Below are 57,671 nucleotides of genomic sequence, written 5' to 3' on the forward strand. Positions count from 1 at the left end.
CTTTTAGAACTTAAGATATTCGAAAAAGTACCTGCTCAAGTTCTGTTGGGTCAATAGGGTGATTCAGCTGGTAAATGATCCGGTCCAGTTGATGCTCTACTTGAATCTCCCATTCGTTTACAGCCTCTTTATACACAGAACCCCACTGCTTCTGATAATGGTTCACAACCGTTTGAGATAAATCATCAAGCTCATGGTTCAATACGACAGAAATAGAAGAGGAGATGGCTTTTTTCATTTCTTCTTTTTCATTCTTCTCGAAGAATGCTTTTGTATTTCTAAAGTATTTCCTATGCTGGCTTTTTTCCCTGTCACTCAATCTGATTTCACCTGACAGGTCAGGAAGTGGAAGGTGTTTCACATCATAATAATCAAGACGAATGGATGAACGGATTCCCGCCAGTTCGTCCTCTATTCTTTGATGCGTTTGTTGAGTTAAATCACCAATGAATCTTTCCAATCGTACACAAACGGCTTTGACTTCCTGAAGCATTTCATAACAGACTTCATCATTCAGCTGTTCCTGCGCACTTTTAAGTTGTTCTTTCACATCATTGCTGCGGCCATTGATCACTGCCGGGTTAAAATGACGCTTGAAGAGATCATTAAAATTTAACATCATCCGTTCGTGGACATAGTGGATCTGCTTTTCCACCTTCCCTTGAAGAGTGGATTCAATCCCTGTATCATGCGGGACATTAAATACTTGAAGCGCCCGTTCCTTATCCTTCTCTGTTTCCAGTTTCTTCTTCACACGGTCGTCTTCAGATAACCGGCTGCTCTCAATAAAATGTTTCAAGGAATCTTTTATTTGCTGAATGTCTGATTCTACAGAGCGGACAAGCATCTGTGCCAACTCTTCATTTAAGAAAGTTTCAAAACTATCCTCAAAAGCATGAATTCCTGATTCTAAGTCATTTCCGGACTGTTTTTCTTCCAACGCCTGGAGACTTGATACCGGAAACAATCGAGGGTTTCTGATTTGAAAAGCATGCAGTTGGTTTTCTATATAAGACTCAACCTGAATCAGTTCTTCCTCTGACGCAGCCAGATCTTTTGCATTAATTAAAAAGAACATTTTATCCATAGCAAAACTATCTTTCACTCTGCCTAACTGGGTTAAGAAGGTTTGATCAGCTCTGGAGAAGGGATGGTTATAATACGTAACGAAAAGAATGGCGTCTGCATCCTTAATGTATTCAAAGCTGACGTCCGTATGTCTCGCGTTAACAGAATCCGCTCCTGGTGTATCGACAAGAGTAATGCCGGCCTGGGTCCACGGGCAGTCATAAAATAATTCCATAGACTCAATAAAACACGACTTTTTTTCTTCGGATACGTATAAAGAAAATTCATCCCAAGAAATAGTGATGGTTGTACCAAGCTGTTCTTTCATGAAGTCCCAGCCCTCCTGGAAGGCTTTCAAAAAAGCATAATTCTTTTGATTAAGTTCGGTCCACTGTTCTTTATCCAGTTTCTCTATTCCATCAATCGCTTCTTGAACAGAATGTGCGGTTATATCAACCTTGGATAGGATGGGCATGAGATCCTCAAGCATCTGCTTTTCGGTTTTTACTTTCGCTTCAACGGTCTGGTTCTTTTTTCCACTGGACGGCCTTGAGATTTTATTAATACTCGCAGTTGTAGGATTTGGGGACACCGGCAATACCCGGTCTCCTAATAAAGCGTTGGCAAATGATGATTTTCCGGCACTGAATGCGCCGAACAGTGCAATAGTATACTCACGGTTATCCAGGCGGTTTCTTTTCTTATGCAGTTGTTCATATAAATGCTCAAGACCTTCAACGGATTTAATAGCATCAAGGGTTTCATCTGCTCTAGTCAACGTCTGCCCGATAGATGAAAAAGACGTTGCTTTAGATGGTACAAGCTGCTCGTTGTCAGGGACCCCGCTTTCAACCTGCCTCGATTCTTCCCTTAATAATTCATCACCAATATCTTTATGAATGACGGCGTTTTCCCTTTCGTCTAACTCGTTAATGGAGAGTCTTTCACTCTCAACCGAAAAGGTATCATGAAACGATTGGAAAAGGCGTTTGCGGTACTGGTTTATCGCTTCATTCATTTCAGAAATCCGCTCATTGATGCTCTCAATTTCACGGATGGCTTGAAATGAAGGCTGGTGCTCTTTCTCCAGGTTTACCTGCTTCTGTTGAACCATTTCCAGGAACTTCTTACGCCAGTCAGCCAGGAAACTTCGAACTTCCTTTTGAATATCTTTCGCAACTTCATTTGTGTATCTCAACACGTAAGCCCCTGTGACAGATGCTCCGGATTCGACTAAAGAATGCAGTCGTTCATCCGGATATGTAAACTTCATTTGATGAACTTCCTGAAGGAAAGACTCATCAGTAATTCCGTATTTCTCAATAAGTTTAACCATACGGTCCCGGAGAGGCCATTTTAAGTTTTCTTTCATTGATTCGTTTAATTGATTATAAAAAGCCTGCTTTCGTACCCTTCTTTCTTCTTCTGTCTTTTTGGCAGTAAATATAATACCGACCTTAAAGTCAGGCTGTAAAGAATGTAAGTAGGCTTCTGCATATTCCCTCAATGAACTTGGCATTAAATAGGCATTGCTGACGAATGATTCTATTCTTTCTTTGAAATCCTCTTTTGCTTCCTGATCCAGGTTTTTTTTATTCTCAAGCCATTCTATTTCAACAGCGCTGCTATTTATTTTCTGTTTGAGTTCTTCTTTCCGTTCCCTTAAAGGTTCCAGCTCCTCCTCCTGACTATCTGAGTAATCTCCTGCGGTTTCATTAATAATTGTCAAAGCTTCTTTTTCTGCCTGTTTATTCATTTCTTCTTGAGAACGTGTAAAAAGAGATTGAAAGTCTTGTTTCAACTGAGAAAACTCATTGTATTCAATAGAAAAATCGCGCATGGATGTATAATAAATATGATCAGGATTGATCCCCCACTGCTGAAAAGCGGCTTTTACACTAGTATGATACTGTTCAAACGTAAGCTCCTGGCTTACATGCTTATCCACTTGGTTGACTACGACAGAAAAAGGGGTCTGTCTTCTCTGCATTTCTAATAGAAATAATAAATTCACTTCGGATTGAACGTGATTATAATCCATCACATAAAAGATGTAATCCATCATATGTAAAGATGACTCGGTAATCAGACGGTCCGCATCATTCGTAGAATCCACCCCGGGCGTGTCAACAACCGAAACATTCGGGGGAAGTGCTCCTTCCGGCCGGCTGATTTCCAGGCCGGTTATTTTTTCACCATCTGTACAGAGAGATTGGATTGTGTCAATATTCACTTCTTCTTCATACTGAACAGGGGGACCATTTTTGAACCATGCTTTTGTATAAGAATCACCGCTTTTAATACGAACGATGTTTGCACTAGTGGGAATCGGACTTGAGGGTAACAAATCACTGCCTAAAAGCGTATTAATTAAAGTAGATTTCCCTGCTGAAAAGTGACCGGCCACCCCGATTACCATTTCTTCGTTTGCCAATTTTCCAATGAGATCCAAAACTTTCTCAGATGGTTTCTCTAAGTTTTCCTCTTTTAAAAAGTAGTATAAGTTTTGAAAGTTTGTAAGACTTGTCTTTGTTCCAAAAGTCATGGTCTGTCTCCTTTGCCTTATGTCATCTACACCCATTTTACTCCGAAAGATCTGCTTTACTCAAGGTAAATGAAAGAAAGAGGATTACGCGTCCATATAAGGGATATTTTCTTTTGTATCAATCCGGCCAATTACTTTTTTTATAAATGCAGGTGTCCCTTTTAACCACTCATTAAAAGAAATTTGGACTGGTGTTGTATCTCCTCCAAGACCAAATAGTACTTGGCCGCTTTCAGGTGAAAAGCATACGGTATGTATCGTTCCTGTCCACCGGCTGTATTGTTTGGAAAATATCATTCCATTCGTATCATTGAGATACTCAAAGGCTTCCTGTACAGTTGCTACCTTCTTTTGATAATTCTTCAGTTGTGTTAAACGCTCCTCTGAATCTGAAAGATGCCTCCGATTTTCTTCGGGCATAAGGGAGAAATGATTGGTGCAGGCATTTCCCTCCTGATATTCAATCCCCCGTGGGGAAGCTTCTATAATGGCTGTATCCTGCTTACGGTCATAGATAACATAATTAAACGAATGACGATGCGGAAGTTCCCTTAGAAGATGAACCGCCTCTTCTGTGTTTTTGCAATTTTCTAATAGAAATCTTGTCAATGAACAGCATATAAATCCGTCTTCAGGGTGGATACGGTTCACAAAATTATACCCCACGCAGAGTCCATATTCATTCATGCCGTCGGTTCTGCCAATGATCCGCTGACCCGGTCCGATTGTTGCTGTCCCACTGGAAGGTTGAAATAAGAGAAAACGACCCTCGTACGTTTTAGGATGATAGTCATAATTACGAGCAAAAAAACGATCCCCCGTTAAAATGGAGCAGCCAGAGTTCTCCCAATCCTGCTGCCATCCGCTATATTCATGGATCACTTCCTGAACCGGCCATTGTAAACCTTCTGCAAGTCCTTTGATTTCATCCCAAACCCCGGGAGCATAATGAAGATAAAGATCCTTAACCTTTTTCATATCAACATGATACCGCTGGAGAGATTTTTTCCTTCGAAGTTTATGATTATTATATAGTTTGGAACCTCTTAGACGATTACCTTGTGTATATCCAAAATCATCATGGCGTCCCCTGAATTGGATAACTTCTGAGTGGATGTTTTTCACGCTTGTTCTACCTTGCCTGAACAGGCAGCCAAGTATTGATGAAATAGATCATGGTGAAGAATTTTGTTATGATCCGCATCTGGAATAATTTCAACGTGCAGACCCCATTTATTTTCCACCCAAAACTGTAAATCATTGGAGTCGATCACCTCATCATTTTCACCTGCGAAAATGAGAATCCTGTCTTGCATCGAACGAAATAGATCCTCGGGTATTTTTTCAAGGAATCTAGAAACCAGCAGACGAAAGCTCAAATGCAGGCGGCCGTTTTCAAATAGTTCGTCTGGTATTTCTGCTACTGTTCGATGGTTAAACCGATGAATATTCATTTTATAAAGAAACATAAGAAGAAAGACTTTTTTTCCGTAAACGGTGTAGTCAACATCCGCGCCATGTTTCGTTTGTTCATTTGCATGTTCATGATAAACAGGAAGTGTTGGATGAAAAAAGGGGGCAACAAATATGTATTCATCCACGATGGAAGGATTCTGCTGTATAAGCCGCAGCATATTTGCACACCCCATAGAATGGCCAAGTAAGGAGATAGTTTCATATCCTTTCTGCTTTATATAATGAATAAAGTCTAATAAATCATGATCGTATTGACCAATATATTCTATATCACCCCTTCTTGAGCTCTGAGCATATCCACGCAGAATGGGAACAAAAATATCTGCCTTTCTTTCGCAGGCTTTTACAAATTTTTTATGGTGTTTTATTTCCGCTGTTATGCCATGAATAACAATAATGGCTTCTTTATTCGATTCGTTCTTTATATATGGAAGATAAGACAAGGAAGTCGTATCCCTTGTTGTATAGTGGGACCAGTTCGTCTCCATCATGATTGTTGACTCCTTTTCTTTAAATACTCATTAAAATGTTCGACTTTAAGAATATGAAGAAAATGATGCTCCAGCTTTTCCATGTATGCTTGTGATAAATACCGCTTTCCCCCACGGTGAATTTCCTCCGCGTAATGAAAAGGAGGAACAGCGTCTTCTTTTTTATTGACTACTGTAAACGTCAATGCCCGTACGATCCGTCCATCTTCCAACTCTAGTTCTATAACGGTCGGCCGATAAGCTCTTGTATCAACGCCTTCACGCGTATACAAATAGTCTAGGGCTTCTTTATGAATCTCATACACGACACCTTCTACTCGATGGCTGTGTTTTTCTTGTATATCTGCCCTTGAACCATCGTTAAGATGATAAGAAAATCCAAGTCTATAGTTGTGTAGAATACCACGTCCTATGATTTCTTCAAACAGATGGTTGACTTGATGGGATTTTAACCTTACATCATCCATGCATGATCCGTAGGCAAAATAATAAAATGGTGGAAGAGTGACGAACTGAGAGACCTTCCAATCATGGCTGGGTACACGACTTCCCTCTGGTTCCCGCGGCCAATAATAGACATAAGCCATCGTTTGCATAGATTCTAAATATACAACCGTTTGCTTACGCACAAATAAGGAATCACCCTTTCCCTCCACGTAATCCTCCAGCTCATCTAATCTCTTAAGTTTAGAAGAACTAATTTCATAAAGTTCCCCATATGTCCACTCCTCCTTATCTTCAATAAGCTGTGGATAGTAAGAAGATCCACTATGCAGCCGGCCTTTTACATAAGCCTGCTCAGACAATAAGGAAGAACCGTTTAAGTAGCTGTGGTTTTTCTCACCTCTGCATAAAGAACCATAGACAAACACTTTCAATTCGTTCACCTCTTTTTTGGAAAGTCTTTAAAAGCCATGGGTTTCCCTGTGGATGCTGCCGATTTGACAGCATTTACGACGGCTTTTTCAACGGCTGTTGCTGCTAGAGAGGCAAGAGCGTTCAAATCACAGCTGACCTTATTCTCAGATAGAGTAAATAAAGTATCACCATCTACAAACAAATGAGAAGGCCGAATGGTACGGGCCAGACCATCATGACAGATACCGGCAAGCTTATTAGCCTGGGACTTACTAAGCTTTGCATTCGTCATAATTGCGCCGATAGTAGTATTCCCGCTGAATCGGTTCGTCTGTACGTCTGAGATATGCTTCAGAAGATAGCTTTCCGTATGTAAGAAAACACCCTTGTCGTGCAGTCCTGCTATTATTGTTCCTTCCTCAGGGTCAAAAATATCACCAAAACAGTTCACAGCAATGACCGCTCCTACTTCAACCTCTCCTGCCCGGCAGGCCCAATGTCCGATTCCACCTTTCATGCTGCAGCTTGGTCCAAGGACTTTTCCGATCGTAGCTCCGGCACCCGCTCCAAAACTTCCAGATTTGAAAGCGGTTTTCCTCCATGCGTTTTCCGCAGCCTGGTATCCCATCTCTGCATTTGGACGAATCATACCCTTTTCATCTTTTAAATCAAATAAAATAGCGCCTGGGACTATGGGTACTTTGGCTACATTCACATCAAAACCAATATTTTTCTCCTCTAAAAAACGCATCACTCCACTACCTACATCTAAACCATAAGCACTTCCTCCAGATAAAAATACACCATGTATTTGTTCCACTAAATTTTCTGATCGTAATACATCCGTCTCTTTTGTACCAGGTGCTCCACCCCGCACATCAACACCGGCAACCGCTCCTTCTGGACTTAAAATCACAGTACATCCGGTTTGACCTGAAGCATCTTCCGCCTGACCAATAAGGAAGCTGTCCATTGTGGATATATCCATCTCTTTCATAACAAAAACCTCCATTTTATGTTTGTGAAAACGGACTTGAGGGGAAACAGGAGATAGACGAGGAGGTGGCAAGTGTATGGAAAATAATCAAATTATCGTCTATGGTCATGTGCAGGGAGTCGGGTTTCGTGCAGCAGCAAAGCAGATTGCTGATCGATCCGGAATCTTCGGATGGGTTAAGAATCAGCCTGATGGTACGGTTTTAATAGAGGCCGAAGGTGAAAAAGATCAACTTCATCAATTCCTTACAAAAATAGATCAGGGTCCTACCCCATTTAGTAAAGTTGAATCAATGGATGTCAGCAGTAAAAGCATAAAAGGTTATGATAAATTCAGAGTTATTCATTAAAAGATGACCGCAGAACTGCGGTCATCTTTCTTCTTATTTCTTATGCATTGGACGCACGATTACTTCATTTACATTAACATAGGAAGGTTGTGTGACAGCATAAGTAACCGCTCTTGCAATATCTTCGGATTCTAAAGGATCCATACTTCTATTTTTAAACATTTCAATGACGTCTCCATCTGTGATATGTTCTGTGAGTTCTGTATCTACTGCTCCTGGTGATATGTTTGTAACACGGACACCTGATTTGGATAATTCTTTTTCCATTCCCATTGAAAGAGCCTTAACAGCGTATTTAGTTGCACTGTAAACGGTACTGGAAGGAAAAACTTCATGTCCAGCTACAGAAGATACATTGACGATGTGCCCCGCCTCCTGTTCGATCATAGTAGGCAGACTTGCATGAATGCCGAAGAGGACACCCTTAATATTTACATCCACCATCTGCTCCCATTCATCAACATGGTCATTTTTCAAGAAGGATAATAGCATAACACCGGCATTGTTAATGAAAATATCCACAGTACCAAACGTTTCTTTTGTCACCTTCACGAGATTCTCGACATCGGATCGTTTCGTTACATCGGTTTCTACAACTTTAGCTTCTACATTATATTGTTCAGTAATTTCAGACTCAAGTTCGTTTAATTTTTCCGACCTTCTCGCAGCAAGGACGACATTTGCACCTTCACTTGCTAAATGGTGAGCAATTGCCTTTCCGATCCCGCTGCTCGCACCGGTAATAATTGCCGTTTGTGTTTTTAAACTTGTCATAAAAAAAAGCCTCCCTTAATTTCATTACTTTATGTATCTACCCTGAAATCAAGATAAATATTCATTCGTTCACCGGTGGATGTTTCGCTGCTAAACATCCACAACCCTCTCTATCCATTAATAGAATCTTTTTGTTTAACTCCTTTTGTTAAAACAGTAATGTAACTGAATCCGGGTATAAAAAAACACCCTTTTTAAAAAGGGTGTTTTGGAAAGTTATGATACTTATTGTTGTTCTTCAAAGAACTTACGGTTAATTTCGATGTATGGAGTTTCTTCCTCTGGTACTTCATCCTCGATGTAAATTGCCTCAACAGGACACACAGCTTCACACGCACCACAATCTATGCAAATCGCAGGATCGATATAAAACATATCTTTCCCTTCTTCAATACAATCAACCGGGCACACATCCATGCATTCCGCAGCTTTTTCATCTTTACAAGGGGATGTAATTACAAATGCCATTCCGCTTTCTCCTCCTTTAGTTGAATTTAGTGTGCTTATTTTTATATATTCACCTTTATTGGCTAAGATAAACACCACAATATATCATAACGATTTTGAAACAAAATCGCAATTCCACTCTCTATTCGACTAATTTCGCATAGAAACAGAAAGAAATGGAAAGACGATGGGTCTGCCATCAATCTTCCCAGATTCGTTCCACAGTATACTCTCCACCTTGTTTTTGTACAAGAAAAACATCCGGGCGGGAGAGACGTTTCCAATCATAAAAACCGATTTCCCGGTTATATTTCTGAAGCAGTAAAGCTAAAAGGTTTCCGTGTGTGACGAGGAGGACATTCCCACAATCCTGTTGTTCGAGTTCATCAATTAGAGAAAGAACTCTTTGTTTAGCTTCAAGTGAGGATTCACCTCCGCTAAATTTAAGATCAGGGTCTTGGAAAGTATCATGAAGCACCTCTTCCCAGTCGTCCAGTGGTTCATGGCTAAGGACTCTTTCTTCTAAACGATCATCTGTTTCAATTTCCATTCCTTTGCTGCGAGCAAAGGGTCTGATGGTTTCAACGGCCCTCAAATAAGGGCTGGAGATGATCCGATCCACATTATGGCCTGAATGGTCTAATAAGGCAGCCAGGGTTTGCGCCTGCCTGATCCCCTGCTTGGTTAAGGGTGAATCTTCATGCTGACCCTCTGTTTCACTGTGTCGAACAATTATCAATTTTTCCATACGTACCCATCCTCCCCTTTCCATCACCTTATCCTTATTATGGATGATGGAACGAGTGTTGACAAGGAAAGCGGAAAATATCTCTTACCTTTTGTACACACACTTTCCTCTATGCCAGGTTTCAAGCACGCTCAGCTGATTCAGGTGCTGCGGCTTTATTTCCTCTGGATGCTGATCCAGTAACAGGAAATCCGCTTGATAACCAGGATTTATTATACCCTTTTCATTCTCCTTATATTCCAGTTCTGCCGGTGTTTTTGTAAAGCCTTGAAAGGCATCTTCGATTGACATTTTTTCTTGAGGCATCCATCCGCCCTCAGGATTCCCTTGTAAATCTGTGCGGTTGACGGCAGTAAACATAGTTACAAATGGATCCAGGGCACCAATAGGAAGGTCTGAACTTAATGTGACAGGAATGTGATCTTTTATCATACTTTGAAAAGCATCACAGTATGGTAGAAGATCCTCTGGTGTCCATTTATCCTTCTTATCCCATTCATCTAGTAAAAAGGAAGGCTGGGTTTCAATATAAGGTTTTATTTTTTTCATTCTTTGGATGAGGTCAGGAGCTAGTGTTTGGGCATGGATAATGCGGTGACGAAACTTTTTCGTTTCTGCTTCAGGCTGTTCCAACGCATGAAGTGCCTGTTCAACAGCACGATCACCAATAGCGTGCATAGCTACCTGCATTCCATTCTCACTTGCATATCGAACCATTTCATTCAGCTGTTCCTGTGTGTAGATTAACAAGCCTTCTTTAGAGGGGTTATCAGGATATGGATTTCTCATTGCTGCAGTATGGAGACGCTGCGTTCCATCTAAGAATATTTTCACAGACCCCACTTTAACACGGTCTGTTCCTTCACCTGTTCGAAGTTCGTTTTGCTGAAAGTAGTCCTTTAGGTTGTCTATATTAAAAATATAATGATGAAGATAGACATCAATGGGAAGCTGCTCTTCTTTTTCAAGCTCTGTGTACGCCTGCCACAGTCTTTCATAGGAACCAATAAAATTGATATCATCCGTATGCACGGAAGTGATGCCATGCTCGCTCAGTTTTGGCAGTCCTGCTTTAAGGGCTTCTTTGGCATCTTCTGCAGATCTGCCCCAAAAATGGTGCTTAATATAATGGACAGCCGTGTCTTTAAAACGACCTGTCCACTGTCCATCCTCATCTTTTTCCTTAAAAACTTCTGGTTCTTTTTTGAAATCTTCTTCTTCTTTCAGAAGTTCCAAAGCACTCTCACTGATTACACACTCATGGCCATCCTGATGCATAAAGTACATATTTGCATCTACGTGAATTTCTTTTAAGTCTTCCGCGGTAAGCAGCCCGTCAATGTCATCAAACTCTGCATCATTAAAGCCCTTCCCATATATCCAGTCGTGCTGTTCTATTCTATCGTAATGGTTTTCTATTAATGATTTCATTTCTTTCCAACTGGTAGCTTCGGTTAAATCCAGTTCTTTCTTAAGCAGGCCGAAGCGGAGAAGATGCATATGGCTGTCGTTGAAGCCGGGAGCAAGAACTTTCCCTCTCCCATTAATCACCTCATCTTCTCCATGGTAGGGAGAATCATATATGGCTTCGATTGTTTCTCCTTCGATTTTTACGGCATATTCTTTGTCTTTGTTATAAGTATGATATGGTTGATAGATTCGAACTTGGTCGATGATCATGTCACTGCATCCTTTCCCTATTGTTTGTTTTTTTCCATACCCTAAACAAAGTTGAAGATAAACGTCTAGATTATTTCAAATTCTTAAACAAAATAAAAAAAGATACTCTGAATATCCTCCAAAGAGAGGTACATGATTTATTGGACGTCGCTATGTATGATTCATTTATGAGCGGTTACGTTGTTGATATAGCAAAAGTATAGGTTTCTTTTTTAGGACTCCCTTTTATGCATTATGCATAACAAAAAAGTGTCCCCTGAAGAACAGACACTTTTCATCAAAGATCAGACAATAAATTTTGTGAACCATGCGATATATTGGGCTCCTGGAAGAAATAACAGTTGAGCAAGCAATGTTCCCATCAACCTCGAAAAAACCATCATTAAGGAAACATGTTTCAGCTTAATATAATCTCCCCGTTTGTTAATCACGTCATCAGCCATTACTGAGATCTTGGGATCTACAAAAACAACGAGCAATATGGTTGCAATACCATTGATCAAACCTGAAGCCATAATAGCTGTTGAAGCTCTATCAGGAGCGAGAAGGGCTGCGTATAAAGCCGATAAAACTCCGATGGTATAAATAGCAGTCACAACCATATTAATAAGAAAAAGCCTCCAAGGTACAGCCTTGAGCGTGAGTCCCCTTAAGTCCTTACGAGCTGGAAAATGAAAAAGATTCAATCCGCGTTTAATATATTCGAATGAAAAGAAAGTTTTCAGTAATAAGGGAACTGACCCCCCTTGTTTGGATAAGTGAATAATAGACCTTGAGAACAAAGCAACAAACGTAGGAAGTAAAAGGATTCCAATAATTGTTCCAATGGTGGAGGCTCCAAGAATGGTCCTGTACTGGGCTTCTACAAAATCCAGAGTATTTGAATCTGGAGCTGTATCCACAAGGCTGCCTGTAAATGGCTGCTGCATCATATTAGCCATTCTTGAAATGATAACCATTAAGTTAAATAGTGAAAGCGCAGAAGCGATTAACCCCACTCTGGCACCCGAAAGGCGTACGGCATAGGCAAGCGTCTCTATCGTGTGAATAACTAATATGAACATGGAAATATAGAGGACTTTTTCTGTAAAAAACTCCACCGACAAACCTCATTTCTTAGACTGATCAATTGGCAGAAGAAAAGCTGTTTTTATGTAAGTATTATTTAAGAAGAAATTCCTAAAGCAAATGATGAACAAAAAAGATATCTACTTTCTAAACGCCGAACCAACTGCGATGATAAATAGAAAGAAGAAAACCAACCCTACGCCTTGCAGAAGTGTCATGATACTCATCAGTCATCTCCCTTTTATCCAGTCATTTTGTCCATGATAAAAATGCCGAAGGAAGAGCCTCCGGCATTTTTTAAAGTTCTTTAAAATATTCTTTGTAAAAACCGCCTATACGGCCTGTGTTATCGATGACAAAATAGAATTCTTCGCTTTCATTTTTTACATCATACACTTTTCCTGGTGTAAGGACGTTGTGGACGACGAATTTTTTTGCATCATTTTGTACACATTCAATTTGTTTAATTGTCTGGCTGTTTTCCCAACCTTTATGAATCATAACTATACCTCCTATATTCCCTTGTTTTCTTATCATACACGGAACAAAGGGAGGACTCAATAATAGATGAAATTAAAAATTGTCCTTATACCAGTTCGCTGCCGTTATTACTTCATTTTCAGTCAGTTGATGTCCCATCTTCTCCCAATGATCGGTAACATCCGCTCCAGCATCACTAAGCAGGGCTTTCAAATCAAATGTTTCTTGAGCCGGGCAGATTGGATCGTTTTCACCTGCTCCGATAAACACAGGAAGACCAGACTGTTCAGGAAGTTCTTTTCCTCTACGGGGCACCATCGGATGAAACAAAACCGCTCCTTTTAAACTGTCTTTATAGTGAAAAAGAAGGCTCCCTGCAATATTAGCACCATTGGAATAACCGACGGCAATGACCTGATCGCGGTCAAACGTATATTTTTGTGAAGCTTCCATTATAAACTGATTCAATTCTTCCGTTCGCTCTATTAAATCTTCTTCATCAAAAACGCCTTCTCTTATCCGTTTGAAGTATCGAGCCATTCCGTTCTCTGACACATTCCCTCGGACGGACAATACAGAGGCTTTTGGATCAATCATCCGGGCTATTGGAAGTAAGTCCTGCTCTGTTCCCCCTGTTCCGTGCAATAGAAGCAGTACTTTCTCATTGGTTCCTTCTTTATAAATATGGTTCATTGTCATCTTTAATCCTCCTTTTTGTTTACATAATATAATTATGGTAACTAAAGTACTTATACAACTTCATTTTATCTTTAATTCGAGATAGTGTCAAAAGTAAGCCGTGTGTCTGAAGAAATCCTATTTCCAGATAAATTCTAAAGTAAGTGTGTTAGAAAACCTGTCTCACTCCTTGCCTCAAGACATATAATTTCAAACAAAAAACCGCTACCTTAGAAGGTTAGCGGCTTTCTAATCACTTATTTGCCAGACCATTTTCAATTAACTCAAACAATTGTTCAGCCATTGATGTGACACCAAGTTTTTTCCTGTTTGAGAACAGGATCGAATGAAAAATCATATCTCCGATTAACTCTGAAGAAACATCTGTCTTCCACACCTTCTGAAGCTTAGCTTCTTCAATCCAATTCATCATCATATCATACGTTTCCATAAGATCTTTATGAAGTTCTGTACGATAGAACATCGCTAAATTCTTTTCACTTGTCTGCAGCTCACGTATCATTTGATCAATATGATAAGTTTCTGCATGTTCAAGAAGAATTTGAAGAAGTAGATATAATCTATGGTTTGGCGCTTCTTCCATTGAAATCGAATGGACCTTGCGTTTCATCTCATCCATCATGCGTTTCATATAGGCAAGAATAAGGTCGTCTTTATTTTTATAGTATTCATACAATGTACTTCTGCTTACATCAAGCATGGCACTTAACTTCTTGAAGTGAACACCATTAATGCCTTCCTGACGAAGAACTTCACCTGTGACTTTCATGATTTCATCTTCTGATAGAATTCGTTTTCTGCCCAAAGCGGATCCTCCTCATCCATTCATTATACCATTGGATGAGGAGGAGTTTATATTTCTTTCCCTCGTTCATCATTATTTAAATAAATAAGTCAGATACCCGTATCCTCTTTGTTCCATTTCTTCTTTTGGAATAAACTCCAAAGCTGCAGAGTTAATGCAGTAGCGCAGGCCTCCCTGATCTTTTGGTCCATCTTCAAATACATGTCCTAAGTGGGAATCTGCACGGTCACTTCTAACTTCTGTACGGAACATTCCGTGAGACCTGTCCATCTCTTCTTTGACCTGCTGCTTTTCTATAGGCTTGGTAAAGCTTGGCCAGCCACATCCTGCATCATACTTATCTGTGGAACTGAATAAAGGTTCCTTTGAAACAATGTCCACATAAATACCATCTTCTTCATGATCATGAAATTCATTTTGAAATGGACGCTCTGTCGCATTTTCCTGTGTAACTTTATATTGAATGTCAGTCAGCCTTTGTTTCAGGTCCTCTTTATTTTTCGGATAGCTCCAGTGGTCCTTAATAAAATCAGCACGACCTGATCCTTTTTTATATCGTTTATAATGAAAAGCATTTTTTTTATAATATTCCTGGTGATTATCTTCAGCTTCATAGAACGTTTCTGCCGGAAGAATCTCTGTAACAATCGGCTTTTTAAAGATCCCCGAATTCTCAACCTGCTTTTTACTTTCTTCTGCTATCTTCTTTTGTTTCTCATTGTGATAATAGATAGCTGTGGTGTATGACTTTCCGCGATCGGCGAATTGTCCACCCGCATCTGTTGGATCGATTTGCTGCCAGAAAAGTTCAACAAGTCTTTCATACGGAAAGATTTCCGGATTAAAAGTAATTTGGACAGCTTCTCTATGTCCTGTCGTTTCTGAAACGACTTGCATGTACGTAGGATTTTCTGTGTGACCGCCTGTGTAGCCTGAAACGATGGATTCGATACCAGGCCTTTCATCAAATGGTTCCACCATACACCAAAAACACCCGCCAGCAAACGTTGCTTTTTCTAAATGTTTATTCAATATAAAGCCTCCTATAACGTAGGTCCTTGTAAATCATCTACTATGTACCTATTCTTGCGAATTCACAAAAAAAAATCAAGCCACACGCACAGCCTAAATAAATAACTTAGGCTGTGATGTACCTTGAGATTTGTCTTTTTTCTTTTCACTGCTCTTTTTTGTACTGGATTCCCAACTTGATGAGATGGATTCACTTTCCTTGTTTCCAGCTGAAGTTTCATCTTCATCATCCGGTTCATTCATGATTTTCATCATATTAATCATAGCGGGTATGTTTTTTAACATTGGTCCATATTGCTGCATCATAGGAGCGGCCGTCTGCATGGCTTTTAAAGCGGTCTGCATGTGTCCAAGCCATCCAGCCCCGCCGGTTTTAGCCGCTGCACCTGCTGCACCTAAAGCATTGGCACCTAATCCACCGCCCCCGCCAAAGAAACCAGGAGCAGCTGATCCAAGCCCTGCGTTGCCTAAAAAGCCGGGAACACCAGAACCAAGACCTGCATTGCCTATGAAACCAGGAAGACCGAATCCTCCAAAACCACGACTGCCCGCATTCATAAGAGGTGCGAAGGAACGCATCATTTGTGGAGCAGCTGCTTGTTGAAAACCAGGAAATTGACCCATAGGAGGGAAAGGTGGTTGACCTGTCGGAAACATATAAACCCCTCCGAAACATTAGAATACTGTAACATATGCCCTGTTTGAGGTTATGGTTTGGGCTCAATACTGGTTTGTAGCAGTTGGAAGTTTCCAATCCACAGGATTTAAATTCTTTTCCCTTAGGAAATCATTTGCTCTCGAGAAAGGACGGCTTCCGAAAAAACTACGATGCGCAGCAAATGGACTTGGATGAGAGGATTGAATCACTAGATGTTTGTCATGATCAATAGAAGACCCTTTTTTTTGCGCATGCTTTCCCCAGAGCATAAAGACAACAGGTCTGTCTCTTTTATTCAGTTGGTCTACAACAGCATCCGTGAATATTTCCCATCCTATCCCTTTATGAGAATGAGGTTCATGAGCTTTTACAGTCAATACATCATTCAGTAGAAGGACCCCTTGGTGTGCCCAATGAACGAGAAATCCATGGTCAGGCGCAGTTATCCCTAAGTCATTTTCTAATTCTTTATAGATGTTTCGCAAAGAGGGAGGAATCTTTATACCTGGTTGAACAGAAAAACTGAAGCCATGAGCCTGGTCTTCACCGTGATAAGGGTCCTGCCCGAGGATAACGACTTTCGTATCCTCCAATGGAGTTTCTTCAAGAGCTGCGAAGATCTTTGACTTTTCAGGAAACACTCGTTCCTTCTCATACGCATCTTGTACTTTCTGGTCTAACATTCTAAAATAATCTTTCTTTCGTTCTCTCTCAAGTAATGGCTCCCAGTCATTTTTTAAAGTTTGCATTAGATTCCTACCCCTTTCTATGTCTTTATTCGCAGTTTGATAACACCATTTATTTCCCGGGTAAGCGCAAAATAAGACAAAAGTTCTGTATTTAATACCCGGTTTATTAAAATGAGTGACGACTTTTGACCGAATAAAGAAGATTCTGCTATATTTTCGTATTGTTTACGAAAAAAAAGGAGGGAAATGATAGTAGTGCTTGCCACGCATAATTATTGAAAAACAAATTCAACGGAAGAACCTTTTGGTCCTGCATGAATCTGTAACTTAGCTGGTATTTCCTCTTTTAACTGAGGAACATGGGAGATGATGCCCAGCATTCGATTTCCATCCTGCAATCCTCTTAGACAGTCGATGGCCTGCTCTAGAGAAACTTCGTCTAACGTACCAAAGCCTTCATCTATAAATAAGGTGTCCAGTTGTACTCCTCCTGCGTGAGATTGAACGACATCTGCCATCCCCAATGCTAAGCTGAGAGAAGTTTTAAAACCTTCCCCACCCGATAACGTTCGAACAGAACGCTGCAGTCCTGTATGATGGTCAATGACTTCTAAATCCAACCCACTCTGTGCTCCTCTTTTTGCTACAGAATCACTGCGGATCAACTGATAGCGATGATCCGTCATTTGATTTAGACGCACATTTGCCTGTACTAAAATTTCGTCTAAGAAGGAAGCCAGCACATATCGTTCTAATGACAACCTCAAAGGATTATCCCCTTTTGATAGTTGAGCAAGCTCAGCAATATCATAGTATCTTCCCGCGAGCTCTCCCACCTCAGCAACAAGGGTATTGATTTTCGTTTGAACGGTTCGGTTTTGTCGAAGGGATAAAGACATTTCATTGATTTGTTCCAGCTTTCTATTTAATTCTTCCTTCTTCTCTGCCCATCCGGCCTCCACAGCTTTAATATCAGGTTTCTCTTGATCCTTCAGTTTCTCCTCTAGCTCCTGAATTCGATTGGTTACAATATCCAGCCTCTTTTGATGATGGTGAAGGGTTTTAGTTATTTCCTCTAATTCCCCGCTCGATTTCAGTGCCTGCTTGTAAGATTGGATGGATTCGAATGAAAATTGAACGAGCGTTTGATCAAAAGCTTCTTTTAAATCTTTTAAAGCCTTTTCGCCTTCCACGATATATTTCCGGCCTTCGGTTACTGTTGTTACCATTCGCTGCCATTCGTCGCGTTTTTTCTGATACTGGGCCTGGATGTCTTCCCAAGCTTTTTGAGCTGATTTAAAGGCTTTCTCAAGCTCTAACACTTCATTTTGCAGCTGCTTTGGGTTGGTTGTGCTAAACTCCATATGATTTTGGAAGGACTCGATTTGCGCTTCGAGTTTTGCTACTACCTGCTGATGCTGATGGTAGGTGTTTTGAGCTGCATCAATTTGCTCAATCAATTTTGCTTCTTCACCTTCCAACGTTTCAAGCTGTTTGAGCGCTTTTTGAACCGATTGTCTTTGCTGTACGATTTGATCCCAGTCCTTTTTGACCATATGCATCTCTTTTAAACACGTATCATCGGCTTGATCAATGGATTCATCAGTTAAATCATTCACGTAACCATCCAGGTCTTTTAACAGACTTTCTGTCAATTGCCGCTGAGCCTCTCCATCAGACTTCACTTGAACAGACTCTTCTTGAAGTTTTTGGTAGTCAGTATCCGCCTTTTCAAAACGCTGCTTCAATTCTTCAATTTGTTTTTCTCCACGCACATGTGGTGGTTTGCCTGAGGGGTGTGGATGCTCCAAAGAGCCACAAACCGGACATGGACTTCCTGCTTCCAGTTGAAGAGATAATGTATAAGCATGATGACTTCGAATCTCTTCAAGAGCTGATTCATAGTCTGCTTTTGATGTGACGTACTCTTCTTTTACAGCCTTGAATTTCCTCATAAACACTTGATAGTTATTACGCATATGTTTCAACTTGTCCCACTCTTTGGCGAGACGTTCAAGCTGTGATTTTCTTGATTTTAAATTTTCATAGATCTGCTTTTTTTCATATTCCACTTCAGCAAGGTAACGATCATCTTTCGTCTGTTCTTTTAAATCCTTCATCCTGACCGCTACTTGCTGCTTCGCTTCCTGTCTATCCTTCACAGTACGAGCGGATTGGTCAGCATTATGTTTCGCTTGCTTTAACTGCTTTTCATAACCCAGATATTCATCAAGACGCTTTTGTTCTTCCGCCTTTTTATTCCATTCTTCTTTCTGCTTCTGACGTTTATTTTCATTTGCTTCTTCCTGCTTATATCTTTCCTCAATCTCCCGGAACTCTTGTTCTACCTGTTTTTGCTTTTTTTCCTTATCCTGCTGGCTGATAATCCATTGATGAAGCTGGTGCTTTCTTTCTTCATACTGTTTTTCATAAGGGCGGACTTCAGCTGCATACATAGCTTGAGTGTGTTCCTTTTGTAATAGATCCATCGTGTACTGCTTCTCATCCAGCTGTTTTTTTTCCTCAAGAAGCGTGTCTCTTTCGTCAAACATTTCAATGGTTTGTTTTTCTTTATAATAGCGATTCTGCAACTGCTCCGTTACATACTGAAGCTGCTGATGATGAATATTCTCCTCTTCTAACAATTTTTCCTGTAAATGGATACGTTTGGATAAACGCTCCTGTACTTTAGATAGTTCCTGGTTTTCCGAAGAATCATCATGTTCCATACCCCAGTGGATCTTTTCTTTTTCCTGATCAATCTTCCACTCAAACTGTTTGATTTCTGTTTCTAACTCTTTAGCATGCTTCTTGAAGTGGTCTGTCAATTGAGCAAAAAACTCGGTTTTGAAGATTCGCTGCAGGATTTCCTCGCGCTCTTTACTATTTTCAGAGATAAGCTTTCTGAACTCACCTTGAGGAATCATAATCATTTTGCGGAATTGTTCATAATCCAAGCCGAGAATGTCTTCCACATGTTCATTTACTTCTTTAATTTTAGAAGCAATCAGCTGTTCTTCTTCCCCGTTGATTAAGTACAGCTCTGCCCTTGCAGGCTCCTCTTTCCATCCTTCACCGCGCTCTTTCTTCTTTTCCTGTTTTGGCATTCGCACAATACGGTACGTTTTCCCCCTTAATTCAAAGGTGTAATCAACGTAAGTCGGCTCTCCAGGCGTTGCAAAGTGACTCCGCATAGAATCTTGATCACGATCACTTCCGCTTGCTCTCCCGTATAACGCGAAACACATCGCATCAAAAATGGTTGTCTTTCCGGCTCCAGTAGGACCTGTAATTAGAAAGATAGATTCTTCACCAAGAAAGGAAAAATCAACGGTCTGTTGGTCCCTGTAGGGTCCAAAAGCATTCATTGTAATTGTTATTGCCTTCAAGTCACTGCCCCCTTTCTTTTTCCCTTATCTCATCAATCGCCTGATGTATGAGCTGCTGGCGTTTTTCAGGCAGTTCATCGCCCTTTATATCCTCATAAAAGGAAGCAAACAGATCTGCAGGAGAAAGCTTTTGACGTCTTTTCACCTTCTCAAGTTCATCCATCTCTGGATTGGATGCAGACCTTTTCCGTTCAAGGTATAAAATATTTGGATACACTTGTCTCAGCTTTCCCATAGGATCAACGAGCTGACCATCATCCAGTAGGCGGATATGCAGATAATTTTCATGATGATCTGCAGCATCTCCACTAAGCAGTTCTTCAAAGTGCCCTTCAACGATTTGAAAGTCCCGTTTTGGATGTAAGGCGATTTTTTCAATCTCACAATGACCCTTTTCGTCCATGTTTACAACAGTCACTGATTTTTTCTGATGAACTTCTGAGAAGGAATATTTTAATATTGAACCGCTGTATCGGATATAGTCCCTGGTCACACGTTGGGGCTGATGCAGATGACCGAGGGCCACATATTGAAATTCCTTAAATAAGTGCGCATCTACATAAGGACTGCCACCAATCATTGACAATCTCTCTTCAGATTCAGATTCCATTCCCCCGGCAAGAAAAGAATGTCCAATCCAAACATGTCGTTCTTCCTGATTAAAACGGTCCTGAATATCTTCCACAAGCTTCGCTGCCGCCTGCTGGTGAGATTTTATTTGATCATCTTCAAATACTTGAGCGACTTCAGCCGGTTCTACATAAGGAATAAGATGAAAATGGACCGGACCATCGTCATCATAAAGAGTTACGGGCTGCCGGTCTTTTTTTAATTTTGAATCTAAAAATAATCCCTGCTTTCGAAACAACTCACTGCCAAATTGTAACCTGTCCGGGCTGTCGTGGTTTCCTGAGATTGCCAGAACAGGTACCTGGAGCTCATTTATCAACGTTGTTAAAGTATTATTTAGTAACTCGACAGCATGCTTAGGCGGAATGGACCGATCATAAAGATCGCCTGCAACAATAACAGCATCAGGCTTTTCTTCTCTGACAATATCAATGAACTGATCTAAAATAAGCCGCTGATCTTCCGTCATATGTACATAATTGACGATCTTTCCTAGGTGCCAATCCGCAGTATGCAAGATTTTCAAAGTCTCACCTCATCTCTAATTATTCTTCTTCCAGTTGGTATTCTTCATATAGACGGTCGAAGACCGATAAAGAACTTGGAAAAGGAGCGTTCCATTCCAAGTAACGGCTGATCTCATCATAGGATCTGGATTGTTTAGGAAAGCTGTGATCCCCAAACATCCATTCAGCTAACTTTTTCTCTTCATTAAGATTTTTGTTTCCACGATATCGCATCATATAGTGATAAAAAGATCTCATGCCTGTTCCTCCTTGCTAGCGTTTCTACCTTTAGTTTTATCACGAACAGATATGTTCAGCAAAATATAAGAACAATCGCTCATAAAAAAGATCCCCGTAAAGAGGATCTTTTTTAATCATCATCTTCCATAAACTCCCGGTGATTTTCCAATTTCTTTCGATATACAATTCTCGATAAGACAATGCTTACTTCATATAGAATAATCAATGGAACCGCAACAACCAACTGAAGGATAAAATCAGGCGGGGAAATAATCGTTCCAATAATAATTAAGATAAAGTAAGCGTATTTCCTCACCTTAACGAGAAAGACCGGGTTGACGATTCCAAGGCTTGTTAAAAACATAACCAATATTGGAATTTCAAATAATACAGCAAAGGGAATTGTTACCCTGAAAAGGAAACGAAAATAGCGCTCAACCGTATAGATTTCATTAAACATCCCATTATTTAATGATAGGAGAAAAGGAAGAATCAATTCTACAAATACAAGATACCCAAATGTAAGGCCGCCCAGAAAAAGTAGAAATATGGCAGGTATATAAGAAAGCGAAACACGTCTTTCTTTAGGTGTAAGGGCTGGTTTAACAAACAACCATATCTGCAAAGAAAGGATAGGCAGTGTACCGACAATGGCAACAACACTTGCAATGGTAAAGATGATCCAAATAATTTCCCCTGGACTTGTCATGTTTAATTCAAAAGGCAGATCCTTAATAAAAAACGATTGGATTTGTTCAACATAAATAAAACCTACGATAAAGAAAGCGATAAAGAAGACCAGGGTCCATATAATCCGCTTTCTCAGCTCACTCAAATGGTCTGTTATATTCATTTCAATATCTTGCGTCACTTTTTCCTCTGTCACTTTTCCACCTCCAGGCTGGTATTAGCCTGACAATAAAGAAGATGTAAGGGAGCTCCCTTACACCTTTTTTATTCATTTATTCTTTGTTTTTCTTTTCAGCCTTACTGGTTTCATCATCGGACATGATATCACCTGTCGCTTTTTTAAATTCTTTCAAGGAACTACCAAAGGCTTTTCCTATTTCAGGAAGCTTTGATGGCCCAAATACGACAAGTGCAATGATTAAAATCAGGATAAGACCAGGAACACCAATGCTGGATAACATGGTTGATCACTCCATTTATTTATGTGAGTTTCTAAAAACACTTATGTTATTTGTCTGTTTTCTGATCCTGCTGATCATTTGTTAATTCTCGAGCTGAATTTTTAAATTCTTTCAGGGTTTCTCCCGCTGCTTTCCCAATTTCCGGTAACTTCTTAGGTCCGAAAATGACGAGTGCAATGGTCAAAATTAAGATTAGTCCAGGTACTCCGATACTTGAGAGCATCTATTCACCGCCCTTTATTCATGCTATACGTTTATTCTACAGGAGTTTTGGAAGAAAAGATACCCGGTAGGAAAACGTTTCCTTTCCCTTCCTATCATATCATTTCTACTCCCCTGCTGTCTCTACCTTCTTACTTTTTCCACCCATTCTTTTGCTTCTTTATAGTCTAGCTGGGTGTTCATATTGAAGAAATGGGAGGTCCTGCCACCAGTGTTTGAAATACTTTCAACGGTTACCGTTTGAATTTGATCCAAAAAACCCTGAACTCTTCTACCACCGTTACTTAAATAACATTCCAATATTGGCAGGGTGCGTTTGTGGTATATCCCTGAAAGCGGGTGCAGACGCCCTTCATGTATAGGGATGATGGCATCTGTCTGTTCTCCTCTGTAGGAAAGCAGGTGTTCATAAACTTCCTGATTAATAAAAGGTGTATCGCAGGCAGAAACGACAAACCAGGATTCATTACGTTTTTTCATAACGGCATGCAGCCCTCCGAGAGGCCCGGCATCTAAGAAGATATCAGGTATGACAGGGTATACTGGATGCAGCTCTGACTGACTAATGACAAGATTGGGAGCGATAACAGATAAAACAGAGGTAACTCTTTCAATAGAAGTTTTCCCTTTGAGCGCCAGGGTAGATTTATCTTCTCCCATTCTCGTTGAACCTCCCCCATTTAAAACAACGCCGCATATATTATCCATTAGGAAGAGCGCTTTCTATCATAGGTTCGGAAATAATAATCATACGGGTTTTTTTCGTCTTTCATTCCTTTTGTTTCCGATGTGAGGGTCCACTCGTTTTCATTAAAGTCAGGAAAATACGTATCCCCTTCAAACTCAGCATCAATGTAAGTTAAGTACATACGATCTGCATAGGACAGCATCTTTGCAAAAAGAACACTACCTCCAATTACAAACCATTCCTTATCGGGATGATTTTTTTCTAGTTCCAAAATCTCATCGATGGAATGGATGACCGTACAACCTTCTCTATTATACTCCTGGTTGCTTGTAATTACGATGTGCTCTCGTTCAGGAAGAGGCTTGCCGAAAGACTCAAACGTCTTTCTTCCCATAATAATTGTCTTACCCCAAGTCATATCCTTAAAGAATTTAAAGTCATTAGGGATATGCCACGGCAGGTCATTATCTTTTCCGATCAGTCGATTACGATCCATTGCAAAAATAAATGAAATCATCATTTCCACACCTTTCCTTTACTATTAAACAGCGACAGGAGCCTTAATACCAGGGTGAGGATTATAACCTTCTATTGTGATATCCTCAAGGTCAAAATCGAACACACTTGTCTTCTCATTATTTAAATGAAGCACAGGAAGTGTTCTTATTTCGCGGGATAACTGCTCTTCAATTTGATCGGTGTGATTTGTATAAATATGAGCATCCCCTAATGTATGAATAAACTCACCTGCTTCCAACCCGCATTCATGAGCAATTAAGTGGGTGAGAAGTGCATAACTCGCAATGTTAAAAGGTACACCTAGGAAAATGTCTCCGCTGCGCTGGTAAAGCTGACAGGAGAGTTTCCCATCTGCTACATAAAATTGAAATAAAGCATGGCATGGAGGAAGAGCCATATTTGAAGGAACATCCTCTGGATTCCATGCAGTCACAATGTGGCGCCGTGAGTCGGGGTTATGCTTAATATTTTCGATAACGGTTTTCAACTGATCGATGGTTTCACCGCGACTTGTCTGCCAATTTCTCCATTGCTTCCCATAGACTGCCCCTAAATCACCAAACCTTTCAGCAAATGCATCATCGTTCAGTATACGCTTTTTGAAGATATTCATCTGTGTATCATACGTCTCCTTAAAACCTTGGTCCTGCTGGCTGCGACGTCCAAAGTCACTCATATCCGGTCCCTGGTAATCTTCGCTCTCCACCCAGGATTGAAAGGCCCATTCGTTCCATATATTATTGTTGTTCTCTAACAAGTAACGAATGTTTGTATCGCCTTTAATGAACCATAACAGTTCACTTGCAATGAGTTTAAAAGGCACACGTTTTGTAGTCAATAATGGAAAACCTTCCTGAAGATCAAAGCGCAGTTGGTGCCCAAAAATTGAATAGGTTCCGGTTCCGGTCCGATCTTCTTTCCTCGTTCCTTGATTCATAATGTGCCGGCATAATTCCAGATAGGCTTCCTCATTCTTTATCATTAGGAACCCTCCTTTTTTCAGATGTTGTAAGCTGTTCTCGTCTAAATTCCTCCAAAAATTGAAGCATGAATTCATGGCGCCGCACGGCTTCTGCTCTGCCGCTTCCTGTGTTCATAAGGGATGCTAATTTCAAAAGTTTTCCATGGAAATGTCCAATAGAATGATCTGTTCCTTCACCATCTTTATAGATAGCCTGGTTACGGGCACCTCCGAAAGCAAAGGTTCTCGCAATCCCAATGGCTCCAATGGCATCTAAGCGATCAGCATCCTGCAGGATTTCTCCCACCTTTGTATCTGGACGCTTCCCCTTGCTGAAGGAAACCGTTTCAATAGCATTTGTAATCGTTTTGATTTGCGATGGAGATAAAGATAAGTCTTCCAATAGATGATCTCTTTCTTTTAGCGCTGTTTGTGGATTTTGATAAAGTTTTGGGTCCCCTACATCATGCAGCCATCCACTTATCTCACACAAAAAAGGATCCACATTTTCTTTTAAAGCGAGTTCTCTGGACCAGAAAGCCACCCTTTTCATATGCTCCGCATCATGACCGGTGGAATCATGCTTAAATTGGTCTATAACATAGGTTTTGACCTTCTTTAAATCGGTTGTTTGTTCCATAATGCCTCCTAAAAATTGAACAAATCCATTTGTCTGGGATTAAGGTCATTGTAAGTGATACCCAAAATCTCCTGCATTTGTTTAGCGTTGTCTGCTGCGTCCCCGCCGGAATTGTTATTAAACAGCAGCGTCACTTCAGGTGTCATCTTTTGCAGCTCGAGCACCTGTTCCGCCCATTCACTCAGTTCCTCTTCGTTATATTTGTACAAAAACCTAACTTCTCTCCAGTCTTTGCGACCGTTCTTATTCCAACCATGAATATTACGACCATGAAAACGTACGAGGGTTTTATCAGGATGAGTAGGAACTAATACTCTTGGCACCGACCCTTCCCCAGCCTGTGGTTCATCACAGATACTGTGGATCCACTGTTGATCTTTCATAAAAGCTAATGTCTGCTCTCGATAATCTTTTTCAAACCATGTCCGATTTCGAAACTCTAAGGCAATTGGGTACGCTTCAAGCCATTCCCGAATAAAGCGCAGCTTACGAATGTTTTCTTTTCTAACATCAAACCACGGAGGAAATTGAAAAAGCAAAGCATTGATTCTGCCACTTTCCCATACAGGCTGGATGGATTCTTCATAACGAAGCATTAAATCCCTTGCTTCCTGAACTGAACGGGATTCCCGATCATGACCGGTCAGCTTGTTGAAAGCCTTAATAACAAAAGAAAAGGAAGAAGGTGTTTCCTTCAACCATTTCTCATATCTTGCTTGTGGCTGAATCGCATAAAAAGCGGTGTCCACTTCCACAACTGGAAAATGAGAGGCATATTCGGAAAGTTTATTTTCAGATTTTGTTTTTTCAGAATAGAGGGAAGGGTGATCTCCCCATCCGGTCAAGCCTATATGAATGGCCACGATTTAGACGCCTCCTTCTCTGTATGTATCACAGATATTGTAGCAAAATCGATCATTCATCTCCAAAATAAACTAAAACAACCCTTTAACAGCACCCGAATCGTCCACATCCATATTTAAGGCAGCGGGTTTCTTAGGTAATCCCGGCATTGTCATGACATCTCCTGTAAGTGCCACAAGAAAACCGGCTCCAACTGAAGGCTGAAACTCACGGACTGTGACTGTAAAACCGTGCGGTCTGCCCAGCTGTGAAGGATCATCTGAGAGAGAATATTGCGTTTTAGCCATACAAATAGGTAGATTCCCATACCCAAGATCTTTAAACTGTGTCATTTGTTTCTTAGCTTTAGAAGAGTACTCTACACTTTCAGCTCCATATACTTTAGTTGCAATCTTATAAACCTTCTCTTCAATAGAATCTTCCAGGTCATAAATATGGGTAAGAGCACCCGCTTTCCTTTCACAAGCCTCCACGACTTTTTCTGCCAGATCAATTCCACCTTTTCCACCTTCAGAAAATACATCAACAAGCGAAACCTGAGCCCCTTTTTGTTGAACCCAATGGGTTAACAAATTGATCTCATCCTTTGAATCTGTCGGGAACTTATTAATGGCTACAACAAAAGGCAGTTGGAATTGTTCAATCGTATCCATGTGTTTTTCCAGGTTTGCCAGACCATTTCTTAAAGCATCTAAATTCTCTTCTGTAAGTTCATTTTTATTCATGCCACCATGCATTTTTAACGCTCGTATCGTAGCCACAATCACCACGGCATCCGGCTCAAACTCCCCGGCTCGCGTCTTAATATCCAAAAATTTTTCTGCTCCTAAATCCGCGCCAAACCCTGCTTCAGTTACGACATAATCCCCCAGTTTCGCGGCAAGGTTTGTAGCCATAACACTGTTACATCCATGAGCAATATTGGCAAAAGGTCCCCCATGGATAATAGCCGGCGTATGCTCCAGCGTTTGAACAAGGTTTGGCTTAATTGCATCTTTCAGTAACAAGGTTAACGCTCCTTCAAAACCGAGCTGACCAACATTAACAGGCTGTTTGTCGTATGTATACCCTACAACAATCCTGGCCAGGCGGCGTTTCATATCTTTAAGGTCTTTAGACAAACACAGAATAGCCATGATTTCAGAGGCTACTGAAATATTAAAACCATCTTCCCGCGGCACCCCTTTCACAGGCCCCCCTAATCCGACAATCACTTCACGTAAAGCGCGGTCATTGAGATCCAGTACTCGTTTCCATTCAACTCTCCGTGGATCAAGATTTAACTCATTTCCTTGATGAATATGGTTATCAATAAATGCAGATAGAGCATTGTTTGCTGTGGTAATAGCATGGATGTCGCCAGTAAAGTGAAGGTTGATTTCCTCCATAGGTACGACCTGGGAATATCCGCCCCCTGCAGCACCACCTTTAATCCCCATTGTCGGACCAAGGGACGGTTCTCTTAAAGCAATGACTGCTTTTTTATTTAATTGGTTTAATGCCTGTCCAAGTCCTACAGTAACTGTTGATTTCCCTTCTCCAGCTGGAGTGGGGTTGATGGATGTTGTCAAAATCACCTTACCAGAAGGCCGGTCGGACAGCTTCTCTAAAAGCTGATCCGAGAGCTTCGCTTTATAATGTCCATAGGGCTCCCAATCATCTTCTGTTAGCTGGAGTTGTTCTGCTATATGTTTAATGGGTTTCATTTCAGCCTCAAGGGCAATTTCAATATCTGATTTCATGATGTATTCATCCTTTCTATCCATAACTGCCTCTATTGTACCCCACTATAGCCATGAGATATAGGGAAAGGAATGCTGTTCTTTATAACAGCTTTGTTAAACAGTGTTGTTCACTTTTCATAAGGATACAAATAAATGAGAGGAAAGATGAAGACTCGTTTCCGGTAAACAATATTGGTACATGAAGTTCTGAACTTTTCGCTTTGTCAATGCAGCCTCCTCAGAATTTAAATAGGCAATGGATATAATAGTGTCTTCTTTGCGCAGACCCATGAAAACTATAGTCAGAATGTTGACGCAGTTTGTTGTATAAGATATATTGGAGGTAAGCAAATATCACGATCGGAAACATAAATGTAAGGTAGTTCCCATAGAAGTGCTTCGGAATTTATGTTCCGTTCTTCTATGGGAACTTTTTTTCGGTCCAGTATTTGAAATTTCCACGTTTTACGTGCAAGTCTTAGGAGGAAATGAACATGCAAAATGGTACAGTAAAATGGTTCAACGCTGAAAAAGGTTACGGCTTCATTCAAGTAGAAGGTGGGAACGATGTATTCGTTCACTTCTCTGCAATCCAGGAAGAAGGTTTCAAGTCTCTTGAAGAAGGACAAGCTGTTACTTTTGAAATAGTAGAAGGCGACCGCGGCCCACAAGCTGCGAACGTCGTAAAAGAATAGATGGTAAAAAAGAGCAGCCTCTTAAGAGGCTGCTCTTTTTTCATAGGACGGATATACAACTATAAAGCAGTTTCGACATATAAGACCTAAAACCAGGAACGCTTATCTGTGAGTATGTCTAATGATTTGCATATACGCCTATTCCATTGTATAATTCATGGCTGTTCATTTTTTAACTGCGGTTCGAAAACTCCCGCAATATCAAAACTAAGGAGGATCCTTATGACCAACGAAGCCTTGTGGATAATCTATGCTTTCATTAATTTTGCATTATTGCTGGGCGTATATCGAATATTTGGTAAACCAGGTTTATTTGTATGGATTGGAATGTCTACCGTGCTTGCAAATATACAGGTCGTGAAGACCGTAGAGATTTTTGGACTGCAGGCCACATTAGGAAATATCATATATGGGACTGCATTTTTAGCGACAGACATTCTGAATGAAAAGTACGGAAAAAACGACGCAAGAAAAGCTGTCTGGATGGGCTTTTCGACTTTAATTATTTTGACAATCATTATGCAGTTCGCCTTATTGTTTACACCAGGTGAAAATGATCTGGCACAGCCTGCAATGGAGACGTTATTTGGACTTGTCCCCCGTATTGCTATGGGAAGCTTGGCTGCCTATATCATCAGTCAGTACTTTGATGTGTTTCTTTATACAAAATTGAAAAGTAAATTTCCGAACGACCGGTACTTATGGCTGAGAAATAACGGAAGTACCATGGTAAGTCAATTGCTGGATACAGCTATCTTCTGTTTAATTGCATTTTATGGGGTCTATCCCACGGACATTTGGCTTGAAATTTTCCTCACTACCTATATCATTAAGTTTATCGTAGCTGCTTTAGATACACCGTTTTTCTATATGGCGAAAAAAATGCGTCACTCTGAGTGAGGAGGTCCACTGGAATGATTGAAGTTTATACCGATGCTGCATGCAGTGGAGACCCTGGTTTCAGTGCAGCAGGGATTGTGATAAAGAGGAAACAACACGATGAGGAATACGAGCAGTTTCTCGGGACATGGACCAATCATGAAGCCGAATTTCTAGCTATCATATATGCTTTAGAAATTTGTCAGGAACTCCATCCTGGTGAAATTATCTCGATCCGTTCCGACTCTAAAGCTGCTGTTGACACTTTAGATAGTAAGTATACGAAAAACGCAAAGTTTCTTCCTTTATTAGAACGTATACAAGATCTGGAAAAGGCTTTTTCCTATGTATTCTACAAATGGATTCCAGATAAACAAAACAAAAATGCAGACCGCATAGCACGAAAGTGCCTGCAGGCAGCACAAAACCCAGATCATCCATGATCTGGGTTTTATATCATGCTCCCGTACCATTAGACAGCCGCTTCTCTATGGCTTCATACGCCTGTCGTTTACTTACGATATGAGGTTTCGCAATATGCTCTAAAACACTGATGAAGAAGCTTGGATCAAACGATTGCTGGAGCTTTAACGTCATTCGTACAGCTACGACCGTTTTCCATTCTGTTGCATTCGTAGAATTCTTTCCAAAGTAAATGAATTGTACATGTTCATCGCTCAACTTAAACCCCTTGCTCCATAAATCCTCAAGGAAATAAGCCAAAGCATGTTTTTTGTTCATAAAACGCTCCTTATCCGATCCATCAGCAATCAACCGGGTGATTGAGAATCAAAATTTCTAACGATTGCTGTTATAACGAAGTGAACTTTCCCATTCACAATTCGACAAACATCCTATGTTTAATTATTTTAACAAATGAGCTTACTAAAAACTATTATAGTTTTGTGACTCATAAATCCCTATATAAAAATGAGGGTTTGTTAAAAATCCAAGTCACTATTCATGTGAACGTTCTATTCCATACATAATTTTTGCTTATATAAGCATCCAAGAATACAATGGCATTTATGAATAAGCCAGAACAGAAATCATGTACCTTATGATATAAATAAAAAATAAAATGGCAAATGGAAAAAGAACCGCATATAAAATGGTTAAGGATATCTTTCGCTTATGTATTGTTATTTCTTGCAGTTGTTTTTTAAAGTTCTCTCTATCCTTTAAATAAACAGCAGGAAATACTATAACTGCCAGGACAAATAAAGGAAAAATAAATTCATATAAGGCTGTTAATATAATTTTCACCGCACTTCTTTAGTTATTTCCCCTTACAACCGCTGGTAGCTGAATAAGAAACTGGTATTAAATTAAACCAGTAATCTCATCAAACAATCCGGTTAAAAGCCTCCCGTATTCATTAGGTAATTGCTTTTCTTATTTTGCATTTCAGCAAAAATAAAAGCCAAGTGCGCTCACCTGGCTGAAATGGATTGTTCGTATCTTTGTTTATTTGTCATAGGAGTTACTTCTCTGCAGTCCTTCATTCTTTCTATTACTGATTCTGCAGGAGCGCACCCAACTTTCGCTAATAGATAAACCATTAAACTGCTGTATAGAGCCACAACAATGAGTAAAAGGACAACCATATGTCTCCTCCTAAATGAAAATGATTTTCATTTCTAATTAGAATTATAGCAAAAAGAAGGATTCATGACAATAACTCTTTGAATTTTCACACTCTTTCTTTTAAAGCCTCTTCTTCCACCGGAATTCTCACTGTCAGTACAAGCAAATGTAAAAAAGGAAATACAAGTGCCGTTACATAAGCGTGGAATAAAACAGGAATAACGAGAAGTTCAAAAAAGACAATCACATAATTAGGGTGCTTGATGTAACGATACACTCCCCTCCGGATTGGTTCCTCTTCAGGGAGGACAAGAATTCGTGTGTTCCATCTTTTTCCTAAGGTTGATATGCACCATACTCTCAAGATTTGTAGAATAAAGAAAAACGCAAGCGCTCCGTAAAAAACAGGATGCATTGAGTAAGGAGTCCAGATGAACTCCACTATAACTGAAAGAAAAAACAGGCTGTGTAAAAGAATGAATAAAAAATAGTGTCCTTCCCCCCATTCCTTAGCTCCTCGATCAATCATCCATTTTCTATTCCGATTAGCAAGTGCCAGCTCTCCCAGCCGCTGAAAAATAAGAAACGCAAAAATCATCCACAAGAAAATCTCCATCTTATTTCCACTCCAAACTAATAATTTCCGAACTGAACCCGGGACCTAACGAAGTCATGATGGAACGTGTGCCTTTGTGAGGATCAGACCCCATAGCTTTGTGTAAAACAAAGTGGACAGTCGGGGAAGACATATTCCCATGAGAAGCCAATACACTTTTCGGAATTTCTAATACATGGTCTTTTAAATCAAAAATCTCTTGATAACTCTCCAACACTTTTTTGCCGCCCGGGTGAGCGACAATAAAAGGAAGATCTTTTATGTCCCAATGATTGTTCTCAATGACCTCTTTTGCGTGGACACTCCAGAAATCTTTGACCAGGCGTGGAATACTCTTGTTGAAAATAACTTCAAAACCTGTATCTACTACCCTCCAGCCCATTACATCTGTACTGTGTTTCTTTGTTTTAGAGCTCGCATTTAAAATGCTGGGAATAGAACCTTTCGCTCTGTTCAGTAACGGAGATTCGTCTCCGACAACTAATACGGCTGATGCTCCGTCTCCAAATAATGCTGTACCGACAAAGTTACTTACACGGGAGTCTTTCGGCTGAAAGGTAAGGCTGCACAATTCGACACACACAACAAGGACGTTCTGAGCTGGATGACCAAGCAGCCACTCATATGCTTTTGCGACCCCGCTTGTCCCCCCCGCACAGCCCAGACCAAAAAGGGGTGTTCTTTTAGTCGACTCTTTGAAATTCATTTCATTCATTATGTAAGCATCAAGAGTCGGGGTGGAAATTCCTGTAGAAGAAACGAATAATAGATGATCGATTTGATCAGCTGAGACATTCTCACTCAACATTTTTTCATCTGAAAGACAAGACTCAATAGCTCCGATACTATATTTCAAGGCCTGATTATGATACAGCTCATTTCTTTCCGCTAATCCATGATCTTCTTGGAACCACTCCAGAGGAGCAGCAAACTGCCTCTCTTCAATTTCTGCATGTTCAAATATAGGCATCAATCTATTTTTTTCATGTTCCTTTAGTGGAAATAATTCATTGACCAGCTTTTGAACGGCAGATTGCTTACAAGGATAATCCGCACATTGGATTCCTGTTGAGAGAATATATGGCATTGTCTTTCCTCCTTTTCCTTTAATATGCGCAGAAAACAGAGGTAATATGACAGATTTACAATAATAAACATCATTGATATAGTCATTGCTAATCCTGTACAGCATTAGAATCTTATGTAGTTTAAAGAGATATTGTACATGAATAAGGGTGTCGAGACACACTCGACACCCTTAAGGTTTGTCTACATTATCTTATGAAAGAATGATATATATGCGGGATTAAAAGCCATAAATGGTCATGCCGCCGTCAACAAATAGAGTCTGACCAGTCATATAATTACCTGCTTCAGAAGCCAAAAAAACGGCTGCTCCGCTCAATTCTTCCAGCTTTCCAATTCGTTTAAGCGGGGTACGTTCTAAAATGGCCTGCACATAATCTTCGTCCTGAAGCAATTTTTCTGTTAGAGCTGTGGGGAAATACCAAGGACCGATGGCATTAACGTTAATGTTAAAGGGTCCCCATTCCAATGCTAGATTTTTAGTCATTTGTATTAAAGCACTCTTGGTCATTGCATAAACCACACCGGTTCTCAAGGCTGTGTGCCCGCCAACAGAAGAGATGTTGATTATTTTTCCATGATTACTTTCTTTCATAACCTTCCCAGCATACTGTGAAAGAAAAAAGGCACTTTTCATGTTGGTCGATATGATTTGGTCCCACTCTTCTTCAGATACGTTCTCCGCCTCACTTCGTATGTTTATCCCTGCATTGTTCACCCATATGTCAATAGGTCTGCCCCCACGAATCTCTTCTACTTCCTGTTTAATATCGCTGTACTCATTAATGTCTTTACAGATTGTAAAGGCTTGTCTTCCAAAGGATTCCACTTCCTTTTTTGTCAAGGAAAGATCTCTTTCATTTCTAGCAATAATGATAACGTCCGCACCTGATTGTGCATAAGCAAGGGTAATCGCTTTTCCTATTCCTTTCGTTCCACCTGTAACTACTGCCAGTTTATCGTCTAATCTAAAATTTGGTAAGTACATAAGGTTCTCCTTCTCTCTATAGTTATGAATTTTCAGTATAGTGTAACATTTTTGCTAAATCTTTACATTTCATAAACTCTCTCCTACAATAAACGTTGGATATATATAAAGGGGGCATTTGTTTATGAAAAAATGGTTAATTGCCTTAGGTCTTTCCAGTGCATTAGTGGTCGCAGGATGCAGCGGGGATACAGATGAAGGCACAGACACAGAAAACGAAAATCAGACAGAAGAAACAAATGAAGATCAAGGAACAGATGAGCAGGCTGTAAAGAAAGCCTTACTAAATGCTCAAATGGAACTAACCAACACGTTTAAAACATACCAGGGAAAAATCACAGCTTATCAGACAGCTGTTTCAGCAGAAGAGCCTGATACCGAACAAATTAAATCAGCTGGAGAAGAAGCTAAAACTGCAGCAAATGAAGCTGCTACTACAGCTGCCGATTATACGGTAGAAGCGGATCTTCCAGAAGAAACAAAAACAAAATTAGAAGAAGCTGTCCCTTCTCTTCAGGCTTACTATGAAGAAGTAGAAGCTGCTTTAAATGAAAATCTTGAGAATGCTGACTTTTCTAAAGCAGACGAAAAATTCCAGGAATTTAATGATCAATTTGGACAAATCCTCGAAGATGCTGGTTTCCCGGCTACTCCTAATCTGATGGAAGAAATGTCCTAATCTAACCATAGCCCATCTGCGCTGCAGATGGGCTTTTTTTCTCTTAATTTCAACTGTTATAGTTTTCAAATAAACGGGTTTCATGGGTCAGGTTTAACAACGTTAAGAGAAGTTGTAAATCTTTTTATATTTGCCCGACAAATAGGATACAAGGTAATCTGGATTAAGTCCTTCGCCAGTGATATCATTTAGAATCTGAAGGGGTTTTTTCATCTTTCCATACTGATGGACATTTTCCGTCAGCCAGCTTTTTATCTGCTTAAAATCACCCATCTCAATGAATTGGTCTACATCAATCTCTTTACGCATGGCGGTATTCAGCTGAGCGGCATACATATATCCTAAAGCGTAAGATGGGAAATAACCAAAATCTCCCCCGGACCAATGTATGTCCTGAAGCACTCCTTCTCCATCATTTTGTGGTCTAACACCCAGGTAATCCTCCATTTTCTGATTCCACAGTTCAGGTAAGTCTTTCACTTCAATCTCTCCACCAATAAGAGCCTTCTCTAATTCGTAGCGGACCATGATATGAAGGCAATACGTTAATTCGTCGGCTTCAATTCTAATAAGCGACGGTTTTACTTCGTTGACAGCAGGATAGAATTTTTCTAGAGGCAGATCCTGAAAACTTTCCGGGGCGAACTTCTTGAAAAGCTCATAATGATTTTTCCAAAACCCTTCACTACGTGCTACGAAGTTTTCCCAAAATAAAGACTGGGATTCATGAATCCCCATGCTTGTTCCATCGGCAAGCGGCGTAAAAGCAAGTTTAGGATCAATGTTTTGTTCATATAAAGCGTGCCCGCCTTCATGAATGGTCCCGAAAACAGCCGTTCTGAAATCTTTCTCATCATATTTTGTAGTGACACGAACATCATTTGTGTTTAGTCCGATAGCAAATGGATGAACGGTCTCGTCTAGACGCCCGGCATCAAAATCATACCCCATGCGTTTTAATATTTCTTCACTGAATTGAGCCTGCTTGTCTTTAGGGAAATGCCCTTCCAATACGGAAGGGTCCGGTTGGGTAGCTGCTTCTTGCGTCTGCTGTAACAAGTGAGTTAGTGCTTTTCTTACCTTCGGAAAGACCTCATCAAGCACCTTAACAGTTACACCCGGTTCATAATTATGAAGCAAAGCATCGTATCGATGTTCATCGTAACCCCAATAGTCAGCAAATTTTCTATTATATTCTACTAGCTTCTCTAAATAGGGACGAAAGCTTTCAAAATCATTTTTTTCTTTTGCTTCTGCCCACATGGATTCAGCCTTAGATTGAAGCGTGACATACTCTCTATATTCCCGGGTGGGAATTTTAGCAGTTTTTTCATACGTCTCTTCGGCTTCTTCAAGAGACCTCTGCACGATAGGGTCTGCTACGTTTCCTTTTAATTCATCGATATAGCCGCGCATTTCCTGTGAGGTTTGAATTTCATGTACTTTTTGCGATAAAACACCAAGAACTTCAGAACGTCCATCAATCCCCTTCTTAGGTGCTTTTGTCCGCATATCCCAAGCCATGAGTCCAATCGCTTCCCCATAGGAAGATTGTTCTTTTAATAAGTCCATAAATCTCTGTTGTGTTGTCTGCGTCACGTTTATCTCTTCCTCTCATAAAAAGTTATGTAGTTATAAGTCAATCCCTCAACTATTATACCAATCTTTTGAATATATCTAAATTGACAACCTGCTTTATCCCTATGGATTTTTACAAGTGGATACAAAAAGACACCCAGCATGAGCTGGGTGTCTTTAAAAGAGGATAGAGTTTAAACGTTAAAACCTTTATTGTTTTTAGGTTTCTGTTTAATTTGTTTTCCGAAATATTGGTAATAGTCGGTTTTTATAAACCCATTAAACAGCTTCCTTCTCTTCGTAGCCGGTTTACCGTACAGCTTTTCAAATCCTTCATGAGAAGTCAGGATGTATACACTCCAAGACGGATGATCCCGCATAATACTTCCAAGATCACGGTACATGTTTTCAACCTCTTCTCTTTCCCCCATCCGCTCACCGTACGGAGGGTTGGACACGATATAGCCATTGTCTTCTTTTGGTTTTAAATCACTCATCTGCATCTGCTTCCAGGTGATGAGATCACCCAGACCGGCTTCCATTGCGTTTTTCTTTGCAATGTCGATTAGTTGAGGATCAATATCAGAACCCACAATGTTTAAGGGCTGATCGTAATTGGCTGCTTCCTCCGCTTCCTCAAAGGCATCATCCCACGCTTTTTGCGGAATAAAGTCCCAACCTTCAGACGCAAATTCACGATTAAATCCAGGAGCGATGTTTTGACCGATTAAAGCTGCCTCAATGGCAATTGTTCCAGAACCGCAGAAAGGGTCTACAAATGGTTTATCAGCATCCCAGTTCGTAACTTGAACAAGGGCTGCTGCCATTGTTTCTTTCAAAGGCGCCTCACCCTGACCTACCCGATACCCGCGTTTATGCAGTCCGCTTCCTGAAGTATCAATGGTCAGAAGAGCTTCATCTTTATGAATGGCGACTTCTACTCGGTAGAAAGCCCCTGTCTCTTTTAACCAGGATGTGACGCCATGTTTCTTTTTCAATCGTTCCACAATCGCTTTTTTTACGATTGACTGGCAGTCAGGAACACTATACAATTTTGATTTCACTGATTTCCCTATAACAGGAAATTCCCCATCCTCAGAAATATATTTTTCCCATGGAAGAGCTTTAGTTTCTTCAAACAGCTGGTCAAATGAAGTTGCTTTAAATTTACCAACTAACAGTTTGACACGATCTGCTGTTCGCAGCCAAAGGTTAGCTCTTGGAATAGCCGATACATCTGCTGAAAACACTACTCTTCCATTTTCAACCTGGACGTCTTCATAGCCCAGGGCCTTCACTTCGTTTCCAACGATCGCTTCAAGGCCCATTGCAGCAGTAGCAATTAATGTCACTTTTTTTGACATGCTGATCCCTCCTTATATGTAAACAAATAAAAACCCTTCTAAAAAGCTGTTTTGGCTTTTCAGAAGGGTGTCCTATGCATCATTAGCGACCTTTGAATACTCTGTAAGCCATGTTCTGTTCCATCGTACTGCAAACGGTGGTCAACCTCGTACTCCGGTGGCAATCATCTATCTGCCGTACTACGACCTTTTCTCTGGTTCATTTCCCATTGAAAAGTGCCCCTACCTATTTTTGGGTTGCTCGCTCGCGGGGTTTACCTCGTTCCACCCGAAGTATTTCTACTCCGGCTCCGTCACTGTGGCACTTTCAAGGTAGTCATTCCTTATCCGAAGACGTAGGAATTTTCCCTGCCGTAAGTTCAAAGAACTCCCCTGACTTATGGTTTCGTCAGACACGAACACTACAAGCATCTCAGCTTGTGCGAGCATGGACTTTCCTCTGTATGGTTGACCATACAGCGATTACCCGAGTATTCAAATGTATTGGATTACTAATTCATATACGCCTCAATTGACGTGCCTGACCATTATACCAAACGATAAAACGTTTGTCATATGGAAATTTTTATTTAATCAGCGTATTTATTCCCGAAAACGGCCTTTTCCAGATTAGAAACTCGCTTTAGAATGTCATAATTCACTTGATGATTGCTGGCGGGTGTTTGCGTTTGTCTTTGTCTCTGGTTTGATTCACTTGAGGACAACTTTTTTAATCGTTCATTTTCTTGTTGAAGACGCTCGATTTCCTGTTGGAAGCGATCGTAATCCTGAATAATTAAATCAAGATACTCATCGACCTCTTCCTGATTGTAACCTCTCATAGACGTTTTAAAGTCTTTCTCCAGTATATCCTTACCATTCAAATGATACTCTTCTTCATTCATTTTTTTCACCTCTGTTTAACACATTACATTTATTTTTTCAGAAGGTGGGTCAAATGTCAATTTGATTTCCAAATTTTATTGGCTCCAAAAGTCCGGATCTGACATTCTAAGCTCTTCAACCGTCTCATCCAGATCAAGAGGTGTAATATAAGTAACTTCGTATTGTTTTGTTTCAAGCGCTTTTTTTGCCGCCCGCAGAAAGTATTGAGGACTTCCTTCTGTATCCTCATCATATAAGACAAGACTGCCATCGGAGTGTTCGATAAGAAACTGATCCTTCGCCTTGAACTGATAGGGACCTTGGTAGCCTTTTTTATATATAGGCTGAAAGAAATCAGCAAGCATAGTTACTTCCTCATAAATCAGCTTTACATCCTCAGGCCAGCGTTCCTCCTGGTTTTCAAATGGGGGAAGAACGCCCAGCTGAATTTCAAATTCATCTTTTAAATCGAGGACTACTTCGGCGGCCCAGAGTTCCACACCCATCTGGCCTGATACTAAGACCCATTCCAGTCCTTCATCTATGTAGGACATTAGTCTTTTTTTAATCGTCTCTTTTACAAATGCCACTTTCGGGTCGTTCTGTTTAAAAATCCCCATTTCCATAGGTTTGTAACCCGTAACGACAAGTGTTTTCATGAACGGACCCTCCTTTTATATCGGTTAACCTAAACTTCCTATATTCTATAGTTTTTTCTTAAAAAATGAAAATAAGCCACTTTTTACAGCAGCTTATTTCAATAATATTCATAAAGTAGTTTCTTACCCTTGGCCCATCATTGGCATCTGGCCCTGACCCATCATCGGCATCTGGCCCTGACCCATCATCGGCATCTGACCCTGACCCATCATCGGCATCTGGCCCTGACCCATCATTGGCATCTGGCCCTGACCCATCATTGGCATCTGGCCCTGACCCATCATTGGCATCTGGCCCTGACCCATAGACATTCCTTCCGTTTCTTCCATATCCTCTTCGTCCATCATCGACATTTGTCCCTGCCCCATTGGCATTTGTCCCATGTCCTGCGGGTTCATATAATCCATCCAATTATAGTCTGGCGAAGACCCTTGAGGGTACGCAAAATCCTGGGTTTGAAAGTTATTTTGTTCGGATACCATATATGGGAAGTAATGGTTATTATTCAACAAATTGTTATTACGGACAAGTACGTGCGTTGGGTGGATATAGTCTTGATTTTCGCAAAAGTAGTTATCTACTACACAATGCTGTACGGGACATACGATGGGACGACGACGATTGCCTGCTGGAGACATCGGTGACATTGGTCCACAACCGCAAGAGTCCTGCATTGAATGATGATGCATAATGCTTTCACTCCTTGTTTTTTATTCCTTATCAGCGTATGTCATGAAACCAATGAACGTACTGGGCGAAATCATCATATCCTACAGGTTCTTATTATTTATCCTTAATAAAATGGCTCTGATAAAGTTTAGTGTTGTTTTTTAGACAAGCTTTAAGGAACTCCTTCCGTCGTAGGGTTGTATGAGGAGGCTTGGGAAGGACGGAAAGGACCATAAACGGATTAAGGTCACTATTCCAGATAATGGATATTAATAAAAAATGTTCTAAAATAAACACTCGACTTTAACAGAGCCAATAAAAAAGACAAAAATAAAAAAAGAGGAGAAGCTTCTCCTCTTTTAATCCGCTCTTTCCTATTTTTGTTCCTCTGGAAGATCTGACGAAGCAAAAGAAAAAGGAAGAATTTCATCCATTGAAAAAGTCTTTGTTTCGCCATCGAGGTTGGTTGTATAAATGGTCACATTTGAATCGAAAAATTCACTCATCACCTGGCGGCAGGAGCCACAAGGTGGAACAGGTCTTTTTGTATCAGCAACAACAGCTAATTCTTTGAATTTTTGATGTCCTTCAGATATCGCTTTAAATATAGCTACCCGCTCCGCACAGCATGTAACAGGATAAGCAGCATTTTCAATATTACAACCTGTGTACAAGGTTCCATCTTCGGTTAAAAGGGCGGCACCCACCTGGAACTTTGAATAAGGGGTGTAGGCTTTGGTTCGAATCTCTTTTGCATGGTTGATTAATTCGTTCTGGTTCATCGTAATCCCTCCCTCGTTTTGGGAACGCAATTATATATGATTCCCGCCAAAAAGTAAAGCGATTACATATTTAGAAGGGTTTCTAAAGATTTATTCTTAGATTACCGGCTTCTTTTATAGGTTTATAGTAATTCCATATATGCTCATTTATGCGGACCAAGTTACGAAATGTTTGCAGAGTGGAATGGAATGCCAGAAAAAAACTGTACTACAGGTACCGGAGCACGATTAAACTATGCTATGAGAAAGGCTGCGGTTCTTTTGTATTATCCACTTACTGAACTCAATCACTCATAATCCTCGAAATCAAGTCTTCGATATAACTGTTTAATAATAGAATGACTTTTTAACATCAACACCGTCCTTTAAAAGAGCAAATTTTTAATGAGGATAAATATGTAAGTTAGAGTGATTACATTGATAGTTCAGTTAAATGGAATCAAGATCAAGCCTTCATTTAATAAAGCTGCACCAGCTGTAACAGGCGGATCGTTTTTTATATCCTTTATTGTTTATCTATATATCTTTGAAAAGCATCTTCAAAAATAAATAATTTGAACACATTCAGCAGGCAGATAATTGACACTTGTGTCAGAAAAAAGTTTATACTTAATTAGCAGCAATTTTATATATGGAGGAGATAACATGAAGACATTGCTTCAATACAAGAAGATTGTCTGGGTTTTTATCATTTTACTTATTTTCACAGGGATTTTCACATACTTACAGCTACCCAAAAGAGAAATTCCAGAGATTGATGTAAATGTGGCGTCTGTTTCGACAGCCTATCCAGGTGCAACCCCGCAAGAAGTAGAACGGACCATTATTAACCCTTTGGAAGATGAACTATTAAATATTCAGGGAATTGATGAAATCACTTCTGCATCGACAACAAACTTTGGTTCCGTAACAGCAACTCTTCAAGGGGGCGTGGATACGAATACGGTAAATGCGAAAATTCGGCAAGCCGTCTCGGACGTAGCAAGAGGATTTCCGGATGAGGTCCAGGATCCAACCGTTAATACAGATATGACTATGTCCGCAGTTGCCTCCTATCACCTATTAGCTGACGAAACTGAGAGTCTTTACAGTCTTCGTGACCAGCTAAACAATTGGGAAGAACAGTTGACGAATATCAACGGGGTTGAATCTATTTTAATTAAGGGTATGCCTGAACAGCAGGTTGAAGTCAGCTTGAATAATGAAGAACTTAAGGAAAACCAACTGTCCGCCTTCTCGGTCATCCAGACCATTCGTGAAGAAATTGGTCCTGCTGCCATTGGTAGTGAGAAAGTTGATGGAGAAATAAATCAGTTGATTTTCAATAAATACTCAGATATCGAGAGCATGAATGATCTTTCAGTAGGACTTAACCCTGAAGGAAACCCTGTTTCTCTCTCAGAGATTGGCACAATTGAAATAAACAATCAGGCCGTACAGGATTTAATAGCCTATGAAGGGAAATCGGCACTGTCTATTACCGTCCTGGCTGAGGATGGTGTGAACATTTCGGCTTTACAGGAACAAATTACAGAAAAAGTAGAGGCTCTGGGGGACAATCTGCCCGCAGACATATCGGTGGATCGTTTCTATACACAGAGCACAGTGATTGATGAAGTGTTTTCTAATTTGGTCACTTCTTTTTCCATCTCTCTCATCGCTGTCATTATCATTATGATTCTCGGACTACCGTTATCGTCTGCTATTCTGGTGGCCCTGGCGATTCCAATATCCATTATTATAGGGTTGATTCCGCTTCCTTATGTGGGAGTAGATTTAAATCAGATATCCATTATTGGCATGATCATAGCGATTGGTATTCTTGTAGATGATGCTATTGTAGTGAATGATAACATCCAGCGACGGTTCCAGCTTGGCGACGGTCCACTTGAAGGAACAGTTAAGGGAGTGAAGGAAGTTGGTAAATCAATTGTTACATCGACGCTGATGATTATTTTCAGTTTTCTCCCTTTGACATTTTTATCGGGGACAAACGGAGCTTTCATCCGAGCTCTTCCATCTGTACTTATTTTTACAGTCGTTGCTTCTACCATTATCGCATTGACACTTATCCCAACAGTGCAGTATGCAAGGAAACGACGTCAGAAACAAAAATCAAAAGCTAAATCCGGCCTGCTCGGTAAAGTATTCAATGGGATGGAAAAGGGATATGCAGATTATATTTTACCCCGGACAACTAAAAAGCCTTGGATTACAGCTCTTTCTGGTCTATTGATTTGTGTATTACTCTCTTTACTTGCTGTTCGTATTCCCTTTGAGTTCTTTCCTGCTGCCGATCGTCCTGAAGTGACGATATCAGTAGAAAACCCCCAAGGAACAACTTTAGAAGATACACAATCACAACTAAAAGAGATGGTTGACTATCTCGAAAGTTCGGATGAACACATTCGGGAATCAGCGACATTTGCAGGTACAGGACTTCCTGGTCTGTTTAGTTCAGGCTTACAGCGAACAGGAGAAAATACCGGGCAGGTCCTTATCCGTGTCGACCGCGACCATACAAGTGCAAGTGATTTCATTCAAGAATGGGAAGAACCGCTGCGGGAAGAATTTCCTAATGCTGAAATCTTCCTAGAGACGATTGTATCTGGTCCCCCCCCTTCCCCACCCGTACAAGTGCAGATTCAAGGACCGGAAATCGAAGCATTAATGGATACAGCTCTTCAAGCTGAACAACAGCTGGCTGATATAGAAGAAGCTGAATTAGCTACAACAAATGCTGAGAAAGACCAACCGTTCGTATTGTTTAATCCTGATCGATCTTTGCTGGCTGAAAACAATATTTCTATAGAAACGGTGACATCTCAGATTCAGCTGGCAAATACGGGGATTCCATTAGGGACATTCGATAATGGCGTAAACCGTCTACCGATGAAAGTCATCGTGGATGATGGGGTCGAAGAAGGGGTCGCGTTAAATGAACTAAGTGTCATAAACAACACTCCTGGTAATGAAAATCAACCACCACAAATGATTTCTCTTGATGAAGTTATATCAGAAGAAACAACGGAGCGTATAGGCGTCATCCCGCATTTAAACGGCGATCGGACGATTACTGTTGAAGCCTACCCTGAGGAAGGGAAAGAGGAAGCCTTTACGAAGGAAGCCAACAAGAGGGTTGATGAAATTAAAGAGAATCTGCCGGAGGGGTATTCTCTTGTAGAGAGCGGACAAAATGATGCCCAAACCGAATTCTTTATTGAAGTTTCTAAACTCTTTGTGATCGTGTTGTTCCTTATTTATCTCACCATTGCTATCCAGTTTAATTCATTATTGATGCCGCTTCTTATTACTGGGACTGTTTTCTTAGCGATAACTGGAGCAATCATCGGATTGTTTGTTTCAGGTCAGCCGCTTAGTTTCCTTGCTGTTCTAGGAATAGTCTCACTATCGGGAATTGTAGTTCGAAACTCTGTTATATTAGTTGAATTTATCGAACAGAACCTAACTCATTATGGTTCTACCGTAGAAGCGGTCATTGAAGCAGGAAGAGCAAGAATGAGACCAATTATCTTAACTTCTCTTACATCGATCGCAGCTTTGTCACCAATCATTTACACAGGTGATGTTTTATTTAAACCACTGGCAGTTTCGATTGTCGCAGGTTTATTGTTCTCAACAATCCTTACTCTTCTCCTCGTTCCGTCGTTTTATTTAATTATCGCTAAATTAACAAGAAAAGAGAAAAAACAAAACCCAATAACTGAACAATAAAAAAAGCTCCCTGAAAAGGGAGCTTTTTTTATTGTTGTTCAAGGTCACTTAAGATCATATCCAGTACATAATGAGAGGACTGATACAATTCTTTAAACCGTTTACGAGGGACATCAAGATAGTAGCTGTGAAGAATAATCATCTCCATGTTTTCGTGTGTTGATTTCACCTGATTTGGGTGGACACGAGCTTTTCTATTCTTCACAAAGGCTTCTGCTTCTTCCATCCAGGCATTATTCAACTCAAACATAGGAGCTGTTTCATTCTTTACCTGTGAGAAAAATTCATGGCTTTTTTTATCAACTGGACCTTCTGTATTTAAAAAGCGAATGTGCTGCTGATCAATGAGCTGTTTCATCTCTTCTGTATGCTGCTTTAAAGACATAGTTCCCACACCTTTCTCTCTATACTGTATCATGTGGGAATTAATACCTTCAATATAATTAACCGACAGATCTCCGTTTAGCCTGCTGGGCAACTTTACCTAAATATTCATTACGGCGCTCGCGCTTCATTTTTTTCAATTCATCTCTCATTAAGAAAACTTCATCTTTTAGTTCATCCACTTCTTTTCTGTGAGAGATCGTCATTGTAAACACAATTTCATCAGCCTTTAAGGAAAGCCGGCGTTCAAGTAGAGAGAATTTCTTTTGCAGTTGTGCCAGCTGTTCCTCAAATTCTTCAGGTGTGACGACGCTGTTTTTCATCATTCCCATCTCCCCCTTTATATGGTATATAAATAATTCTTCTCTTCGTGCATAACTCCTTTACGAATGACAAGACTAGAAGTAAAGCAACAAAACAAGTCAATGTATACCTTAAACTTCGACATAAAGGAGCATGCGATATGGCTAAAAAGAAAGAAAAGAAAAAGAAAAAACCAGAACCAGCCAAGACAGATAATCCCAAATTAGCTGGTGAAAACCGCCCGGCTACCTAAGTGTTTGAAAGCTGTTGCTATTGTTTATAGCAGCAGCTTTTTTTATCCTCATAAAAAAAGCTTTTCCTCCGAAGAGCTATGAACGACTGATTTATATACTCAATCCCTGCTTTCAATAGGATATTTGTCGAAATTTTAAAAAGATGAAACTTTCCGGTTGTTCATACGTCTATTAGAATTGAACCATTTATATATATCCTTAGACATGAAATTTTGTTATGATACTCTCATGGCTATAGGGAGGGAACGCGATTGAATTACCCTAATGGGAAGCGGAGATTCACCCAGAATCCAACGCCCCAGAAAAAGACGAAACCGGATTTTAGTAACCGTGGAATGTCATTAGAAGAAGATATTAATCTTACAAATGAATATTATCTTGAGGCAGGAATTGCTGTAGTCCATAAAAAGCCTACGCCGGTTCAAATTGTAAACGTTGATTATCCTAAGCGTAGCGCTGCAGTCATCAAAGAAGCTTACTTTAAACAGGCGTCTACTACAGACTTTAATGGAGTTTACCGTGGTAAATACATTGATTTTGAAGCTAAAGAAACGAAGAATAAAACATCGTTTCCTCTCAGTAATGTCCACCAGCACCAGGTCGATCATATGAAGGCAGTAGTATCACATGGAGGAATTAGTTTTCTTATTGTAAAATTTTCTCCATTAGAGGAGGTCTATCTCCTCCCTTCTCCTATGCTTTTTACTTACTGGGATGATCAATGGAATGGAGGCAGAAAGTCAATTCCTTATTCTTATATAATGGAAAAGGGCACTCGCATTCCCTTTCATTATCAGGCAAGAATTGATTATGCCAAAACTCTTGATAAGCTTTATTTCTGAAATGGAGGAAAGGTAAAATGGCCAACGATAGCCAGTCACGTACAGCAAGAAGAAAGCAGATGCAATCTAGCAAGAAAAAAAGCACATCAAAATTCAAGAAAATTTTCATGACACTCTTAACCATCGGAATTGTCCTGATGCTGGGTGTCGGTGCCTTATTCGCTTATTATATGGCTTCGGCTCCAGAGTTAGATGAATCGAAATTATCAGATCCTTTTTCATCGAAAGTATTAGACGAAGACGGAGAATTAGTGGCGGACCTTGCTGGTGATGAACGAAGGACTAAAATCACTTACGATGATATCCCTCCTGTTCTCGAAGATGCCGTTCTGGCAACAGAAGACGTCCGTTTTTATAATCATATTGGAATTGATTTCCGCCGGATTGGCGGCGCAGTTCTTGCCAACATTACCGGCGGTTTTGGTGCAGAGGGAGCAAGTACCATTACTCAGCAGGTAGTTAAAGAATCTTTCTTAAGTACAGATAAAACCATTAAGCGGAAAGTGCAGGAACAATATTTAGCCATTAAGCTGGACCAGGAATATACGAAAAAAGAAATTTTGGAAATGTATTTAAATAAAATTTATTATGGAGCGGGTGCTTACGGCGTAGCTGAAGCAGCTGAAACTTACTTTGGTAAGAAAGACCTCAGTGAATTGACTTTACCAGAGGCAGCTCTACTTGCTGGTCTTCCCCAGCGTCCAAGTGGTTACATGCCGTTTGAAAATCCAGACTTGGCGAAAGACCGGATGAACACCGTTCTCAGCCTGATGGTTCAGCATGGAAAAATCACTGAAGAAGAAGCCAATGAAGCGCGAAACGTAAAAATAGAAGATATGTTAATTGAAAGGCAGCCAGAAAAAGCAACTCCCTATCAGGCGTTTATTGATCAAGTAGCTAAAGAAGTAGAGGAAAAAATGGATGGTGCTGACATCTATCGCGATGGATTAACCATTCACACTACTCTAGATACTGACGCTCAGGAGTATGTCCAGCAGTTACTAAGCAATGAAGGACCTATTCCATGGCCGGACAATGAATTAGAAACCGGGTTAGCTGTAACAGACACTCAAACAGGTGCAGTGAAAGCAATCGGTGGTGGGCGCAATTATCAGAAAGAAGGATTTAACTTTGCGACTGACATCAACCGTCAACCAGGCTCAACTTTTAAACCAATTACAGCCTACGGACCCGCAATCCAGTACAACAAAATTTCTACTTATCACCAAATCAATGATGAGGAGACAAACTTTGGAGACTGGAGTCCAAGTAACTTTGATAACAAATTTAGAGGCATGGTCTCGGCGCGCTATGCTCTCTCTCGTTCCTTAAATATTCCAGCAATTAAAACGTTGGAAGATGTTGGCGTTGACAAAGCCCAGAAGTTTGCTGAAGGCCTTGGTATCGAATTTGACGATAAAGGCTTAATTCTAAATGACGCCATTGGAGGCGGGAGTACCGGAGTGAACCCACTGCAGCTTGCAGGAGCTTATGCTGCATTTGGAAACGAAGGTGTGTATATTGAACCCTATACTGTAGAAAAAGTAGAGGTTCCCGGTGAAGGTACGGTTGACCTTAAACCTGAACCGCATTCTGCTATGAATAGTTATACAGCGTTTATGATTTCAAATATGCTGCAAACCACGATGAGCGAAGGATCAGGTCGTGCAGCAAATATTCCCGGTTTACCAGAAGCTGGTAAAACCGGCACCACAAACTTTGAAAATGTGGCACCTGACTCCTGGTTCAGTGGATATACAACGAACTTTACAATATCTATCTGGACTGGATATGGAGAAGATAATAAAAGAGGGTTATCAGACAGCGCGAAAGACATTCCAAAGCAAATATTTAAACCGCTGATGACACGTATCTCACAAGGAGTCGATACATCAGACTTCAAAAAACCCGATTCCGTTGTTTGGGTAGATGTGGAGGAAGGATCGAATCCTGCGCGCCTTCCAAGTGAGTTTACACCTTCCAGCCGGATTGTTACAGAATTGTTCCATGTTGACAATCAGCCTTCAAAAGTATCACAGGTCTATCAAAAACTCAATCCTGTGCAGTCACTTTCCGGCACGTTTAACCAGGACACTTCAAGTATTGATTTGAAATGGAAATATGGAAACACTGACGGAATTACATTCCGCATTGCGGCTTCAATCAATGGAAGTGAAAGCAGGCAGTTAACAACCACCAAAGATACAAATATTGAAATTACTAACGTGGACCCTGCTGCTAGTTATAATTTCTCTGTTGTAGCGATTAGTGATAATGGAGACGCTGAAAACAGTGATCCAGCAAGCGTTCAGGTTCAAACTCCAGGCGCACTAGAAGAACAGCCGGAGGAGGACGCTGAAAATGAAGGAGAAGATCAAGGAGAGCAAGGTTCTGAAGATCAAAATGGTGAAGAAGACAATAGTGACAACAATGGAAACAATGATGAAAATAATGCCGAAAACAATAATGGTAACGGAAATGAAAATAATAACAACGGTGGCAACGGAAACAGTGGAGAAGGAAACGGTGACACCCAGGAAGAAGAAAATCCGGAAGGAAATAATACCGGCGAAAGCGATGGAAGTACGGAGGGGAATAGTGAACCCAGCACTGATGGCTCTGAAGAACAGCCTCCTTCCGACGATTCAGGAGAAGAACAAGACGACAGCGCAGCCTAAATAAAAAGAACGCCCATACAAATGTATGGGCGTTCTTTTTATTTCAATTCTTTCTTTTTCATTCGCTTCTGCCCTTCTCGGCACAACGATAATAAAGGACATTCTTCACAGTTTGGGCGCTGAGCTTTACAGTGGTAGCGGCCAAAAAAGATCATGCGATGATGAGTAACACTCCACTCTTCTACAGGTACTTTACGCATCAGCGTTTTTTCGACTTCCAATACAGAATCCTTCCACCGGCAGATGCCGAGACGTTTGGATACCCGTTCGACATGAGTATCCACGGCAATAGCCGGTTCACCAAAAGCCACGGATGCAACAACATTCGCTGTCTTTCTTCCAACACCGGCAAGATTCTCCAGCTCCTTTTTGGTTGAAGGAACATTCCCGTCATGTTTCTCTATTAACGTTTGGGATAGTTTTTGAATATTTTTCGCTTTATTTCTAAATAACCCAATTCTTCTGATGTCCTGTTGAAGTTCTTCCAGAGGGACATTCACATAATCTTCAGGTGTTTTATACTTTTCAAAAAGCTGCGGCGTTACTTTGTTCACTAAGGCATCTGTTGCCTGAGCAGATAGTACAACAGCTACTAACAACTCAAAAGGGTTGCTGTGATTCAGCTCACAGTCAGCTTCTGGAAACATTTCTTCAAGTCGATCTAAACAATAACGAATCTGCGTTTTATTCAGCATGATAACAGTTTATGAATCCTCCTCAAGCCAGTTATAATATAAGGAAATATCTCGTTTTTTCCTTTCCTGCTTTGGACTTTTGGAACCTTGCTGTCCTTGTCGGAACTGCTTCCCTTGTTCCCTCGCCTGCTCAACCGTCTGGACACCTTTACGTTTCCATTCCCCAAGAATACGGTCAATATATTTAAAGTTTAATTTACTCATCAAAACGGCTTCTCGTAAAGCAGCTTTAATAAGAGCAGGCGTCTGCTCATCTTCATCGAGCCAAATATTAATGGTTTCAATTTCAAACGGTGATAAAGGACGACCAAACTCCTGTTCAAATAATGGAAAAATATTCTCATCGTATTTTGTATCAGTTGTTGTTCTCACCGGGGTCACGGCAAAAAGTTTTTCCCATAGCGGCTCCAGTGAATAACTTTCATTCAATACCTGGTTTTCATTATGATTCTGCTCAATGGTCATTAAGCGCTTCTGTATCAGACTTCTTAATACCCGGGAGCATTCCTGCGATGAAATTGATAAATGATTGGCAAGTTCTTCTGGAGTAGGAAATCCGTTCCCTTCTGAGCGAAAACGATGAATTTGCAGCAACATTACAAGTTCTGTTTCATTAATCTTTAATTGTTGATAGTTTGTCAACAGTTGTTTTGGAACGACCATTTGGTTATCCAGGATGTCTTGAAAGCTTTGATACTTAGCCAAATTAATCCCTCCATTCTGCTTGAATGATTAATGAATGAAAAACACCGATACGCCAAAGGCGATACATCGGTGTTTTTCATCTTCATGATTCTTCATCATGGATAAAGTCGGTTTAATAAACGTGGGAATGGAATGGTTTCGCGAACGTGTTCCACCCCAGAGATCCAAGCGACTGTACGCTCCAGACCTAATCCGAAACCGGAATGTGGGACGCTTCCGTATTCACGCAGTTGTAAATACCATTTATATGCATCACCAGTAAGATCATGCTCTTCATAGCGCTTCTGCATCAATTCTAAATCATCGATCCGTTGGGATCCTCCAATAATTTCGCCATATCCTTCAGGTGCTATCAAGTCTGCACAAAGAACAACTTCCGGACGCTCCGGGTCAGGCTTCATGTAAAACGCCTTAATATCTGCTGGATAGTTTGTGATAAAGACCGGTTTGTCATAACTTTCAGCAATCGCTGTTTCATGAGGAGCACCAAAGTCTTCGCCCCATTCGATATCATCAAACCCTTTATCTTTCAACAACTGAATAGCATCATCGTAGCTGATGCGTGGGAATGGAGCCTGGATTTTCTCCAGTTTCTCTGTATCGCGGCCAAGCGCGTCCAGTTCAATCTTACAATTCTTCAATACAGACTGAACCACATGAGAAACGTACTGCTCTTGAACCTCTAAACTATCGGCATGATCCATAAATGCCATCTCAGGCTCAATCATCCAGAATTCAATGAGGTGACGGCGCGTTTTAGACTTTTCGGCACGGAATGTCGGACCAAAACTAAACACGCGTCCAAAAGCCATAGCTGCTGCTTCCATGTAAAGCTGGCCACTTTGAGATAAGTAGGCATCTTCATCAAAATATTTCGTATGGAAAAGCTCGGTTGTTCCTTCAGCAGAAGAACCTGTCAAAATTGGCGGATCAATTTTAACATAGCCATTTTCATTAAAGAACTCATACGTTGCACGAATGATTTCATTACGTACTTTCATAACTGCGTGCTGACGCTTAGAACGAAGCCATAAATGACGGTGATCCATCAAAAACTCCGGACCGTGTTCTTTTGGTGTAATTGGATAATCGACGGCTTCGTGAATGACCTCGAAATCCTTTACCTGCATTTCATAGCCAAGCGGAGACCTTGTATCTTCTACAATTACTCCTGTTACAAATAGAGATGTTTCCTGTGTTAAGGCCTTAGCATCCTGGAATTTATCTTCCCCAATTTCGGCTTTAACCACAATTCCCTGCATGAACCCTGTTCCGTCACGAAGCTGAAGAAATGCAATTTTACCACTTGAACGCTTATTGCTTATCCAAGCTCCAATCGTCACTTCTTCTCCTACGTATTTAGCTGCTTCTTTAATCGTTGTTTTCAAAGTAATTCCTCCAACATTGCTTTATGATTGATGATTTTCAACAAACCGCTTAATTCGGTCTGCAGCTTTTTCCAGCTGTTCTAAGGATGTAGCATAAGATAGACGTACATTCTCCGGGCTTCCAAAACCAGAGCCCGGGACCAGCGCCACCTTTTCTTCATCTAATAATGCTTTCACCCATGAATCCACATCTTCAAAGCCGCCGCTCTCGACTGCTTTTTTAACGTTTGGAAATAAATAGAAAGCGCCGGATGGTTTGGCACACTCGATGCCTGGAATATCAATGAGTCTTTGGTGGAGCACATCAAGACGCTCTTTAAAGGCTTCTTTCATTTCTGTTACTTTTTCTTCAGATCCTGTGTAAGCAGCCAGAGCTGCATATTGGGCTATTGATGTAGGATTTGAAGTCGAATGAGAAGCCATATTGGACATCGCTTTAATAACAGCTTTTGGCCCGGCTGCAAACCCAATTCGCCATCCTGTCATAGAGTGGGACTTAGATACTCCATTAATGATAACGGTATGATTGTACAATTCATCAGAGATCTGAGCAATAGAAACATGGTCTTCATCTGTATATATTAACTTTTCATAAATTTCATCAGAAACAATCATGACATCATGTTCTATACAGACATCCCCGAGAGCTTTCAACTCTTCTTTAGAATACATCATTCCAGTCGGGTTACTAGGGGAATTAATAATGACTGCTTTCGTATTTGAAGTTATTGCCTGCCTTAGTTGATCTGGAGTGATTTTAAAATCATTGGATTCCTCTGCTGAAACGAAGACCGGTTTTCCCTGTGCCAACTTGATCTGCTCTGGATAGCTCACCCAGTAAGGAGCAGGTACAATGACTTCATCCCCTTCATCCAGCATGACTTGGAACAAAGTGTAAAGTGCATGTTTGGCACCTGTAGTTACGATGATTTGTTCATTCGTATAAGTTAAACCCTGGTCTCGTTCAAGTTTAGCTGTAATGCTGTTTTTAAGCTCTGGAATTCCTCCGGCGGGTGTATATTTCGTCTTTCCTTCATCCATCGCCCTTTTGGCCGCATCTAGAATATAGGACGGTGTATTGAAGTCTGGTTCTCCAGCACCTAATCCAATGACATCATGCCCTTCTGCTTTAAGTGCTTTTGCTTTGGCTGTGATGGCTAGTGTAGTGGATGGTGTTAGAGATTTTACGCGTTGTGCTAGTTGCATGAACCTCACTCCTCTAATTGTTTTGTCTGAAGGCAAAGCGTTGATCAAAGGCCTCGCCCGTTAATGTGAAATAATCGAGTACGTAACGATCTTGACTATCAATATAAGTGATCTCATAAACGGGTTCATCTTCTTCATAACCTATGTTTACACCTTTAAATGTACAAGAAGAACAACTGTTACTCCACTGTGTTTTCAGCTCTTTTTCAGGTAATACATTGCTTATATCTACAACATCGAGAACTTTTGTTTTCTTATCATTTATAAAAACAAGAGAAGACTCTCCTTCTGTTGTGCTGCCTTGTACGACGAATACTTCAGATTCTCCATGGTATGTAGAAACTTCATCTACAGTGGTGATCCCGGACTCTGCTTCAGCAAGCTTGGCTGCTTCTTCATGCCCTGCGGTACGGTCCTGGTTAACATCCAAATACACCCATACAGAAAGGATCATACATAGGACAAGCAGGACTACGAAGGAGCTGATCGCCCACTTCGCCCACCTAGGTACGGTATATGGTGAAGACTGCGGTTTCAGCATCGTCATCATCCAAAGACAATCCAAACATTAAGTTATTTTCTTTCAGCGTACGGTTTAGTGTATCGACAACTTTATAGAGATCATCCGTTTTCTGGATTCTGACAGTCGACAGGGTTTCAATTTTACTTTGCATCCATAAAACCTCCATATTATTAAGGGACTGGTTGGAAAACCCGTCTCTTATTATAACAGGTCCGTCCAGCCCCTTCTTTATAAATTACAGCCAATCCTCGATTTGGTTCATCAACTTCCTCGTTGATTGATACGAAACGGGCACATCCGGCAAAGAGGATAGGAAATATTTACCGTAACGCGCTTCCATAAGCCGCTGATCACAAATAAATACTATTCCACGGTCACTGCTGCTTCGAATTAAACGACCAAACCCCTGTTTAAATCGAATAATCGCATGGGGAAGAGCCTTTTCCATAAAGGCGTTCCTGCCTTCCTTTTTCATCCTGTCATTACGTATCGACTGTATAGGTTGATCCGGTGGTTGGAAAGGAAGACGTACCATCATAAGGCAGGATAAATCGTCTCCTGGAATGTCCACCCCTTCCCAAAATGAACTGGTTCCAAGTAGAATAGCCTGATCAAAAGATTGGAAATTCTTCTTCAGCCGATCCCTGCTTCCGCTGGAAATTCCTTGAGCAAAGATCATGAATTCTTCTGGATCAATAAACTCTTTCAGCAGTGTATAGGTGTTTCTAAGCATTTCATAAGATGTGAAAAGAACAAGCATTCTGCCTTTTGTTACTTGGGCTACAGAATAAATGGCTTCACTTAGGGCTTCAATGTAAGCTTCCGGCTCATTTTTTATATTAGGAAAATCATTCGGAACCATGACCTGGACCTGTTTATCGTATTGATAGGGTGAAGGAATCAATAATTCCAAAGTTCTTTCAGAATGGATAAGTCCAAGAGATTCGCGGATGTATGTGAAAGAATTATTGGTTGAAAGTGTTCCGCTTGTTAATATCACACTATCTTTCACTTGGAATAATTGATGACGTAATAGCTGAGCAATATTATAGGGTTCGCTGAAAAGATAGATGGAATTAGCAGCACCTTCTCCTTCAATTTCAATCCATTTCACTTCTTCATCACGTGTTAAATCAAAATAATGAATCAACTGTGCCCGGATTTTTTCACACACTTTCTTTTGTGTATCCAGTCTGGAAATAAGAATCGGTATGCCATGATCTTCTTTTAACGTCAGCAGCCTTTTCAATTCTCCTTCTATCCCCTCCATTTGATGGATAAGTTTCTGCATAGAAGATAGGAAACGGTAGGACATTTCTTTAGCTGTAGTCATAAAAGCAGGCATTTCACTCGGTTTTAGCACCAGTTGTATTCTCCCGACATCACTTTTCCCTTTTCCTTTACGGCTTTGTTTTTTTACATTTTGAAAAATATATCTCGATAAATGACTCAACTCTTCCTTTGCTTCATCAATCGCATGCTGGGCTTTATTCAGGCTGGTATAAAAATCTTTGGAAAGCTTCCAGTTTCGATATAAACTTTTATGAGTCATCTCTCCGAACTGGGTCAAATACCTCTGAAGCTCCCGATAGTTCATACGTACGCCAAAGTAGCGGCTGGCTACAGATTCCAGGTGGTGTGCTTCATCTATGACAACATGCTCATAGTCAGGTATGGACGAATCTTCTCTCATAATATCCATACAGAACAAAGCATGATTCGTGATGACAAGATCAGCCTGCATTGCTTTTTGCTGGGCCCACTGATAAAAAGAATCATCTATATACCCAAGCTGGATCGTTTTCGTAGACTGTTCAGCACTGACTTTATGCCAGAATTGACGCCCATTAGAAGGGAGCTGTATTTCATCCACGTCCCCCGTTTTTGTCTTCGTCAGCCAAATAAGGATCATCGCCTTCGTCAAAGCAATATCATAATTGTCTTGATAAGAATTTTCCAATTCATAATGGAAGTGAATGAGGCTTATATAATGCCCTTTTCCCTTGTAAAGAACTGCTTTTATAGGTCTTGGAAACATCCGCTCCACTTTTGGAATTTCCTCTTCAAGCAATTGTTTTTGCAAACTTGTCGTATGGGTCGTTATAACTACACGGCAGCCTGTTTCCATGGCTTTATAGGCAGAAGCAAGTAAGTAGGCGACTGATTTGCCCGTTCCTGTTCCTGCTTCGATCACTGCATGCTTTTTCATTTGAAAGGCTTCATGCACCTTAGATGTCATATCTCTCTGCCCTTTTCGGGTTTCAAAATTCTCTACTAGTGATTTCAGCCCGCTGTCGGTTTCGTAAACATGAGACTCCCAATCTTTAAAAGGAGGAAGTTTCTCTTTTGTTTTTTTCTTTTCCTTCTGCTGTCTTCTGACAGCCAAGCCATGGTGAATTTCTATATCGCTTTCGTATTGACGACTATACCGTTTGTTATCAATACTGGACTCAATAAACGGTCGAAGGTCACTTTTCAGTTTTGATTCAACTTTTAATAAATGTGACAGCGTACGTTCCGGCAGTGCCTTAAATTCTTTTAGTAAATAACGAAGCAGGTCAGCTGTTACTTGAGCATCAGAAAGTGCGCGGTGAGGACGATCATGCCCCATATCCAGACGCTCAGCCAACTGTCCCAACTTAAATGTAGGGGATGTCGGAAGCATGATTCTCGCAAACTCAACGGTATCAATTATTGGGTTATGTAGGGGTTGGTACCCGCAACGGGTTAATTCATCGTTTAAAAAACCGAGATCAAACTCGATGTTATGAGCGACGATATAAGCTTGTCGGAAAAGAGGATAAATATCCTCAACAATCTCTGTAAATAATGGAGCGTTCATGACATCGTCCTCTTTAATACCTGTAAGAGAAGTGATGAATGGCGGAATCTCTCTCTCCGGATAAACTAAAGAAGAAAATTCTTTGATTACCTCGCCATCTTCCTTCATAATTACGATGCCAATTTCTATGATCCGGTCCCCTTTAGAGGCTGCATTTCCGGTTGTTTCTAAATCTACAATTGCAAATGTCTTCATGTTATCCCTACTTTCACCACAAAAAGGAAGGATCCTGCCTTTAAAAATGACAGGCACAGATCCTTTCCCCTTTTTGCTAGTTGCCCTACATTAAAGAGGCAGTGCTGTGAGAGGCGGTTCCTCTTCAATGATTTTTTCTACTCGATTTTGTTCATCTATTAAGGCAATCTTCGGACGAAAATCTGCCAATTCAGCTTCATCCAGCATCGCATAAGAAACGATGATTACGATATCATCAGGTTGAACGAGACGCGCTGCTGCCCCGTTTAAACAAATGACCCCGCTCCCCCGTTCTCCGGAGATGACGTAAGTTTCCAACCGTTCTCCATTGTTGTTATTTACAATCTGTACTTTCTCATGAGGTAAAATCCCCACTTGGTCTAAAAGATCCTGATCAATGGTCACACTGCCTACATAATTTAAATTTGCTTCAGTCACACGAGCGCGATGTATTTTAGCTTTCATCATTGTTCGAAACATTGATGTTCCCCCCTGCCAGTCATCCTTTTATGATTTCTCCATTTTGATCAAAAACAATATTATCAATCAGCCTGACCTTTTTATAATATACAGCGACCGCTAGTATGACAGGCTGATTGATAGTCTGAACAGATTCTAACTCTGGATAAGACAATAATTCAATATAGTCTATATTACCATGAGTTTTGCTTTCAAGAAACTTTCTGACTGCGTCCATAATCTCTTCAGGAAGTTTCTTCCCATCCTTCATCAGCTGTACCCCCGTTAACAAAGCTTGTTGAATAAAGGGGGCTTCCTTTCGTTCATCAGTAGAAAGATTAACATTCCGGCTGCTTTTCGCAAGTCCGTCCTTTTCTCTTACTGTCGGCACAGCTACGAGTTTTATTGGGAAGTTATAATCATGAATAAGGGCGTCAACTACAGCGACCTGCTGGGCATCTTTCATACCAAAATACACACGATCAGGTCTTATAATGTTAAATAATTTTGTCAGCACAGTGACTACCCCTTCAAAATGACCGGGGCGGCTTCTGCCACAAAGTACATCAGTCCGTTTAGTCACCGCCATCTCTATCGATAAAGGTCCCGGATACATC

General features: G+C 40.6%; 58 protein-coding genes and 1 other RNA gene (1 of these 59 cut by a window edge). 8 read left to right on the top strand and 51 right to left on the bottom strand.

Features of this window, described 5'->3' with window-relative positions:
- Positions 1–10: 10 nt before the first annotated feature.
- From LC036_RS05165 to LC036_RS05185, 5 genes are all read right to left on the bottom strand, one after another.
- Complete coding sequence (locus LC036_RS05165; protein ID WP_226579133.1) at positions 11–3,613, bottom strand: dynamin family protein; 3,603 nt, start codon at positions 3,611–3,613, stop codon at positions 11–13.
- A gap of 84 nt (positions 3,614–3,697) precedes the next feature.
- On the bottom strand, positions 3,698–4,738 hold the full coding sequence (locus tag LC036_RS05170; RefSeq protein WP_226579135.1) for a C45 family autoproteolytic acyltransferase/hydolase: 1,041 nt from the start codon (positions 4,736–4,738) through the stop codon (positions 3,698–3,700).
- Complete coding sequence (locus tag LC036_RS05175; RefSeq protein WP_226579138.1) at positions 4,735–5,580, bottom strand: alpha/beta hydrolase; 846 nt, start codon at positions 5,578–5,580, stop codon at positions 4,735–4,737. Before LC036_RS05175 ends, LC036_RS05170 begins: the two co-directional genes overlap by 4 nt.
- Positions 5,577–6,452 carry a gamma-glutamylcyclotransferase gene (locus LC036_RS05180; protein ID WP_226580015.1) on the bottom strand — a complete coding sequence of 292 codons (876 nt, stop codon included), beginning with the start codon at positions 6,450–6,452 and terminating at the stop codon, positions 5,577–5,579. The genes LC036_RS05175 and LC036_RS05180 overlap by 4 nt, the downstream gene beginning before the upstream one ends.
- A gap of 11 nt (positions 6,453–6,463) precedes the next feature.
- Positions 6,464–7,435 (bottom strand): P1 family peptidase, encoded by a 972-nt coding sequence (locus LC036_RS05185; protein ID WP_226579141.1) that lies wholly within the window; start codon positions 7,433–7,435, stop codon positions 6,464–6,466.
- Positions 7,436–7,511: 76 nt separating this feature from the next.
- On the opposite strand from LC036_RS05185, the gene LC036_RS05190 reads away from it, so the two are divergent.
- Complete coding sequence (locus tag LC036_RS05190; protein WP_226579144.1) at positions 7,512–7,784, top strand: acylphosphatase; 273 nt, start codon at positions 7,512–7,514, stop codon at positions 7,782–7,784.
- Positions 7,785–7,817: 33 nt separating this feature from the next.
- On the opposite strand, the gene LC036_RS05195 is transcribed toward LC036_RS05190, so the two are convergent.
- The 23 genes from LC036_RS05195 to LC036_RS05305 all read right to left on the bottom strand — a co-directional run bounded on the left by LC036_RS05195 (position 7,818) and on the right by LC036_RS05305 (position 28,416).
- Entirely contained in the window at positions 7,818–8,558 is a 741-nt protein-coding gene (locus tag LC036_RS05195; RefSeq protein ID WP_226579147.1) for an SDR family oxidoreductase, read from the bottom strand.
- Positions 8,559–8,783: 225 nt separating this feature from the next.
- On the bottom strand, positions 8,784–9,026 hold the full coding sequence (locus LC036_RS05200; RefSeq protein WP_226579150.1) for an indolepyruvate ferredoxin oxidoreductase subunit alpha: 243 nt from the start codon (positions 9,024–9,026) through the stop codon (positions 8,784–8,786).
- A 178-nt stretch (positions 9,027–9,204) separates the two neighbouring features.
- A complete protein-coding gene (locus tag LC036_RS05205; RefSeq protein ID WP_226579153.1) occupies positions 9,205–9,753 on the bottom strand; it encodes a histidine phosphatase family protein in 549 nt (182 codons plus the stop codon).
- Positions 9,754–9,837: 84 nt separating this feature from the next.
- A complete protein-coding gene (locus LC036_RS05210; RefSeq protein ID WP_226579156.1) occupies positions 9,838–11,433 on the bottom strand; it encodes an amidohydrolase in 1,596 nt (531 codons plus the stop codon).
- Between the two features lie 284 nt (positions 11,434–11,717).
- Complete coding sequence (locus LC036_RS05215) at positions 11,718–12,533, bottom strand: lipid II flippase Amj family protein (protein WP_319004427.1); 816 nt, start codon at positions 12,531–12,533, stop codon at positions 11,718–11,720.
- Positions 12,534–12,798: 265 nt separating this feature from the next.
- Entirely contained in the window at positions 12,799–13,002 is a 204-nt protein-coding gene (locus LC036_RS05220; protein WP_226579159.1) for a DUF6501 family protein, read from the bottom strand.
- A 72-nt stretch (positions 13,003–13,074) separates the two neighbouring features.
- Complete coding sequence (locus LC036_RS05225; protein ID WP_226580021.1) at positions 13,075–13,674, bottom strand: alpha/beta hydrolase; 600 nt, start codon at positions 13,672–13,674, stop codon at positions 13,075–13,077.
- Positions 13,675–13,912: 238 nt separating this feature from the next.
- Positions 13,913–14,485 (bottom strand): TetR/AcrR family transcriptional regulator, encoded by a 573-nt coding sequence (locus tag LC036_RS05230; RefSeq protein ID WP_226579162.1) that lies wholly within the window; start codon positions 14,483–14,485, stop codon positions 13,913–13,915.
- A gap of 72 nt (positions 14,486–14,557) precedes the next feature.
- Positions 14,558–15,520, bottom strand: coding sequence for a peptide-methionine (R)-S-oxide reductase MsrB (gene msrB / locus LC036_RS05235; RefSeq protein ID WP_413229850.1), 963 nt, complete (start codon positions 15,518–15,520; stop codon positions 14,558–14,560).
- 90 nt (positions 15,521–15,610) lie between these two features.
- Positions 15,611–16,174: a YqfQ family protein gene (locus LC036_RS05240; protein WP_226579168.1), complete on the bottom strand. Its 564-nt coding sequence runs from the start codon at positions 16,172–16,174 to the stop codon at positions 15,611–15,613.
- Between the two features lie 63 nt (positions 16,175–16,237).
- Positions 16,238–16,924: a uracil-DNA glycosylase gene (locus LC036_RS05245; protein ID WP_226579170.1), complete on the bottom strand. Its 687-nt coding sequence runs from the start codon at positions 16,922–16,924 to the stop codon at positions 16,238–16,240.
- Positions 16,925–17,136: 212 nt separating this feature from the next.
- Positions 17,137–20,253 (bottom strand): AAA family ATPase, encoded by a 3,117-nt coding sequence (locus LC036_RS05250; protein ID WP_226579172.1) that lies wholly within the window; start codon positions 20,251–20,253, stop codon positions 17,137–17,139.
- Position 20,254: 1 nt separating this feature from the next.
- Positions 20,255–21,409 (bottom strand): exonuclease SbcCD subunit D, encoded by a 1,155-nt coding sequence (locus LC036_RS05255; protein WP_226579175.1) that lies wholly within the window; start codon positions 21,407–21,409, stop codon positions 20,255–20,257.
- A gap of 19 nt (positions 21,410–21,428) precedes the next feature.
- Complete coding sequence (locus LC036_RS05260; protein ID WP_226579177.1) at positions 21,429–21,647, bottom strand: YozE family protein; 219 nt, start codon at positions 21,645–21,647, stop codon at positions 21,429–21,431.
- 112 nt (positions 21,648–21,759) lie between these two features.
- Positions 21,760–22,482 (bottom strand): twin-arginine translocase subunit TatC, encoded by a 723-nt coding sequence (gene tatC / locus LC036_RS05265; protein ID WP_264188150.1) that lies wholly within the window; start codon positions 22,480–22,482, stop codon positions 21,760–21,762.
- Between the two features lie 109 nt (positions 22,483–22,591).
- Positions 22,592–22,780 (bottom strand): twin-arginine translocase TatA/TatE family subunit, encoded by a 189-nt coding sequence (locus LC036_RS05270; protein WP_226579181.1) that lies wholly within the window; start codon positions 22,778–22,780, stop codon positions 22,592–22,594.
- A 46-nt stretch (positions 22,781–22,826) separates the two neighbouring features.
- Entirely contained in the window at positions 22,827–23,003 is a 177-nt protein-coding gene (locus LC036_RS05275) for a twin-arginine translocase TatA/TatE family subunit (protein WP_226579183.1), read from the bottom strand.
- A gap of 122 nt (positions 23,004–23,125) precedes the next feature.
- A complete protein-coding gene (locus LC036_RS05280; RefSeq protein ID WP_226579185.1) occupies positions 23,126–23,710 on the bottom strand; it encodes a molybdenum cofactor guanylyltransferase in 585 nt (194 codons plus the stop codon).
- Positions 23,710–24,207 carry a dihydrofolate reductase gene (locus tag LC036_RS05285; protein WP_226579188.1) on the bottom strand — a complete coding sequence of 166 codons (498 nt, stop codon included), beginning with the start codon at positions 24,205–24,207 and terminating at the stop codon, positions 23,710–23,712. Before LC036_RS05285 ends, LC036_RS05280 begins: the two co-directional genes overlap by 1 nt.
- Before the next feature lie 24 nt (positions 24,208–24,231).
- Complete coding sequence (locus LC036_RS05290; protein ID WP_226579190.1) at positions 24,232–25,191, bottom strand: thymidylate synthase; 960 nt, start codon at positions 25,189–25,191, stop codon at positions 24,232–24,234.
- Positions 25,178–25,810: an HD domain-containing protein gene (locus tag LC036_RS05295; RefSeq protein ID WP_226579193.1), complete on the bottom strand. Its 633-nt coding sequence runs from the start codon at positions 25,808–25,810 to the stop codon at positions 25,178–25,180. Before LC036_RS05295 ends, LC036_RS05290 begins: the two co-directional genes overlap by 14 nt.
- Before the next feature lie 8 nt (positions 25,811–25,818).
- Positions 25,819–26,673, bottom strand: coding sequence for a DUF72 domain-containing protein (locus LC036_RS05300; protein WP_226579195.1), 855 nt, complete (start codon positions 26,671–26,673; stop codon positions 25,819–25,821).
- Positions 26,674–26,745: 72 nt separating this feature from the next.
- Positions 26,746–28,416, bottom strand: coding sequence for a formate--tetrahydrofolate ligase (locus LC036_RS05305; protein WP_226579197.1), 1,671 nt, complete (start codon positions 28,414–28,416; stop codon positions 26,746–26,748).
- Between the two features lie 476 nt (positions 28,417–28,892).
- Between LC036_RS05305 and LC036_RS05310 the strand changes: the two genes are divergently transcribed.
- From LC036_RS05310 to LC036_RS05320, 3 genes are all read left to right on the top strand, one after another.
- Complete coding sequence (locus LC036_RS05310) at positions 28,893–29,093, top strand: cold-shock protein (protein ID WP_035504999.1); 201 nt, start codon at positions 28,893–28,895, stop codon at positions 29,091–29,093.
- A 222-nt stretch (positions 29,094–29,315) separates the two neighbouring features.
- Positions 29,316–29,993 (top strand): queuosine precursor transporter, encoded by a 678-nt coding sequence (locus LC036_RS05315; RefSeq protein WP_226579199.1) that lies wholly within the window; start codon positions 29,316–29,318, stop codon positions 29,991–29,993.
- Between the two features lie 14 nt (positions 29,994–30,007).
- Entirely contained in the window at positions 30,008–30,415 is a 408-nt protein-coding gene (locus tag LC036_RS05320; protein ID WP_226579201.1) for a ribonuclease HI family protein, read from the top strand.
- A gap of 13 nt (positions 30,416–30,428) precedes the next feature.
- Here the strand turns inward: LC036_RS05320 and LC036_RS05325 are convergent, their stop codons facing one another.
- The 5 genes from LC036_RS05325 to LC036_RS05345 all read right to left on the bottom strand — a co-directional run bounded on the left by LC036_RS05325 (position 30,429) and on the right by LC036_RS05345 (position 34,249).
- Entirely contained in the window at positions 30,429–30,713 is a 285-nt protein-coding gene (locus LC036_RS05325) for a DUF6123 family protein (RefSeq protein ID WP_226579203.1), read from the bottom strand.
- A 692-nt stretch (positions 30,714–31,405) separates the two neighbouring features.
- The gene (locus LC036_RS05330) at positions 31,406–31,579 is read right to left on the bottom strand and encodes a hypothetical protein (protein ID WP_226579205.1); all 174 of its coding nucleotides are present in this window, start codon (positions 31,577–31,579) and stop codon (positions 31,406–31,408) included.
- Positions 31,580–31,665: 86 nt separating this feature from the next.
- A complete protein-coding gene (locus LC036_RS05335; RefSeq protein WP_226579208.1) occupies positions 31,666–32,175 on the bottom strand; it encodes an isoprenylcysteine carboxyl methyltransferase family protein in 510 nt (169 codons plus the stop codon).
- Position 32,176: 1 nt separating this feature from the next.
- Entirely contained in the window at positions 32,177–33,262 is a 1,086-nt protein-coding gene (locus tag LC036_RS05340; protein WP_226579212.1) for a type III polyketide synthase, read from the bottom strand.
- A gap of 219 nt (positions 33,263–33,481) precedes the next feature.
- On the bottom strand, positions 33,482–34,249 hold the full coding sequence (locus LC036_RS05345) for an SDR family NAD(P)-dependent oxidoreductase (protein WP_226579215.1): 768 nt from the start codon (positions 34,247–34,249) through the stop codon (positions 33,482–33,484).
- 124 nt (positions 34,250–34,373) lie between these two features.
- On the opposite strand from LC036_RS05345, the gene LC036_RS05350 reads away from it, so the two are divergent.
- Positions 34,374–34,928, top strand: a complete 555-nt coding sequence (locus tag LC036_RS05350; protein WP_226579218.1) for a hypothetical protein — start codon at positions 34,374–34,376, stop codon at positions 34,926–34,928.
- 102 nt (positions 34,929–35,030) lie between these two features.
- Here the strand turns inward: LC036_RS05350 and LC036_RS05355 are convergent, their stop codons facing one another.
- The 7 genes from LC036_RS05355 to LC036_RS05385 all read right to left on the bottom strand — a co-directional run bounded on the left by LC036_RS05355 (position 35,031) and on the right by LC036_RS05385 (position 40,845).
- Positions 35,031–36,500, bottom strand: a complete 1,470-nt coding sequence (locus tag LC036_RS05355) for a carboxypeptidase M32 (protein WP_226579223.1) — start codon at positions 36,498–36,500, stop codon at positions 35,031–35,033.
- A gap of 200 nt (positions 36,501–36,700) precedes the next feature.
- The gene (locus LC036_RS05360; protein ID WP_226579224.1) at positions 36,701–37,870 is read right to left on the bottom strand and encodes a THUMP domain-containing class I SAM-dependent RNA methyltransferase; all 1,170 of its coding nucleotides are present in this window, start codon (positions 37,868–37,870) and stop codon (positions 36,701–36,703) included.
- 99 nt (positions 37,871–37,969) lie between these two features.
- Positions 37,970–38,344, bottom strand: an RNA gene (rnpB, locus tag LC036_RS05365) — RNase P RNA component class B.
- Between the two features lie 95 nt (positions 38,345–38,439).
- Positions 38,440–38,754, bottom strand: a complete 315-nt coding sequence (gene gpsB / locus LC036_RS05370) for a cell division regulator GpsB (protein WP_226579226.1) — start codon at positions 38,752–38,754, stop codon at positions 38,440–38,442.
- 75 nt (positions 38,755–38,829) lie between these two features.
- A complete protein-coding gene (locus LC036_RS05375) occupies positions 38,830–39,393 on the bottom strand; it encodes an SLOG family protein (RefSeq protein WP_226579228.1) in 564 nt (187 codons plus the stop codon).
- Positions 39,394–39,516: 123 nt separating this feature from the next.
- Positions 39,517–40,083 carry a CotD family spore coat protein gene (locus tag LC036_RS05380; protein ID WP_226579230.1) on the bottom strand — a complete coding sequence of 189 codons (567 nt, stop codon included), beginning with the start codon at positions 40,081–40,083 and terminating at the stop codon, positions 39,517–39,519.
- Between the two features lie 354 nt (positions 40,084–40,437).
- Positions 40,438–40,845 carry a cytidine deaminase gene (locus LC036_RS05385; RefSeq protein ID WP_226579232.1) on the bottom strand — a complete coding sequence of 136 codons (408 nt, stop codon included), beginning with the start codon at positions 40,843–40,845 and terminating at the stop codon, positions 40,438–40,440.
- A gap of 645 nt (positions 40,846–41,490) precedes the next feature.
- On the opposite strand from LC036_RS05385, the gene LC036_RS05390 reads away from it, so the two are divergent.
- A complete protein-coding gene (locus LC036_RS05390) occupies positions 41,491–44,580 on the top strand; it encodes an efflux RND transporter permease subunit (protein WP_226579236.1) in 3,090 nt (1,029 codons plus the stop codon).
- Between the two features lie 28 nt (positions 44,581–44,608).
- Here the strand turns inward: LC036_RS05390 and LC036_RS05395 are convergent, their stop codons facing one another.
- Positions 44,609–44,965, bottom strand: a complete 357-nt coding sequence (locus LC036_RS05395) for a YppE family protein (protein WP_226579239.1) — start codon at positions 44,963–44,965, stop codon at positions 44,609–44,611.
- A 58-nt stretch (positions 44,966–45,023) separates the two neighbouring features.
- Positions 45,024–45,290 carry a hypothetical protein gene (locus LC036_RS05400; protein WP_226579242.1) on the bottom strand — a complete coding sequence of 89 codons (267 nt, stop codon included), beginning with the start codon at positions 45,288–45,290 and terminating at the stop codon, positions 45,024–45,026.
- Between the two features lie 482 nt (positions 45,291–45,772).
- On the opposite strand from LC036_RS05400, the gene recU reads away from it, so the two are divergent.
- Positions 45,773–46,363, top strand: a complete 591-nt coding sequence (gene recU / locus LC036_RS05405) for a Holliday junction resolvase RecU (protein WP_226579245.1) — start codon at positions 45,773–45,775, stop codon at positions 46,361–46,363.
- Positions 46,364–46,380: 17 nt separating this feature from the next.
- Entirely contained in the window at positions 46,381–49,041 is a 2,661-nt protein-coding gene (locus LC036_RS05410) for a PBP1A family penicillin-binding protein (protein ID WP_226579247.1), read from the top strand.
- A gap of 38 nt (positions 49,042–49,079) precedes the next feature.
- On the opposite strand, the gene nth is transcribed toward LC036_RS05410, so the two are convergent.
- The 9 genes from nth to panC form a co-directional block, all read right to left on the bottom strand.
- On the bottom strand, positions 49,080–49,736 hold the full coding sequence (gene nth, locus LC036_RS05415; protein WP_226579249.1) for an endonuclease III: 657 nt from the start codon (positions 49,734–49,736) through the stop codon (positions 49,080–49,082).
- 9 nt (positions 49,737–49,745) lie between these two features.
- The gene (locus tag LC036_RS05420; protein WP_226579251.1) at positions 49,746–50,441 is read right to left on the bottom strand and encodes a DnaD domain-containing protein; all 696 of its coding nucleotides are present in this window, start codon (positions 50,439–50,441) and stop codon (positions 49,746–49,748) included.
- A gap of 95 nt (positions 50,442–50,536) precedes the next feature.
- Positions 50,537–51,829 (bottom strand): asparagine--tRNA ligase, encoded by a 1,293-nt coding sequence (asnS, locus tag LC036_RS05425; protein WP_226579253.1) that lies wholly within the window; start codon positions 51,827–51,829, stop codon positions 50,537–50,539.
- Positions 51,830–51,850: 21 nt separating this feature from the next.
- Positions 51,851–53,035, bottom strand: coding sequence for a pyridoxal phosphate-dependent aminotransferase (locus LC036_RS05430; RefSeq protein WP_226579255.1), 1,185 nt, complete (start codon positions 53,033–53,035; stop codon positions 51,851–51,853).
- Between the two features lie 13 nt (positions 53,036–53,048).
- Positions 53,049–53,576 (bottom strand): DUF5590 domain-containing protein, encoded by a 528-nt coding sequence (locus tag LC036_RS05435; protein ID WP_226579257.1) that lies wholly within the window; start codon positions 53,574–53,576, stop codon positions 53,049–53,051.
- The gene (locus LC036_RS05440; protein ID WP_226579260.1) at positions 53,539–53,709 is read right to left on the bottom strand and encodes a YpmA family protein; all 171 of its coding nucleotides are present in this window, start codon (positions 53,707–53,709) and stop codon (positions 53,539–53,541) included. Before LC036_RS05440 ends, LC036_RS05435 begins: the two co-directional genes overlap by 38 nt.
- An 84-nt stretch (positions 53,710–53,793) precedes the next feature.
- Positions 53,794–56,595 carry an ATP-dependent DNA helicase DinG gene (gene dinG / locus LC036_RS05445; RefSeq protein ID WP_226579263.1) on the bottom strand — a complete coding sequence of 934 codons (2,802 nt, stop codon included), beginning with the start codon at positions 56,593–56,595 and terminating at the stop codon, positions 53,794–53,796.
- A gap of 90 nt (positions 56,596–56,685) precedes the next feature.
- The gene (panD, locus tag LC036_RS05450; protein ID WP_226579266.1) at positions 56,686–57,075 is read right to left on the bottom strand and encodes an aspartate 1-decarboxylase; all 390 of its coding nucleotides are present in this window, start codon (positions 57,073–57,075) and stop codon (positions 56,686–56,688) included.
- A gap of 19 nt (positions 57,076–57,094) precedes the next feature.
- Positions 57,095–57,671, bottom strand: the 3' portion of a protein-coding gene (gene panC, locus LC036_RS05455; RefSeq protein ID WP_226579269.1) for a pantoate--beta-alanine ligase. It continues 290 nt past the right edge of the window; only the last 577 of its 867 coding nucleotides appear in the window; its start codon lies beyond the right edge, outside the window — the gene reads right to left on this strand; its stop codon occupies positions 57,095–57,097.

Source organism: Halobacillus litoralis (genome assembly GCF_020524025.1).
GTDB classification, from domain to species: domain Bacteria; phylum Bacillota; class Bacilli; order Bacillales; family Halobacillaceae; genus Halobacillus; species Halobacillus litoralis_D.

Excerpts from the sequence above, each read along its gene's own strand:
- LC036_RS05165 (WP_226579133.1), bottom strand. The coding sequence starts at position 3,613 with ATGACTTTTGGAACAAAGACAAGTCTTACAAACTTTCAAAACTTATAC.
- LC036_RS05175 (WP_226579138.1), bottom strand. The coding sequence starts at position 5,580 with ATGATGGAGACGAACTGGTCCCACTATACAACAAGGGATACGACTTCC.
- LC036_RS05185 (WP_226579141.1), bottom strand. The coding sequence starts at position 7,435 with ATGAAAGAGATGGATATATCCACAATGGACAGCTTCCTTATTGGTCAG.
- LC036_RS05190 (WP_226579144.1), top strand. The coding sequence starts at position 7,512 with ATGGAAAATAATCAAATTATCGTCTATGGTCATGTGCAGGGAGTCGGG.
- LC036_RS05195 (WP_226579147.1), bottom strand. The coding sequence starts at position 8,558 with ATGACAAGTTTAAAAACACAAACGGCAATTATTACCGGTGCGAGCAGC.
- LC036_RS05200 (WP_226579150.1), bottom strand. The coding sequence starts at position 9,026 with ATGGCATTTGTAATTACATCCCCTTGTAAAGATGAAAAAGCTGCGGAA.
- LC036_RS05205 (WP_226579153.1), bottom strand. The coding sequence starts at position 9,753 with ATGGAAAAATTGATAATTGTTCGACACAGTGAAACAGAGGGTCAGCAT.
- LC036_RS05210 (WP_226579156.1), bottom strand. The coding sequence starts at position 11,433 with ATGATCATCGACCAAGTTCGAATCTATCAACCATATCATACTTATAAC.
- LC036_RS05220 (WP_226579159.1), bottom strand. The coding sequence starts at position 13,002 with ATGATTCATAAAGGTTGGGAAAACAGCCAGACAATTAAACAAATTGAA.
- LC036_RS05225 (WP_226580021.1), bottom strand. The coding sequence starts at position 13,674 with ATGAACCATATTTATAAAGAAGGAACCAATGAGAAAGTACTGCTTCTA.
- LC036_RS05240 (WP_226579168.1), bottom strand. The coding sequence starts at position 16,174 with ATGTTTCCGACAGGTCAACCACCTTTCCCTCCTATGGGTCAATTTCCT.
- LC036_RS05245 (WP_226579170.1), bottom strand. The coding sequence starts at position 16,924 with ATGCAAACTTTAAAAAATGACTGGGAGCCATTACTTGAGAGAGAACGA.
- LC036_RS05260 (WP_226579177.1), bottom strand. The coding sequence starts at position 21,647 with ATGAGATCTTTTTATCACTATATGATGCGATATCGTGGAAACAAAAAT.
- tatC (WP_264188150.1), bottom strand. The coding sequence starts at position 22,482 with ATGAATATAACAGACCATTTGAGTGAGCTGAGAAAGCGGATTATATGG.
- LC036_RS05270 (WP_226579181.1), bottom strand. The coding sequence starts at position 22,780 with ATGTTATCCAGCATTGGTGTTCCTGGTCTTATCCTGATTTTAATCATT.
- LC036_RS05275 (WP_226579183.1), bottom strand. The coding sequence starts at position 23,003 with ATGCTCTCAAGTATCGGAGTACCTGGACTAATCTTAATTTTGACCATT.
- LC036_RS05280 (WP_226579185.1), bottom strand. The coding sequence starts at position 23,710 with ATGGATAATATATGCGGCGTTGTTTTAAATGGGGGAGGTTCAACGAGA.
- LC036_RS05285 (WP_226579188.1), bottom strand. The coding sequence starts at position 24,207 with ATGATTTCATTTATTTTTGCAATGGATCGTAATCGACTGATCGGAAAA.
- LC036_RS05290 (WP_226579190.1), bottom strand. The coding sequence starts at position 25,191 with ATGATAAAGAATGAGGAAGCCTATCTGGAATTATGCCGGCACATTATG.
- LC036_RS05295 (WP_226579193.1), bottom strand. The coding sequence starts at position 25,810 with ATGGAACAAACAACCGATTTAAAGAAGGTCAAAACCTATGTTATAGAC.
- LC036_RS05305 (WP_226579197.1), bottom strand. The coding sequence starts at position 28,416 with ATGAAATCAGATATTGAAATTGCCCTTGAGGCTGAAATGAAACCCATT.
- LC036_RS05310 (WP_035504999.1), top strand. The coding sequence starts at position 28,893 with ATGCAAAATGGTACAGTAAAATGGTTCAACGCTGAAAAAGGTTACGGC.
- LC036_RS05315 (WP_226579199.1), top strand. The coding sequence starts at position 29,316 with ATGACCAACGAAGCCTTGTGGATAATCTATGCTTTCATTAATTTTGCA.
- LC036_RS05320 (WP_226579201.1), top strand. The coding sequence starts at position 30,008 with ATGATTGAAGTTTATACCGATGCTGCATGCAGTGGAGACCCTGGTTTC.
- LC036_RS05325 (WP_226579203.1), bottom strand. The coding sequence starts at position 30,713 with ATGAACAAAAAACATGCTTTGGCTTATTTCCTTGAGGATTTATGGAGC.
- LC036_RS05330 (WP_226579205.1), bottom strand. The coding sequence starts at position 31,579 with ATGGTTGTCCTTTTACTCATTGTTGTGGCTCTATACAGCAGTTTAATG.
- LC036_RS05335 (WP_226579208.1), bottom strand. The coding sequence starts at position 32,175 with ATGGAGATTTTCTTGTGGATGATTTTTGCGTTTCTTATTTTTCAGCGG.
- LC036_RS05340 (WP_226579212.1), bottom strand. The coding sequence starts at position 33,262 with ATGCCATATATTCTCTCAACAGGAATCCAATGTGCGGATTATCCTTGT.
- LC036_RS05345 (WP_226579215.1), bottom strand. The coding sequence starts at position 34,249 with ATGTACTTACCAAATTTTAGATTAGACGATAAACTGGCAGTAGTTACA.
- LC036_RS05350 (WP_226579218.1), top strand. The coding sequence starts at position 34,374 with ATGAAAAAATGGTTAATTGCCTTAGGTCTTTCCAGTGCATTAGTGGTC.
- LC036_RS05355 (WP_226579223.1), bottom strand. The coding sequence starts at position 36,500 with ATGGACTTATTAAAAGAACAATCTTCCTATGGGGAAGCGATTGGACTC.
- LC036_RS05360 (WP_226579224.1), bottom strand. The coding sequence starts at position 37,870 with ATGTCAAAAAAAGTGACATTAATTGCTACTGCTGCAATGGGCCTTGAA.
- gpsB (WP_226579226.1), bottom strand. The coding sequence starts at position 38,754 with ATGAATGAAGAAGAGTATCATTTGAATGGTAAGGATATACTGGAGAAA.
- LC036_RS05375 (WP_226579228.1), bottom strand. The coding sequence starts at position 39,393 with ATGAAAACACTTGTCGTTACGGGTTACAAACCTATGGAAATGGGGATT.
- LC036_RS05380 (WP_226579230.1), bottom strand. The coding sequence starts at position 40,083 with ATGCATCATCATTCAATGCAGGACTCTTGCGGTTGTGGACCAATGTCA.
- LC036_RS05385 (WP_226579232.1), bottom strand. The coding sequence starts at position 40,845 with ATGAACCAGAACGAATTAATCAACCATGCAAAAGAGATTCGAACCAAA.
- LC036_RS05390 (WP_226579236.1), top strand. The coding sequence starts at position 41,491 with ATGAAGACATTGCTTCAATACAAGAAGATTGTCTGGGTTTTTATCATT.
- LC036_RS05395 (WP_226579239.1), bottom strand. The coding sequence starts at position 44,965 with ATGTCTTTAAAGCAGCATACAGAAGAGATGAAACAGCTCATTGATCAG.
- LC036_RS05400 (WP_226579242.1), bottom strand. The coding sequence starts at position 45,290 with ATGATGAAAAACAGCGTCGTCACACCTGAAGAATTTGAGGAACAGCTG.
- LC036_RS05410 (WP_226579247.1), top strand. The coding sequence starts at position 46,381 with ATGGCCAACGATAGCCAGTCACGTACAGCAAGAAGAAAGCAGATGCAA.
- nth (WP_226579249.1), bottom strand. The coding sequence starts at position 49,736 with ATGCTGAATAAAACGCAGATTCGTTATTGTTTAGATCGACTTGAAGAA.
- LC036_RS05430 (WP_226579255.1), bottom strand. The coding sequence starts at position 53,035 with ATGCAACTAGCACAACGCGTAAAATCTCTAACACCATCCACTACACTA.
- LC036_RS05435 (WP_226579257.1), bottom strand. The coding sequence starts at position 53,576 with ATGCTGAAACCGCAGTCTTCACCATATACCGTACCTAGGTGGGCGAAG.
- LC036_RS05440 (WP_226579260.1), bottom strand. The coding sequence starts at position 53,709 with ATGCAAAGTAAAATTGAAACCCTGTCGACTGTCAGAATCCAGAAAACG.
- dinG (WP_226579263.1), bottom strand. The coding sequence starts at position 56,595 with ATGAAGACATTTGCAATTGTAGATTTAGAAACAACCGGAAATGCAGCC.
- panD (WP_226579266.1), bottom strand. The coding sequence starts at position 57,075 with ATGTTTCGAACAATGATGAAAGCTAAAATACATCGCGCTCGTGTGACT.